64 protein-coding genes, 4 tRNA genes and 1 pseudogene (1 of these 69 running past the window's edge) are annotated in these 57032 nt (G+C 28.9%); 23 read left to right on the plus strand and 46 right to left on the minus strand.

Going from position 1 to position 57032, the window contains the following annotated elements; genetic code table 11:
* Positions 1-2004: flagellin (locus AC1B00_RS04955; protein WP_488848473.1), on the plus strand; the 2004-nt coding region annotated here is incomplete at its 5' end.
* A 369-nt stretch (positions 2005-2373) separates the two neighbouring features.
* Here AC1B00_RS04955 and AC1B00_RS04960 read toward each other — a convergent pair.
* The 15 genes from AC1B00_RS04960 to ilvC all read right to left on the minus strand — a co-directional run bounded on the left by AC1B00_RS04960 (position 2374) and on the right by ilvC (position 13555).
* The gene (locus AC1B00_RS04960; protein WP_488848475.1) at positions 2374-3174 is read right to left on the minus strand and encodes a ferritin-like domain-containing protein; all 801 of its coding nucleotides are present in this window, start codon (positions 3172-3174) and stop codon (positions 2374-2376) included.
* The gene (locus AC1B00_RS04965) at positions 3171-4043 is read right to left on the minus strand and encodes an RsmB/NOP family class I SAM-dependent RNA methyltransferase (protein ID WP_488848477.1); all 873 of its coding nucleotides are present in this window, start codon (positions 4041-4043) and stop codon (positions 3171-3173) included. Before AC1B00_RS04965 ends, AC1B00_RS04960 begins: the two co-directional genes overlap by 4 nt.
* Entirely contained in the window at positions 4043-4594 is a 552-nt protein-coding gene (locus AC1B00_RS04970) for a tetratricopeptide repeat protein (protein ID WP_488848479.1), read from the minus strand. The genes AC1B00_RS04965 and AC1B00_RS04970 overlap by 1 nt, the downstream gene beginning before the upstream one ends.
* A gap of 3 nt (positions 4595-4597) precedes the next feature.
* Positions 4598-5194, minus strand: coding sequence for a tetratricopeptide repeat protein (locus AC1B00_RS04975; protein WP_488848481.1), 597 nt, complete (start codon positions 5192-5194; stop codon positions 4598-4600).
* 3 nt (positions 5195-5197) lie between these two features.
* Positions 5198-5803 carry a tetratricopeptide repeat protein gene (locus tag AC1B00_RS04980; RefSeq protein ID WP_488848482.1) on the minus strand — a complete coding sequence of 202 codons (606 nt, stop codon included), beginning with the start codon at positions 5801-5803 and terminating at the stop codon, positions 5198-5200.
* Positions 5800-6579, minus strand: coding sequence for a tetratricopeptide repeat protein (locus AC1B00_RS04985; RefSeq protein WP_488848484.1), 780 nt, complete (start codon positions 6577-6579; stop codon positions 5800-5802). The genes AC1B00_RS04980 and AC1B00_RS04985 overlap by 4 nt, the downstream gene beginning before the upstream one ends.
* Before the next feature lie 16 nt (positions 6580-6595).
* The gene (locus tag AC1B00_RS04990; RefSeq protein WP_488848486.1) at positions 6596-7363 is read right to left on the minus strand and encodes a tetratricopeptide repeat protein; all 768 of its coding nucleotides are present in this window, start codon (positions 7361-7363) and stop codon (positions 6596-6598) included.
* A gap of 22 nt (positions 7364-7385) precedes the next feature.
* Entirely contained in the window at positions 7386-7898 is a 513-nt protein-coding gene (locus AC1B00_RS04995; protein WP_488848489.1) for a tetratricopeptide repeat protein, read from the minus strand.
* Positions 7898-8902 (minus strand): tetratricopeptide repeat protein, encoded by a 1005-nt coding sequence (locus AC1B00_RS05000; RefSeq protein WP_488848491.1) that lies wholly within the window; start codon positions 8900-8902, stop codon positions 7898-7900. Before AC1B00_RS05000 ends, AC1B00_RS04995 begins: the two co-directional genes overlap by 1 nt.
* Positions 8899-9762: a hypothetical protein gene (locus tag AC1B00_RS05005; RefSeq protein WP_488848493.1), complete on the minus strand. Its 864-nt coding sequence runs from the start codon at positions 9760-9762 to the stop codon at positions 8899-8901. The genes AC1B00_RS05000 and AC1B00_RS05005 overlap by 4 nt, the downstream gene beginning before the upstream one ends.
* Before the next feature lie 114 nt (positions 9763-9876).
* On the minus strand, positions 9877-10371 hold the full coding sequence (locus AC1B00_RS05010; protein ID WP_488848495.1) for a tetratricopeptide repeat protein: 495 nt from the start codon (positions 10369-10371) through the stop codon (positions 9877-9879).
* Positions 10371-10745 (minus strand): Holliday junction resolvase RuvX, encoded by a 375-nt coding sequence (ruvX, locus tag AC1B00_RS05015; RefSeq protein WP_488848497.1) that lies wholly within the window; start codon positions 10743-10745, stop codon positions 10371-10373. Before ruvX ends, AC1B00_RS05010 begins: the two co-directional genes overlap by 1 nt.
* Complete coding sequence (locus AC1B00_RS05020; protein ID WP_488848499.1) at positions 10745-11524, minus strand: DNA-processing protein DprA; 780 nt, start codon at positions 11522-11524, stop codon at positions 10745-10747. Before AC1B00_RS05020 ends, ruvX begins: the two co-directional genes overlap by 1 nt.
* A complete protein-coding gene (locus AC1B00_RS05025) occupies positions 11499-12536 on the minus strand; it encodes a divergent polysaccharide deacetylase family protein (RefSeq protein WP_488848501.1) in 1038 nt (345 codons plus the stop codon). Before AC1B00_RS05025 ends, AC1B00_RS05020 begins: the two co-directional genes overlap by 26 nt.
* Positions 12536-13555, minus strand: a complete 1020-nt coding sequence (gene ilvC, locus AC1B00_RS05030; protein WP_239817574.1) for a ketol-acid reductoisomerase — start codon at positions 13553-13555, stop codon at positions 12536-12538. The genes AC1B00_RS05025 and ilvC overlap by 1 nt, the downstream gene beginning before the upstream one ends.
* 95 nt (positions 13556-13650) lie before the next feature.
* On the opposite strand from ilvC, the gene AC1B00_RS05035 reads away from it, so the two are divergent.
* From AC1B00_RS05035 to rpsR, 6 genes are all read left to right on the plus strand, one after another.
* Complete coding sequence (locus AC1B00_RS05035) at positions 13651-14469, plus strand: HDOD domain-containing protein (RefSeq protein WP_488848503.1); 819 nt, start codon at positions 13651-13653, stop codon at positions 14467-14469.
* A complete protein-coding gene (locus AC1B00_RS05040) occupies positions 14462-16372 on the plus strand; it encodes an RNB domain-containing ribonuclease (RefSeq protein WP_488848505.1) in 1911 nt (636 codons plus the stop codon). Before AC1B00_RS05035 ends, AC1B00_RS05040 begins: the two co-directional genes overlap by 8 nt.
* Positions 16365-17312 carry a DNA polymerase III subunit delta gene (locus AC1B00_RS05045; RefSeq protein WP_488848507.1) on the plus strand — a complete coding sequence of 316 codons (948 nt, stop codon included), beginning with the start codon at positions 16365-16367 and terminating at the stop codon, positions 17310-17312. Before AC1B00_RS05040 ends, AC1B00_RS05045 begins: the two co-directional genes overlap by 8 nt.
* 90 nt (positions 17313-17402) lie before the next feature.
* Entirely contained in the window at positions 17403-17786 is a 384-nt protein-coding gene (gene rpsF, locus AC1B00_RS05050; RefSeq protein ID WP_239817578.1) for a 30S ribosomal protein S6, read from the plus strand.
* A 10-nt stretch (positions 17787-17796) separates the two neighbouring features.
* The gene (ssb, locus tag AC1B00_RS05055) at positions 17797-18312 is read left to right on the plus strand and encodes a single-stranded DNA-binding protein (RefSeq protein WP_488848510.1); all 516 of its coding nucleotides are present in this window, start codon (positions 17797-17799) and stop codon (positions 18310-18312) included.
* A 10-nt stretch (positions 18313-18322) separates the two neighbouring features.
* The gene (gene rpsR, locus AC1B00_RS05060) at positions 18323-18583 is read left to right on the plus strand and encodes a 30S ribosomal protein S18 (protein WP_214116366.1); all 261 of its coding nucleotides are present in this window, start codon (positions 18323-18325) and stop codon (positions 18581-18583) included.
* A gap of 17 nt (positions 18584-18600) precedes the next feature.
* Here rpsR and AC1B00_RS05065 read toward each other — a convergent pair whose 3' ends face one another.
* From AC1B00_RS05065 to modA, 5 genes are all read right to left on the minus strand, one after another.
* The gene (locus tag AC1B00_RS05065; protein ID WP_488848511.1) at positions 18601-18975 is read right to left on the minus strand and encodes a hypothetical protein; all 375 of its coding nucleotides are present in this window, start codon (positions 18973-18975) and stop codon (positions 18601-18603) included.
* Positions 18972-19217, minus strand: a complete 246-nt coding sequence (locus AC1B00_RS05070) for a hypothetical protein (RefSeq protein ID WP_488848513.1) — start codon at positions 19215-19217, stop codon at positions 18972-18974. The genes AC1B00_RS05065 and AC1B00_RS05070 overlap by 4 nt, the downstream gene beginning before the upstream one ends.
* A gap of 106 nt (positions 19218-19323) precedes the next feature.
* Positions 19324-19974 (minus strand): molybdate ABC transporter permease subunit, encoded by a 651-nt coding sequence (modB, locus tag AC1B00_RS05075; protein WP_239817585.1) that lies wholly within the window; start codon positions 19972-19974, stop codon positions 19324-19326.
* Complete coding sequence (locus tag AC1B00_RS05080; RefSeq protein WP_488848516.1) at positions 19962-20642, minus strand: ATP-binding cassette domain-containing protein; 681 nt, start codon at positions 20640-20642, stop codon at positions 19962-19964. Before AC1B00_RS05080 ends, modB begins: the two co-directional genes overlap by 13 nt.
* A complete protein-coding gene (modA, locus tag AC1B00_RS05085; protein WP_488848518.1) occupies positions 20629-21321 on the minus strand; it encodes a molybdate ABC transporter substrate-binding protein in 693 nt (230 codons plus the stop codon). Before modA ends, AC1B00_RS05080 begins: the two co-directional genes overlap by 14 nt.
* A gap of 168 nt (positions 21322-21489) precedes the next feature.
* On the opposite strand from modA, the gene AC1B00_RS05090 reads away from it, so the two are divergent.
* Positions 21490-22125 (plus strand): c-type cytochrome, encoded by a 636-nt coding sequence (locus AC1B00_RS05090; RefSeq protein WP_336611391.1) that lies wholly within the window; start codon positions 21490-21492, stop codon positions 22123-22125.
* Between the two features lie 54 nt (positions 22126-22179).
* Here AC1B00_RS05090 and AC1B00_RS05095 read toward each other — a convergent pair whose 3' ends face one another.
* On the minus strand, positions 22180-22602 hold the full coding sequence (locus AC1B00_RS05095; RefSeq protein ID WP_488848520.1) for a TOBE domain-containing protein: 423 nt from the start codon (positions 22600-22602) through the stop codon (positions 22180-22182).
* A 295-nt stretch (positions 22603-22897) separates the two neighbouring features.
* On the opposite strand from AC1B00_RS05095, the gene AC1B00_RS05100 reads away from it, so the two are divergent.
* The 5 genes from AC1B00_RS05100 to corA are packed head-to-tail and all read left to right on the plus strand — an operon-like array spanning position 22898 to position 27527.
* The gene (locus AC1B00_RS05100; RefSeq protein WP_488848522.1) at positions 22898-23893 is read left to right on the plus strand and encodes an ABC transporter permease; all 996 of its coding nucleotides are present in this window, start codon (positions 22898-22900) and stop codon (positions 23891-23893) included.
* Positions 23890-24837: an iron chelate uptake ABC transporter family permease subunit gene (locus AC1B00_RS05105; RefSeq protein WP_488848524.1), complete on the plus strand. Its 948-nt coding sequence runs from the start codon at positions 23890-23892 to the stop codon at positions 24835-24837. The genes AC1B00_RS05100 and AC1B00_RS05105 overlap by 4 nt, the downstream gene beginning before the upstream one ends.
* Complete coding sequence (locus AC1B00_RS05110) at positions 24834-25586, plus strand: iron ABC transporter ATP-binding protein (protein WP_488848526.1); 753 nt, start codon at positions 24834-24836, stop codon at positions 25584-25586. The genes AC1B00_RS05105 and AC1B00_RS05110 overlap by 4 nt, the downstream gene beginning before the upstream one ends.
* Before the next feature lie 12 nt (positions 25587-25598).
* Positions 25599-26510 (plus strand): siderophore ABC transporter substrate-binding protein, encoded by a 912-nt coding sequence (locus AC1B00_RS05115; RefSeq protein ID WP_488848528.1) that lies wholly within the window; start codon positions 25599-25601, stop codon positions 26508-26510.
* 57 nt (positions 26511-26567) lie between these two features.
* Positions 26568-27527 carry a magnesium/cobalt transporter CorA gene (gene corA, locus AC1B00_RS05120; protein WP_488848530.1) on the plus strand — a complete coding sequence of 320 codons (960 nt, stop codon included), beginning with the start codon at positions 26568-26570 and terminating at the stop codon, positions 27525-27527.
* Positions 27528-27592: 65 nt separating this feature from the next.
* Here the strand turns inward: corA and AC1B00_RS05125 are convergent, their stop codons facing one another.
* Entirely contained in the window at positions 27593-28408 is an 816-nt protein-coding gene (locus AC1B00_RS05125; protein ID WP_488848532.1) for a mechanosensitive ion channel family protein, read from the minus strand.
* A gap of 94 nt (positions 28409-28502) precedes the next feature.
* On the opposite strand from AC1B00_RS05125, the gene AC1B00_RS05130 reads away from it, so the two are divergent.
* Positions 28503-29078 (plus strand): DJ-1 family glyoxalase III, encoded by a 576-nt coding sequence (locus tag AC1B00_RS05130; RefSeq protein ID WP_488848535.1) that lies wholly within the window; start codon positions 28503-28505, stop codon positions 29076-29078.
* 848 nt (positions 29079-29926) lie between these two features.
* Here AC1B00_RS05130 and AC1B00_RS05135 read toward each other — a convergent pair.
* From AC1B00_RS05135 to AC1B00_RS05155, 5 genes are all read right to left on the minus strand, one after another.
* Positions 29927-30014: transfer RNA gene (locus AC1B00_RS05135), tRNA-Ser, on the minus strand.
* A 42-nt stretch (positions 30015-30056) separates the two neighbouring features.
* Positions 30057-30130, minus strand: a tRNA-Cys gene (locus AC1B00_RS05140).
* A 3-nt stretch (positions 30131-30133) separates the two neighbouring features.
* Positions 30134-30221: transfer RNA gene (locus AC1B00_RS05145), tRNA-Leu, on the minus strand.
* Positions 30222-30239: 18 nt separating this feature from the next.
* Positions 30240-30314 (minus strand) — tRNA-Gly (locus tag AC1B00_RS05150).
* Between the two features lie 65 nt (positions 30315-30379).
* On the minus strand, positions 30380-31276 hold the full coding sequence (locus tag AC1B00_RS05155; RefSeq protein WP_488848537.1) for a GGDEF domain-containing protein: 897 nt from the start codon (positions 31274-31276) through the stop codon (positions 30380-30382).
* A gap of 193 nt (positions 31277-31469) precedes the next feature.
* Between AC1B00_RS05155 and fliQ the strand changes: the two genes are divergently transcribed.
* Both fliQ and AC1B00_RS05165 read left to right on the plus strand, forming a co-directional pair.
* Positions 31470-31736: a flagellar biosynthesis protein FliQ gene (gene fliQ, locus AC1B00_RS05160; RefSeq protein ID WP_239817592.1), complete on the plus strand. Its 267-nt coding sequence runs from the start codon at positions 31470-31472 to the stop codon at positions 31734-31736.
* The gene (locus tag AC1B00_RS05165) at positions 31733-32155 is read left to right on the plus strand and encodes a Sua5 YciO YrdC YwlC family protein (protein WP_488848542.1); all 423 of its coding nucleotides are present in this window, start codon (positions 31733-31735) and stop codon (positions 32153-32155) included. The genes fliQ and AC1B00_RS05165 overlap by 4 nt, the downstream gene beginning before the upstream one ends.
* Before the next feature lie 21 nt (positions 32156-32176).
* Here AC1B00_RS05165 and AC1B00_RS05170 read toward each other — a convergent pair whose 3' ends face one another.
* From AC1B00_RS05170 to AC1B00_RS05180, 3 genes are all read right to left on the minus strand, one after another.
* Positions 32177-33235, minus strand: coding sequence for a hypothetical protein (locus AC1B00_RS05170; protein WP_488848544.1), 1059 nt, complete (start codon positions 33233-33235; stop codon positions 32177-32179).
* Positions 33236-33242: 7 nt separating this feature from the next.
* Complete coding sequence (locus AC1B00_RS05175) at positions 33243-34760, minus strand: MBOAT family O-acyltransferase (protein ID WP_488848545.1); 1518 nt, start codon at positions 34758-34760, stop codon at positions 33243-33245.
* A 64-nt stretch (positions 34761-34824) separates the two neighbouring features.
* A complete protein-coding gene (locus tag AC1B00_RS05180) occupies positions 34825-36804 on the minus strand; it encodes an HAD-IA family hydrolase (RefSeq protein WP_488848546.1) in 1980 nt (659 codons plus the stop codon).
* Positions 36805-37008: 204 nt separating this feature from the next.
* On the opposite strand from AC1B00_RS05180, the gene galU reads away from it, so the two are divergent.
* A complete protein-coding gene (galU, locus tag AC1B00_RS05185) occupies positions 37009-37830 on the plus strand; it encodes a UTP--glucose-1-phosphate uridylyltransferase GalU (protein WP_239817608.1) in 822 nt (273 codons plus the stop codon).
* The gene (locus tag AC1B00_RS05190; protein ID WP_488848549.1) at positions 37827-39032 is read left to right on the plus strand and encodes a glucose-6-phosphate isomerase; all 1206 of its coding nucleotides are present in this window, start codon (positions 37827-37829) and stop codon (positions 39030-39032) included. The genes galU and AC1B00_RS05190 overlap by 4 nt, the downstream gene beginning before the upstream one ends.
* Positions 39033-39158: 126 nt before the next feature.
* Here the strand turns inward: AC1B00_RS05190 and AC1B00_RS05195 are convergent, their stop codons facing one another.
* The 8 genes from AC1B00_RS05195 to AC1B00_RS05230 are packed head-to-tail and all read right to left on the minus strand — an operon-like array spanning position 39159 to position 44005.
* Positions 39159-39977 (minus strand): 4-(cytidine 5'-diphospho)-2-C-methyl-D-erythritol kinase, encoded by an 819-nt coding sequence (locus AC1B00_RS05195; RefSeq protein WP_488848551.1) that lies wholly within the window; start codon positions 39975-39977, stop codon positions 39159-39161.
* Entirely contained in the window at positions 39974-40219 is a 246-nt protein-coding gene (gene csrA, locus AC1B00_RS05200; RefSeq protein WP_239817611.1) for a carbon storage regulator CsrA, read from the minus strand. The genes AC1B00_RS05195 and csrA overlap by 4 nt, the downstream gene beginning before the upstream one ends.
* Positions 40213-41010, minus strand: a complete 798-nt coding sequence (locus AC1B00_RS05205) for a pseudouridine synthase family protein (RefSeq protein WP_488848555.1) — start codon at positions 41008-41010, stop codon at positions 40213-40215. The genes csrA and AC1B00_RS05205 overlap by 7 nt, the downstream gene beginning before the upstream one ends.
* Before the next feature lie 3 nt (positions 41011-41013).
* The gene (locus AC1B00_RS05210; protein WP_488848557.1) at positions 41014-41805 is read right to left on the minus strand and encodes an META domain-containing protein; all 792 of its coding nucleotides are present in this window, start codon (positions 41803-41805) and stop codon (positions 41014-41016) included.
* Positions 41805-42197, minus strand: coding sequence for an META domain-containing protein (locus AC1B00_RS05215; RefSeq protein WP_488848559.1), 393 nt, complete (start codon positions 42195-42197; stop codon positions 41805-41807). The genes AC1B00_RS05210 and AC1B00_RS05215 overlap by 1 nt, the downstream gene beginning before the upstream one ends.
* The gene (locus tag AC1B00_RS05220; RefSeq protein ID WP_488848561.1) at positions 42194-42604 is read right to left on the minus strand and encodes an META domain-containing protein; all 411 of its coding nucleotides are present in this window, start codon (positions 42602-42604) and stop codon (positions 42194-42196) included. The genes AC1B00_RS05215 and AC1B00_RS05220 overlap by 4 nt, the downstream gene beginning before the upstream one ends.
* On the minus strand, positions 42605-43159 hold the full coding sequence (locus AC1B00_RS05225; protein ID WP_488848562.1) for a TlpA family protein disulfide reductase: 555 nt from the start codon (positions 43157-43159) through the stop codon (positions 42605-42607).
* A 9-nt stretch (positions 43160-43168) separates the two neighbouring features.
* The gene (locus tag AC1B00_RS05230) at positions 43169-44005 is read right to left on the minus strand and encodes a hypothetical protein (protein WP_488848564.1); all 837 of its coding nucleotides are present in this window, start codon (positions 44003-44005) and stop codon (positions 43169-43171) included.
* 75 nt (positions 44006-44080) lie between these two features.
* On the opposite strand from AC1B00_RS05230, the pseudogene AC1B00_RS05235 reads away from it, so the two are divergent.
* From AC1B00_RS05235 to AC1B00_RS05245, 3 genes and pseudogenes are all read left to right on the plus strand, one after another.
* Positions 44081-44863, plus strand: a pseudogene (locus tag AC1B00_RS05235) (nitrate- and nitrite sensing domain-containing protein); the annotation flags it as partial.
* A gap of 648 nt (positions 44864-45511) precedes the next feature.
* A complete protein-coding gene (locus tag AC1B00_RS05240) occupies positions 45512-46039 on the plus strand; it encodes a methyl-accepting chemotaxis protein (RefSeq protein WP_239818554.1) in 528 nt (175 codons plus the stop codon).
* A gap of 98 nt (positions 46040-46137) precedes the next feature.
* On the plus strand, positions 46138-47037 hold the full coding sequence (locus AC1B00_RS05245; RefSeq protein ID WP_488848565.1) for a LysR family transcriptional regulator: 900 nt from the start codon (positions 46138-46140) through the stop codon (positions 47035-47037).
* Positions 47038-47046: 9 nt separating this feature from the next.
* Here the strand turns inward: AC1B00_RS05245 and sdhE are convergent, their stop codons facing one another.
* The 8 genes from sdhE to AC1B00_RS05285 form a co-directional block, all read right to left on the minus strand.
* On the minus strand, positions 47047-47907 hold the full coding sequence (sdhE, locus tag AC1B00_RS05250; RefSeq protein ID WP_488848567.1) for an 8-methylmenaquinol:fumarate reductase membrane anchor subunit: 861 nt from the start codon (positions 47905-47907) through the stop codon (positions 47047-47049).
* Positions 47908-47909: 2 nt separating this feature from the next.
* Positions 47910-48869: an 8-methylmenaquinol:fumarate reductase iron-sulfur subunit gene (gene sdhB / locus AC1B00_RS05255; RefSeq protein WP_488848569.1), complete on the minus strand. Its 960-nt coding sequence runs from the start codon at positions 48867-48869 to the stop codon at positions 47910-47912.
* Positions 48869-50668: an 8-methylmenaquinol:fumarate reductase flavoprotein subunit gene (sdhA, locus tag AC1B00_RS05260; RefSeq protein WP_488848571.1), complete on the minus strand. Its 1800-nt coding sequence runs from the start codon at positions 50666-50668 to the stop codon at positions 48869-48871. The genes sdhB and sdhA overlap by 1 nt, the downstream gene beginning before the upstream one ends.
* A gap of 300 nt (positions 50669-50968) precedes the next feature.
* On the minus strand, positions 50969-52417 hold the full coding sequence (gene pyk, locus AC1B00_RS05265; RefSeq protein WP_488848649.1) for a pyruvate kinase: 1449 nt from the start codon (positions 52415-52417) through the stop codon (positions 50969-50971).
* Positions 52414-53763: an FAD-dependent oxidoreductase gene (locus tag AC1B00_RS05270; RefSeq protein ID WP_488848573.1), complete on the minus strand. Its 1350-nt coding sequence runs from the start codon at positions 53761-53763 to the stop codon at positions 52414-52416. The genes pyk and AC1B00_RS05270 overlap by 4 nt, the downstream gene beginning before the upstream one ends.
* A 46-nt stretch (positions 53764-53809) precedes the next feature.
* Positions 53810-54421: a type III pantothenate kinase gene (locus AC1B00_RS05275; RefSeq protein ID WP_239817619.1), complete on the minus strand. Its 612-nt coding sequence runs from the start codon at positions 54419-54421 to the stop codon at positions 53810-53812.
* Positions 54418-55335, minus strand: a complete 918-nt coding sequence (locus tag AC1B00_RS05280) for a hypothetical protein (protein WP_336611419.1) — start codon at positions 55333-55335, stop codon at positions 54418-54420. Before AC1B00_RS05280 ends, AC1B00_RS05275 begins: the two co-directional genes overlap by 4 nt.
* Positions 55332-55841: a hypothetical protein gene (locus tag AC1B00_RS05285; RefSeq protein ID WP_488848577.1), complete on the minus strand. Its 510-nt coding sequence runs from the start codon at positions 55839-55841 to the stop codon at positions 55332-55334. The genes AC1B00_RS05280 and AC1B00_RS05285 overlap by 4 nt, the downstream gene beginning before the upstream one ends.
* Before the next feature lie 132 nt (positions 55842-55973).
* On the opposite strand from AC1B00_RS05285, the gene gatC reads away from it, so the two are divergent.
* Both gatC and AC1B00_RS05295 read left to right on the plus strand, forming a co-directional pair.
* Complete coding sequence (gene gatC / locus AC1B00_RS05290) at positions 55974-56252, plus strand: Asp-tRNA(Asn)/Glu-tRNA(Gln) amidotransferase subunit GatC (RefSeq protein ID WP_239817622.1); 279 nt, start codon at positions 55974-55976, stop codon at positions 56250-56252.
* 54 nt (positions 56253-56306) lie between these two features.
* Positions 56307-57032 carry the 5' portion of a type IV pilus twitching motility protein PilT gene (locus tag AC1B00_RS05295; RefSeq protein ID WP_336611457.1) on the plus strand. 321 nt of this gene lie beyond the right edge of the window, so 726 of the gene's 1047 nt are visible here — the first part of the coding sequence; its start codon is at positions 56307-56309; its stop codon lies beyond the right edge, outside the window.

Here is a 57032-nt window from a genome sequence, read left to right on the forward strand (position 1 = left end):
GAGACTGTTAAGGCTAGTATTGGGGCGACTACAAGTGATAAGATTGGTTTGACTAGGTTTGAGACTGGGCATAATGTTAGGGCGAGTGATGTTGGGGTTGTAAAGCCTAGTGATGACCCGACTGTTGCTCCGCAGTTAAGCGATGGTAAAATTTCAATTACTTTCAAGAATGTTGATGGTATCAATGATGTTACTTTAGAACCGGTTTCTATGTTTGATAGCGTTAAAAACGAGATTAAATATAAAAACCCATTACTAACTGGTGCTGACTTAAATGACCCTGCAAATATTGAAAAATATAAACAAAAATTTGATATTAAAACAGGTCAAGGCTTAGGGGCTTTAGCAGAAGCTATTAACAAGGCTAGTGATAAGACAGGTGTTCGTGCTAGTGTAACAACCGAAACAGTATTTGAACAAACTATAAAAGCTGGAACTACAGGCAAATCATTCTCAATCAATGGAGTAAAAATCGGTTCAGTTGAAGTTCAAGATAAAGATGCTAACGGAGCGCTTAGAGCTGCTATTAACTCAGTTAAAGATCAAACAGGGGTAGAAGCTTCAGTTGATAGTAATGGTAGATTAGTATTAAACAATAGAGATGGTAGGGGTATTCAAATTACAGAAGATCCAAACCCAACAGAAATCAATACATATTTAGCTGATGCAAAAAACAAAATCAATGATGCTTTCAAATCAGCTAATAAAGCAGCTGGGGCAAATACAGATGCTGCGATTACCTTTACAGCTTCTACAGCAAATGCTGCAGCTAGTGCTGCTTATGGTGCAGGTACTCAAGGCGCTACAGGTATTACTGTTGAAGGCAATATGCAATGGAAAGCAGAAACTGCAAATGGTAAAAACGATGGTACTTGGGATGCTGATAATGATAAAATTCAGTTATTAACAGCTGGAGCTTGGACCACACAAGCTACTCAAACAGCTCAAGCTACAGCCCAAGACAATATTTTAATTAGTGAAAAAGCTACTGGTAAAGCTTTGAACAATGCATCAAAAATAGTTGAAGATGTTAAAAACCAAATAGGAGCTGCTAAAGCTTTAGCTGATATTGAAAACATCTTAGCAGGAAAAGCAGCTACAGGTGCTACTGCAGAAGCAATAGGTGCTGCAACTGCACCAGCAGCTGGCGCTCCTGGTAATGCAACAGGTGCAGGTGCTACTAGTTTAGATGATTTAAAAAAGGCTTATGAGAAAGCTATAGCTGATATAGAAAAAAGTGATGCTTATAAAAAATTTGGAGCTGCTGGACCTAAAGATGGTGTTGGTGGTACAACTCCTACAAACAATGCTGAGATGGCAGCTGCAACAACAGCAGTAAAAGATTACTATGCAGCTAAACAAAATCTTGCAGAGTTAAAGGGTGGATTAGCGCAAATCAACGATGCTATGAAAGAAGTTGGTGAAGGAATGAAATCTATTGTTGGTATGAACGAAACTAACGCTACAAACTTTGGAAGATTAAGCTTTGTATCAAACAATGGTAAAGATATCGTTGTAGAAGCTAAAGATATGGCGGGAAATGATATGACTAAAGCTATTGGTTATGATATGAATGTGAGCCAAAAAACTGTTAGCCTAAGAGAAACTCAAGGTTCAATCGATAAAGAAGTTGCTGATGCAATGGGCTTTAACTCAAATGAGTGGCAAGCTGGACCAAATGGAGATAATAAGAATGGATACGCAGCTGGTGTAATGACTTTCAAAGGCGCACAAGCTATGATGAATATTGCTGAATCAGCTCAAAAAGCTCTTGAAGCAATTCGTTCAGACCTTGGTTCTGTTCAAAACCAACTTGTTTCAACTGTAAATAATATTAGTGTTACTCAAGTAAACGTTAAAGCTGCTGAGAGTAATATTAGAGATGTTGACTTTGCAGAAGAAAGTGCTACATTTAGTAAGCACCAAATATTAGCTCAATCAGGTGTTTATGCAATGAGCCAAGCTAACGCTGTTCAACAAAATGTAATGAGATTATTACAATAGTAATAACTAAAATAATATTAAAGGTGCTATTACTAGCACCTTTTTTACTTCTTAAACTTTTTAAAATATTTTTATTTAATAAGACAATCAAATAAAAAATTCACTCTCATTATTATTAAAAATTAATCACTTGTGATTGATTTTTAATAATAGTCTTGTGAGTGGTAAATTAAATAATATGATAAATTCAAATTCCTAATTCAAATTCTTTTTCTTTACTTTTAACCACTCTTGAGACTATTATTACAAACTAGCAAATAAATTGCTAATAATAATGCGAGTGAATACTAAGAGCTAAGATTTTAAAATTTTATGCCTTATTTAATAAAAGTTTAAATGCCAAATTCCGAATTCAAATTCTTTGAATTATTAATCAAAATTCTTTTTAATCTCTTCTAATTCTTCTTTTGTATAGCCTGCTAGTATTCTAGCGTTTTCGTTCATATTCTTTATAGGTCTAATCAAATGCTTATACTCAAGTAATAATTCGCAAAAATTATCGCTCCTTCCGCCGGCATATTTATACCATTTATCGCCCTTGCTAACATGACTTACCTCATCGTGAAGAATGATGTTTAAAATCTCTAAAAGCTTTGGCTTTATAGGGTTTTTTGTGCTGTTAATTTTATTTACCACATAAGGGTTTGCATCAAGCCCACAAGCTTCTAAATGCCTATGCACTACACCCATTCTAACTTGCAGATTTTCATTCGTAGCCTTCATTGCATCAAAAAGATTTGTATGAACCCCAAAATCTCCATAAGAAAATCCTAATTCATTTAAGGCATCATTTATTAGGCTAAAATGAAGACATTCTTCTTTGGCAACTTCAAACCAATCATTTGCATACGCAAGCCCACCATCAGCAAAAAATCTATAAGCAGCATCAAGTGCTAAATCAATCGCAGAATATTCTATATGTGCTACTTGATGAAGTGTCTTTGCTAAAGCAGCATCAGAGCTTAGCTCTTTTGGTCGTTTTATTCTCGTTGGATGAATAATATCAAGGCTTTTTGCATAGCTTGGCTCATCTAAAATTAAAGGCTCGTATTCATTAAAAGCTAATTTATTACTCAAAAAATCATCGTAAAAATCATCAAATTTGGCTAATTTCTTCGCCCAATCGCTCTCACTTAATACGCTAAATAATTCACTTCCATAATCTCTCATTTAATCTTCCTTAATTTTGCGATGAAAAAGCCTGAATGTGTGTTTGTTGGCTTTATGCGATAGGTTTTAGTAAGCCTAATATCGCTATATTTTTCATCATAATTACTTAATCCTTGTAAATATTCGCAAGGCAAAGAAATATCTAATAATTCTACACCAAACTTAGAATTAAGCGCATTGAAAATTACTGCTTCGTTTTCATAAAAATTATGCGTGCAAGTGCTATAAACTAGCTCCCCACCAACTTTTAGTGCTGTTAGGGCTGAGTTTAGAAGCTTTTTTTGAGTGGTGGCGATTTGCTTTATTTCTTTATGCGATTTTTCTATACTAAAATCATGCATAAATGTGCTACACGGAGCATCAAGCAATATTTTGCTAAATCGCTCAGGTGTCTTGCGACCTATCAAAATGCCATCGTGATTATAGGTTTTTGCCTTTACGCCGTAGTTTGCTAGGATTTTTTTAAGATTAAAAAATCTTTTGCTATTTAACTCATTTGAGCTTAGATTTTCACAATTGCCACTAAAATTAGCTAGATTTATACTTTTACCCCCTGGAGCGGCACACATATCCAAAATAATATCGCTTGAGCTAACATTTAAAGCCTTAGCACATAAATAGCTTGAATAATCTTGTATGTAAATACCGCCGTTTATAGCTAAATCATCGCTAGAAATACACGATTTAAATTCTTGCCTAAAAATATAAAAATTATCATCTAATTTTACTGGTGAATACTCGCTAAAAGCCTTTAAAAACTCATCTTCACAGCATTTAATAGAGTTTATAAATACTCCAAAATACTCTAAATCAACTGGCTTTTTAAAGCCATAAATTTCGCTAAAATGCTCGGTATGATTAAATATCATTAATACCCTTGCTCGTTTATTTTTTCATACTCATTGCAACCGCTCTGATAACCTAAATCACAAGCTTTGCTAAAGTATTCTTGAGCTTTTATTTTGTCTTTTTTTACACCTTTGCCATTACTATATAAAGCTCCTACCATAGAACAACTTACGCCGAATTTATTATTACAAGATTTGATATATAGATTGATAGCTTTTGTATAATTTTGTGTAACTCCAAATCCTTGTTCATATAAAAATCCTAAAACAAAGCAACCTAAGGCATCTCCACCATCACAAGCTTTAGTGTAAAGCTCGCTTGCTTTTACTAAGTCTTGTTTAATGCCTCTTCCATCTGCATAAAATTTTCCTAGACCGGTACATCCCAAAGCATAACCACCATCGCAAGCTTTTTTAAAAAATTCAATAGATTTTTGATAGTTTTGTTCGTTAAAATATATTTCACCTAATTTTACACAAGCTACCAAATCGCCTTTATTGCACTTACTCTCAAGCTCACTCGCACCTAAAATACCAGCACTTAAAAGCACTAAACATAATAATTTTTTCATATTTTAATACCCCAAATCTTTTAATATCTTATAATTTTCGCAATCTTTAGAATAATTACACCATTTTTCAAAATACTTTTTTGCTTTAGCATAATCTTGCTTTACTCCAATTCCTTGGCTATACATAAAGCCTAATCTATAACAAGAAAACCATTCCTTTACATCACAAGCTTTTTTTAAAAGTTTTATAGCCTTAGCATAATCTTGTTTAACTCCTAGTCCATTAGCATAACTATATGCTAAAATCTCACAACTTCCAATCAATCCTTTTTTGCAATTTTTAATATGTGGCTTTAAAGTTTTATAAGAGTATTCGTCGTTTGGCTTAAAATCATCATTTAAAATATCGCTTAAATCATACATTCCTTCATTATGTAAACTACTTAAAAAACTACATCCTGTATCAGAGCCACCTTTGCAAGATTTAATCAAATATTCTTTTGCTTCAGCAGCATAACCTTTCTCATAATACTCTGCTCCTAACCACGCACAAGCGACCAAATCATCTTTATCACACTTATCTTTTAGCTCCTTAAGATATAAAATATCTACACCAAAAACACTAAGTCCTAAAAGCAATAAACACAATAATTTTTTCATATTTTAATACCCTAAATCTTTTAATATTTCATAATTTTCGCAATTATCAATAAGATATTTAAACTCGCAAAACTTTGCAAAATACTTTTTTGCCTTAGCATAATCTTGCTTGCCCCCAAGCCCTTTGCTATACAAAAAGCCTAAATGATTGCAAGATGACTCTACTTCTTTATCACAAGCTTTAGCGTAAAGCTTTCTAGCCTTAGCATAATCTTGCTTAACTCCACCAAAGCCATTAGCATAAAAAAATGCCAAAATTGAGCAATGCTGAATCGAACCTTCATTGCAACGCTTGGTGCTAAATTTAAAAGTTTTGTGGGTTAATTCTGATTGTGTTTTAAACTCATCTTTAAAAAAACTGCTTAAATTAAATATCCCACTTATATGTAAATTATACAAGTATTCACACCCCGCACTATTACCACCCTTGCAAGCCTTAATCCAAATATCCCTTGCTTTAGCATAACAAGCTTGTTGATAATATTCGTTCCCTAAACTAACACAAGCATTTAAATCTTTTTGATTACACTTAGTTTTTAGCTCTTTAATTTCTAAAATATTTGCATTTAAACTTAGCCCTAAAAGAAATAAACATAGTAATTTTTTCATTTTACTTCCTGATTGAAGATTTCTTCTTCATTTATTTCTAATTCTTCGCAGTACTTAGGGCTATAACGACAAACATCGGCTAAATATTTTTTTGCTAAATTCAAATCTTGCTTTACCCTATCGCCATTTTTATACATCAAAAACAAACGCTCGCAGCTTGGGAAATATCCATTATCGCAGGTTTTTTTATAAACCTTAATTGCTTCTTTATAATCTTTTATTTTTTCATATTCGTATATTAATTCCTCACATTGATATGGTCGGGCATATTCGCAAGCTTTTTTATAATATTCAATCGCTTTTTTATGATCTTGTCTAACCCAAAAACCTGTAGAATACTTATTACCTAAACTTTTGCAAGCATTCGCTACTCTATTGTCACAAGCTATTTCATAAAACTGCATAGCTTTTTTAATATCTCGCTTTATACCACGAGCTTGTTCATAAAAAAAACCTAAATAATCACAACTTGAAAAATACCCACCATCGCATGCTTTTGTGTGTAATTTAAAGGCTTTTTTATATTTTTTATGATCTTCATACTGCCCAGCTAATTTGTAGCAACTTTCTAAATCATTTTGAGCGCATAATTTTTCATATTTTAGTGTATCTAAAAGATAGCAAGATGGGTGATCTTTTTCATCACATTTGCTTTTTAGTTCGGCTTCATTAAGTTCAAAGCAGGTTTTATAATCTACATTTAAGCATTCGTTATTGTTTTCATTTGCAACTAAAATACTTATACTAAAAAATACTAAAGATAATAATTTTTTCATATTTTATCCTACATATTTATTTTATAATTTCTTGTTGGTTTAACATTTCTAGCTTATCACAAGCTACGCTGCCTTTATATCGGCATGTAAGACTATAATATTTTTTTGCCATATTTATATCCTGCTCTACATTTTCGCCGTTTTCATACATTATTCCTAAGCGTAAGCAGGCATTATTATTTTTAGCATCACAAGAAATTTCATAAGCCTTAATAGCATTGTTAAAATCATCTATTTTTTCATATTGCCAAGCTAATTTTTCACACCTTTCTTTATTATACTCGCAAGCTTTTTTATAATATTCAATCGCTTTTTTATGATTTTGCATAAGCCAAAAACCTTCAGAATAAATATAACCTATACTCTCACACGCTAAATATTCTTTGTTATCGCAAGCTATTTTATAAAAATGTATCGCCTTAGCAATATCTCGCTTTATCCCACGAGCATGTTCATAAAAAAAGCCTAAAAAATCACAACTTTGAAAATATCCACCATTACAAGCCTTTGTATGCAATTCTATAGCTTTTTTAAATTTCCAATCACTATCATATTCGTTAGCTAGTTTATGACAAGATTCATAATCGTTTTTGTTACAATTGTTATCTAACTCGATTAGTGTTAATAAAAAACAAGCATGATAATCTTCATTGTCACATTTACTTTCTAAATTCTTATCATTTATCTCATAGCAAGTTTTATAATCCATATTTAAACATTCTTTATTGGTTTTATTTGCAAATAAACTCATACTTACAAGCACTAAACATAATAATTTTTTCATTCTAATTCCTATTTTAAATTCCTTACCATTTGTTAGCTTTTTCTGCGCGTTTTTTATATGCTTTAGAAATTAATGGATTTGCTCTTACATTTTCACCCGTTTCGTAAATTTTAGCTAGATTTTTACAAGCTTCTTTGCTACCTAGCTCACAAGCTTGCATATAAAGTTCTAAGGCTTTGTTAAAATCTTTTGTAACTCCTAAGCCATTTTTATATAAATCACCTATCCTTGAAATCCCTAGTGGCTGGCCTAATTCGTTTAATTTCTTATAAAATAAAATAGCATTGTCATAATCTTCTAGCATTTCACAACTAATTGCAGCGTCATGGCATGAAGCTTTATTATCCTTGTTACAGCTTTTAGTGTGATAAATTAGAGCATTTTTATAATCATCTTTTTCATAATAATAAGCTCCTAAGCGACCGCACCAATAATCTCTCTCATTACACCAGTTTTCTAACTCAGATTTGCTAGGTCTTAAACTATAACAAGCACTTAGCAAAAGGCAAATCATTATTAAAACTAACTTACGCATTACTTAAGCTCCTTAACTACTTCATCATAGATTACACAAGCTCTATTTAGCCCTAAATCACAAGCTTTATAATAATATTCTAAAGCTTTTTTAGGCTCAACTTCTTGATAGCGATAAAAATCTCCTATACTTATACAAGCAAAAGGATTAGCATAAAGGCAAGAATTAGTTAAAATATCTTTAGCTTTTTTAATATTTTTTTTCATACCAAAGCCATTGTAATACGCCATCCCTAAAGCTCCACAATTATAAAAATCTTTATCTTTGCAAGCGAAATTTACCTTTTTTAAAAAGTCTTTTAAAAGAGCTTTATCTTCTTTAAACTCAGCATTATTTAAGGCGATTAAATTTATACAAGCTACTAAATCACCCATGTCGCAAGCGATTTTTGAATATTTTCTACTCTCTTCGTAATTTCGCTCAAGTAATAACATATATCCTGCATAAACGCAATTAGTAGTGTTTTTGTGTTTAAAATGAAGATTATATTCACATGCATCAATGGCAAATGTGCTATCATCAGGAGCGATTTTGGTAGGTTTATACATATTAAATACATCATAAGGTCTTTTTTTGCCACTTAGAATGTTATTTTGTTTGATGTTTAATGCTCTTACGCAAGGGTCTTCGCAAATATCACTATCACATCTTCTATAATTTAATTCACATGATTTGCTAAATCTCTCATAAGCAGCGTGAATATTATCACATACTGCAAATTCTCCTGCCTTATAACACGATTCGCCGTCTCCGTAATTGCAACCTAATTCATAAAGCTTAGCAGATTCTAAAAATTTATTTGAAGTATGCGAATAAAAGCCAGTGTATTTAGCAGCTTCGTTGCAAGCTTGCGGGTTTTTTTGCGAGCATAGATTTACATAAAAGTGCTTTACGGCTAATTCTCCCCCTCCTGCTTTTTTGTATAAATTTAAGCAAGTTTCATAGCTCGTGCATTCTCTAGCACCTAAGAATACTGCGAATAGTAAAAATAGTATTTTTTTCATTTTATTTCTCCTTTTAATTTATTTAAATAATTTTTATAAACATCATTAGAGCAACTACCTCTATTATTATCGTAATTACCTAATTTAAGATAATAATTATCAATAAATAACCTAGCAAAAGAATTAGAAATTCTATCAAAATCAGGATGTTCTGGGATTTTTAGTCCTCTGAAAGACATATATGATTTTGCATAACTACAATCCACAAAATAACCATAAATATCATAATTTATTAGCTTATCTTTGCTAAGTCTAGTTGGTAATTCTGAAGCTTTTTCTTCAAAACTTTTTTCATGATAATCTTCATATAATTGCACTTCTTCATCAACTATTAAATTTACACTTTTAAAAAACTTTCCATCTATCGTATAGTTTTCTTTTTTAATTGTGCTTAATAATAAGGTATTTGGTTTTTTAAGTTCTGTTACTTCATGCTTTGGACTTTGCTGTAAATTAAAATAATTTACCAAAAATACACTATAAAAACTAATCATTAAAAATGAGAAAAAATAGAATATACCTTTAATAAATTTTTGATTTTGTCTCATTATAAATTCATAAATTGATTTAATAGGATAATACAATATAAAAGGGAAAATTATTTGAAAAAACAATATTGCTGCAACAGAATCATGGTCGCTAATTTCAACACTAAAATCTAAATAAAAAAATACAACATATAAAACTTTTATAAATCTAGGATAGAGCTTTAATCCTATAAAAAATGTAAGGGCAAAAAGCATAGGATAGGTAATAAACAATGGCACATAAATTATAGGAATTAAAATACTAATAATCCCACCAGCTAAATCATGTAAATTATCTAAAAAATATGCTAGATATATTAAAAACTCATTCATAACCACCCCTTTTTAAAGGTTTATTATAACTATTTTAAACGATTATTAAAATTTCAAATTCCTATTTCAAATTCTTAAATGATTTTAAGCAATAAATACTGCTAAAATCTTAAATTATTTTAATTTCTCACAAGCTTTTAAATCGCCTAAATCACAAGCTTTTTTTAAATATTTTAAAGCAACTTTGCCTTGCTTTAAACTTGCTAAAAAATAGCAAGCTAGAGCATAATTATTTTCACATGCAATCTTATAAAACTTAGTAGCCTTTTTTGTATTTTGCTTAGTTCCTATGCCGTAAGCATTCATAAAACCTAAAGAACAACAAGCTTCATAAAGCTTATTTTCACAAGCTTTGGCATAAAGATTTATGGCTTTTTTGTAATCTTGTTTAGTTCCTATTCCACTCTCATACAAATAACCTAAATCATAACAAGCTTGAATATTTTTATCCTTACAAGCCTTAGACCATAAATCATAAACCTTTTTTAAATCATTTTCGTATTCAACATGCTCTTTAGTAAAATCAATATTTTTAAAAATCTCAAATCCTAAATCATAATCACTTGCTAATAAAAGCTTAAAGCTAAGCAAAAATACAAGCTTTTTCACTACATTCCTAAATAATCTTTTAGTAGTAAAAATGCTGCAATGCTATCTTGTTTGCCATCTTTTTTCTTACTACTAATGATTTTTGCAGCTTGCTTGCTTGTAAAACTCTCATCGTGATAAACTATATTGCTAAATTCAATTAATTTTGAAAAGTGTTCTACCCTTCTTCTCATCTCATCTTCAGCACTACCACCCATAGGAATGCCTATTACAATTTTTGTAATTTTGTGCTTTTTGATTAGCTCTTTTACTGCAACGGCAGCTTGATTGCGATTTATTCTAATAATGGCAGGTTGAGGCATAGGAATTTTCATTATGCTAAGTGCAACGCCAATTCGCTTAAGTCCTAAATCAAGTGCTAAGATATTTTCCATTAAACGCTCCTAATTAATACTCCATCAATTATAACCTTACCATCAAGCTCATAATCATATACTAATTCGCCGTATCGCTCTAAGGCTTCATCAAGATTTGCTCCGTTTTTACAAAATTCTAAAAACTCATCATAATGTGGAGTGTAGGTGTTTTGGGTTTTAAAACGCTCTTTCATCTCATCAACAAATATATCAATATCATAAATAATTTTAGCCTTGTAGTTTGCGATTAGCTCGTTTGTGCCATCGCTTTCTCCTATTCTTTGAGCTAATACAAAAATATCTTTATTAAGTTCAAGTGCGTGTTTTGCTGAGTTTAGCGAGCCACTTTTAATATCTGCTTGAGTGATTATTAAAATGTCACTTAGAGCAACCACAAGGCGATTTCTAGCCAAAAAATCATATTTTTGTGGGATATGATTTGGCTCGTTTTCGCTTAGTGCAAGGGCGTTTTCATAAATTTGTTTTATGGTTTGCTCGTTACTTTTTGGATATATTTCATTAAGTCCATTTGCAAATATACCTATATGATAAGGCATACTTGCTTTTGCACTTTCAATATCTACGCCAATTGCTCCACCACTTACTATGCAAAATCCTGCGTTGCTTAGCTTTTTGCTTAGCATAAAGGTTGCGTTTTTGGTATATACGCTCATTTTTCTTGAGCCTACTATGCTTATTTTTGGCTTATTTAGTAGGCTTAAATTTCCTTTATAGTAAATAGTTTTAGGTGGCTTTGCAAGAGTTTTAAACTCATTTATAATCGTTGTAGATATCATCTATATAAACTAACTCAACTTTAGAAAAATCATATTCGCTAATTGCTTTTAGGCTGTTTTTGTGTGGATGTGCTATTGCTATTGCACGCTTATTTTTTAATGCAAATTGCACTGCTTCATCAAGCTTTTTATTAATATCTGATAGATTTTGTGAATTATCTAAGAATATATTTCTATGAATGTAATTTTGCTTAAATTCTTTAGCTAATACTGGTGCTTTTGTGCTTGCAATTGTTCTTGAATCTACGAAAATCAAATCGTATTTTTTAAGTGCTTTAAAAAGTCTTCTCATAGCATCTTCATCACTTGTAAAGGCTGAGCCTGTGTGATTGTTTAAAAACTTTAAATTAGGGAAAGCTATTTTTATATTTTTTATTCTATTTTCTATGTTTTTATAATCATCTTGTGGCGTTAGAGTAAGCGGCTCTTCTTTACTAAAACTTACAGCACGAAGTGGCAAATGTATCATGTAATGGCTAAATTCTTTAGCAAAATCATTTGTATTAGGATGATTATTAGTGTTTGGAAAAAAGCTAGGTGTGATTTTTTTACCACTTTTAATAATTGCTTTTATTTCATCGCTTTCTTGCCTTGTCGCTACATCATCAATAATTATTGCTAATTTTGCTTTTATATTTGTTGCCTTTGTGTCTTTTCCAAAGGCTGAATACTCTTTTGTTTCAAAGCAATTTACGCTTGTTATTTTGCAATTATCATCATTTTTATTTATATCAAGGTTAGCAAAAATCTCGCTAAATTCCTGTTTTAAATTCTTTTCTTCATTTTGATTTTTAGGGGCTTTATAAATGGCATTTACGATGTTTTTTTCATCGTTTTTTGGTTTTGTTGTTTTTATTATTTCAGTTTTTAAGCTTTTATTTGTTTCTTTATTTTCGTTTAGGTTTAAGTATGTTAAAAGTCCTATTCCTATGATTATTAAAAATGCGAATATGATTTTAAGATAAGTAGCAAAGCTAGAATTAGCTTTGCTTTTTTGCTTTTTTTTAGCCATTAATTTTTGTCTTGTTGAACTAATTTGCTCTTTTCAATCCAAGGCATCATTTTGCGTAATTTAACGCCAGTTTGCTCTAAAAGGCTGTTTTTAGTAATATTGCGTCTTGCATTCATCTTAGGATAATTTGCACGGCTTTCAAGGATGAAATCTTTTGCAAATGTGCCATCTTGAATGTCTTTTAATACCTTTTTCATAGCTTTTTTGCTCTCTTCGGTGATAACTTTTTCACCTGTGATATAATCGCCGTATTCAGCTGTATTTGAAATAGAATATCTCATATCAGCAATACCGCCTTGATACATTAAATCAACGATTAATTTCATTTCGTGTAAGCACTCAAAATATGCCATTTCAGGCTCATATCCAGCTTCTACTAAAGTATTAAATCCAGCTTCAATAAGTGCAGTCAAACCTCCGCAAAGAACTGCTTGCTCACCGAAAAGGTCTGTTTCTGTTTCATCTTTAAATGTAGTTTCAATTATAGCTGTGCGTCCGCCACCGATTGCACTTGCATAGCTTAATGCTAGAGCTTTTGCATTGCCACTTTCGTTTTGTGCAACTGCGATTAAATCAGGAACACCGCCACCATTTACGAATTCGTTTCTTACGGTATGACCTGGAGCTTTAGGTGCAATCATAATAACATCAACGCCTTTAGGTGCAACAATTTGTCCGTAATGAACATTAAAACCATGAGCAAATGCTATTGCTTTACCTTCGCTTAGGTTTGGCTTGATTTCTGAGTTAAAGATTTGTGCTTGGAACTCATCAGGAGTTAAAATCATAATAACATCAGCTTTTTTAGTTGCATCAGCAACGCTTAAAACTTCAAAATTCTTTGCACGAGCTTTGTTTGCAGAGCTTCCATCTCTAAGACCAATAATAACTTTTACGCCACTATCTCTTAAGTTTTCTGCGTGTGCGTGTCCTTGAGAACCAAAACCAATAATCGCTACTACTTTAGACTTAATTAAGCTTAAATCGCAATCACGATCATAATAAACATTTACTGCCATAATTTTTCCTTTTCTTTTGATTTAATTAAGCAAATTATAACTATTTTAGTTACAATCTAATAAAAAATTATCAAATTTTATTTACAAGGTTTGTTATGCAAGATTTTATTAGTAAAAGAATAAAAAGCCTACCTCCACTCAATGAAAGCACACTAGAAATTCAAAGAATTTGCAATGATGAAGGTGCGTCTTTAAAAGACTTAGCAAAAGTAGTAGAAAAAGACCCAATGCTTACTGCAAATATCCTTAAATCAGCGAATTCCCCGCTTTATGGATTTTCAAGAGAAATTAGTAGTGTTGATAGAGCTGTTAATTTATTTGGAATGACAACAATTAAAGGTTTTGCTTTAAATGCAGCAGTAAAAAATTCGTTTAAGATTAATTTAAGTGCATACAATATGGACGAAGCAAAATTTGCAAAAATCTCAACAATGCAAAATTCACTAGCAATAAACTGGCTAAGCAAAGGTAATGAAGAAGTAAAAAAAGTTGTAATTCCTGCTTCGTTTTTGCTAGAAATTGGAAAAATTATAATATCTGCAGAACTAATAGAAACTAATAAAGCTAATGAATTTAAACAAGGCATAAGCGAACTTAAAAACATAAGAGAATTAAGCGAATACGAAAAACAATTTTTGGGAATGAGTAGTGAAGAAGTAACTTCTATGATTTTTGATAAATGGAATCTTGAAGTTGATATGATTGATGCTATTTTTTACAGCGTAACTCCAGAAAAAGCAAGTAATGACATAAGAAATAATGCTATTGCTTTAAATATCGTTTCAAACTTAGTAAATATTTTTGGAATTTTTAATGAAGAAATAATGGTTCAATGTATCTTAGATGCTAAAAATAATGGATTATTAGGGGATAAATTAATAGAAGCTATTAAAGTAGTAGAACAAGATGCTTGAATTCTTAGAAAATATTAGACAAGGTTTTAATAAATTAGAAGCTAATTCAAAGCAAAAAGAACTAATAAAAGTCTTATTAACAGAAAAAATCGTAAGCGAATACAATAATAAAATCTATTTTAACAATGGATTTTATTATGGCAAAATGGATATAAACTCAAAAGGAGATGGCTTTTTACAAGCCTCTTTTTTAGAGCGTGATTTGCTCATAAGATCAAAAGATTTACATTCAGCAAGATACGGCGATATAGTAATTGCTAAGAAAAATAAAGTAAAAAAAGGTCGCCCTAGTGCAATAGTTGTTTTGGTATTAAAAAGAGAAGAAGAATTTTCTTTAGTTATTACTCAAATGCTAAAGAATGTGATATTTGGTAAATGCTTTAAAACAGGACTTTTAAGACAGCTTAGCGTATCTCAAAAATCACTCAAAGCACTTCCTATTGGAACAATTTTAAAAATTGATAATGCAAGCTCTAATGTAGTAGAAGTGCTAGGTCATATTAGTGATAATAAGGTTGATGAAAAAATATCAATGGCTTTATATGATAGAGTTGAAGTTTTTGATAAAGCTTGTTTAGATGAAGCAAATGCTTATGCTGGAAGTGTTGATATTAGCTTTTATCCAAATAGGCTTGATTTAAGAGCTTTGCCATTTTGCACTATTGATCCTATTCATGCAAAAGATTTTGACGATGCTATTTATTTTGATGAAAAAAATCAAGTTTTATATGTAGCAATAGCCGATGTTAGCGAATATGTAAGAGCTTTTGGCGCACTAGATAATGAAGCTTTAAAGCGTGGATTTAGTATATATTTTCCACATAAGAGCATTCCTATGTTGCCACGCGTTTTAAGTGAAGGAATTTGTTCGCTAAATCCAAATGAGGATAGACTTTGCTTTGGTTTTAAAATATATTTTGAAGGCTCAAAGGTAATAAAAGAAGAGATTTTTGAAGGAATAATTAATTCAAAAAGAAGATTTAATTATGTTGAAGTTGATGAATATTTTCAAAATAGAGTTGATTTAAAAGAATGCAATTATATCTACGCTCTAAATGAACTTACACAAAAATTAAGAAATAATAGACTAAATAAAGGCTTTAATTTCTTAACCGAAGAGCTTAGAATGGAAATTGATGAAAACTGGCAAATTAAAAAAACATATTACGAGCAATCAACAAGGTCTCATCAATTAATTGAAGATTGTATGCTTTTAGCAAATAAAGCAGCTGCAAAAATGTGTCCTGATTTAGCGATTTTTAGAAACCACAGAAGTCCTAATTATAATAAAATCACTGCTATGTATGAAGAATTGCAGCTTTTAGGGATTGAGTTTAGTGGTGGCGAAAATATTTACGAAAATATTAAAAATATTCAAGCTTTAGCAGATGAATTAAAAATTCGTGCAGAAGTAGATAAAATCATAATTCGCTCTATGAAAAAAGCCGAATATGGGCATGAAAATGCTGGGCATTTTGCTTTAGGATTTGATAGATATTCGCATTTTACAAGCCCTATTAGAAGATATTCGGATTTGATTTTGCATAGATTATTAAAAACTCTTATGCAAAAAAATGACAAATTATTTTCATATTTAAGCACTAATTTAGAAAATAAATGCTTTGAAGTAAGCTCTCTTGAAAGGCTTTCGGATAAGGTTGCGATAGATTTTTGCGATAGAGTATATGCAAGGTATTTTCATCAAAATATCGGTAAAAGATTTTATGTAAAAATTACAAAAAATGAAGAAATTACGATAGGGATTTTAGATGATGAGTTCAAGGGTGCAAGGATTTTTATAGCAAACCCAAATGTGCCATTATTTTCTAGAGTTTTGGTTGAGATTTATGAAGTAGATTTAATAAGCGCTAAGGTTTTTGCTAGGATAGTTAAAGATGTATGAAGCAGAATTTAACAAAATAAAAAACAAATTACCAAATGCTTTTATGCTCTATGGAAGTTGTAGATTAAGCATATTTTTAAATCTTGAAATAATAAAAAGTGCTGATAAAAGCGATGAGAGATTAATCCTAAGAGATAGCGATTATAAATTGGAAAAAGCTATTAATTTTCTAGGAGAAAGCTCGTTGTTTTCAAATTCAAAATTGCTCGTATTGGAATTTGAAAAAGGAATTTCAAATAAGGATTTAAAAGAAATTTTAAAATGCGTAAATAGTGAAAATAGACTGATTTTAGCTATTTATGAAACAAAAGCTTTAAAAGATTTAGAGCTAGTTATGAATAATAATTTTGTTAGATTTTTTGATAAAAAAACTAGCTTTGAGCAAATTAGTTTATTGCAAGATGTAGCGAATTTTTACAATATAAAAACAAATGAAATAGCCTTACAATATCTTCAAAAAAATTACGAATTTGATATTTTTAAAGCAGGTTGTGAGCTTTTAAAATACCAAAATCAAATTCTTGATATAAATACTTTAAAAGAGCATTGTGAAGTTGATAATGCTTTAGGTTTTGATGATTTTTTAAGAAATTTTTTAAATACAAAAGAGCCAAAAGAATATATTTATAAAATTATAGAAAACGAAGATGAAATCGCACTAATTAATAAACTTTATTCAAGTCTTTTAAGATTATTTACGATTAGCTCAAATCTTAAAATAAATGGCAGAATTGATTATAAAGTTGCTTTTGGTTATACACCGCCAAGACAAGTTTGCGTTGAATTAGAAAATCAAGCTAGAAAATTAGCTAAATTTTATGAAGAAATTTTTGCTATTTTGCTTGATGCCGAATATGAAATAAAGCTAGATAGCAATAATTCTTCAAAAGAAATTATGTATTCAAATCTATTAAAGATTTATTTTTTAATAAACTCATAAAATATTAAGTTTAAATTGCTAAAATCTTGCCTTGCTTTATGCAAAATTCCTTGCTTAATTTAATTAGGCTTAATATCCAAAAGGAGAATCATGAGACATTATGAGGTTTTATTCATCGCAAAGCCAACGCTAACAGATGAAGAATTAAAGGCGAGAGTTGAGTTTGTTAAAGAAACTCTAGTTAAAAATGGTGCTGAAATTGCAAATACTATTGAAATGGGTGCTAGAAAATTAGCTTACCAAATTGATAAATATGAGCGTGGCGTATATTATGTAATATATTTCAAAGCTCCAGGTGCTTTAATTAAAGAACTTGAGCGTGTTTTAAAAATTACTGAAGATATTATCAGATTTTTAATCGTTAAATATGAAAACAGACGCGAAATCGCTGCGTGGGAAATACTTTCTCAAGGCAAAAGATTAGGTAAAAAAGAAAATAAAAAAGAAGCAAAGGCTGAAACTCCAGCAGAGTAAAGGATAAAAAATGAATAAAGTTATTCTAATAGGTCGTTTAGTAAGAGATGTTGAGATAAAAACCATTAGCACTACAGGTAATGCTGTAGTAAATAACGCTATTGCTGTTAGTAGATATAGAACTTCAAACACAGGCGAAAGAATAGAAGAAACTTTATTTATAGATGTAGTTTTTTATAATAGATTAGCAGAAATTGTAGGGCAATATTTAAGAAAAGGCTCAAAACTTATGGCAGAAGGTTATTTGCAACAACAAAACTGGGTTGATACCGCGACAAATCAAAATCGCTCAAAAATTCAACTTGTAGTTGAAAATATGGAAATGCTTGATAATAAGCCTGAAGAAACTAATGCTGCTAGAAACAATGTTCAAACTAATAATAACTACGCTAGACCTACTCAAAATAATTATCAGCAAAATAATTTCTCAAGAGAGAATAATTCATATCAAAAACAAAATAATTTTGCTGAAGAAAGAAACAATTATAACTATAACTCTTCTTATGATGAAGAGATACCATTTTAAAGGATAAATCATGGCAGAAAAAAGAAAGTATTCAAGAAAATATTGCAAATTTACAGAAGCAAAAGTTGATTTTATTGATTATAAAGATACAGCATTATTAAAACACGCTTTATCAGAGCGCTTTAAAATAATGCCAAGAAGATTAACAGGAACAAGCAAGAAACACCAAGAAATGGTTGAGCTTGCAATTAAAAGAGCAAGAGCAGTTGCATTAATTCCTTATGTATGCGACCGCAAAAATGTAGTAACAAACCCATTTGAAGGTTTATAATAATTAGGCTAGATTTTCTAGCCTATAAAATATTCTTTATATTTTTCATCAAATTCTTTTATCAAAACACAATCAACACCAGCATTAGCAGCCTTAACAATAGCTTCATCGTTAGTTGCAAGGGTTAAAATCTTGCTATCAAACAAGTATTTTTCAGCTAACAAAACGCTATCTTTTAAAATATTAATATTTGGGATTATATATTCACATAAAGCTGCATTTGATTTTAATACTTCACTTAAAGTATTGCAAAATAAAGCTTTTTTCATATTATTTTTAGCTAGATATTCGTTTTTATATCCTAGACAACTTATTTTGTTTTCGTTAATTCCTATTTCAAATTCCACGGAATTAAATTGATTTTTAATATAGCTAAGTCCATAAATTATCATTTTATATCCTTTATAAGTTTTTCAAGATATGTGATTTCATTCATAAAATTCATTTGTAAATATTCTAAATTATCATAAATATTTGCTAATTCTTCATCATTTGCTTTTGATATTTTTAGCTTAATTTCATTGTAATTTATATTAAATTGATTTTCTTTTAGAAGATTTATCTTTAAATTATTATAAATTTGTTCTAATTTTTGTAAATCTTGCAATTTTTCTAAACAAGTAATTTTTTTCATCTTTTTCCTTTTTTTTAATTTTATTAAATCTAAATTAATCAAATTTCTAAATAAATATTGAAAACTTAAATCATTTAAAATCAAGTAAATTCCGAATTTAAATTCTTTATTTTTGTTTTACAAATTGCAAGATAAAAAGTATCGCAAAAGAAAGGGCTAATAATATTAAGCTTATTTCATTTGCCTTGCTAAGCTCAAGATTTTCTAATGCTTCAAAAACAGCAATAGAAGCTACTTTAGTCTCGCCTTCTACACTTCCGCCTATCATCATCACAACCCCAAATTCTCCCATCGTATGCGCAAAACTCATAACACAAGCACTAATTATGCTAGGCTTAATTAAAGGTATGCAAAGGCGAAAAATAAGATTAGCTTTAGTTTTTTGCAATAATTTCGCCCTATGAAATAAATTATCAGGCAAATTTGAAAACGCACTATAAATAGGATTAAACATAAAAGGCAAAGAATAAATAACAGATGCAATCAACAATGCCTTGAAATTAAATACTAATTTAATGTCAAATTGTGCTAAAAATTTGCCTAAAAAATTATTAGGACTAAAGCAAACTAACAAATAAAATCCTAAAACGGTTGGTGGCAATACTAAAGGCAAAGATAGCACACTAAGTAAGACTTTTTTGCCAAAAAAATCATTTCTGCTTAAATAAAACGCAGGATATAAACATATAAAAAATAATATTAAAGTAGTTATAAAAGATAGTTTTAATGATAATATTATGGGCGTTAAATCGTGCATAAAAACTCGTTATTTTGGATTTTTTCTAAATAAAATTCTTCTTTATTTAGGCATTTTTCAATTCTACCATTTTTTACGAAAAACACCCTATTTGCAAGAGCATTTATCTCAAAACAAGAATGCGAAACAAAAATTATCGTGCTTTTATAATCTTTATTAATTTTTTTAATTAGCTTAATTAGAACTAATTTATTACTATCATCTAAAGCACTTAAAGGCTCGTCTAATAAAATATATTTTGAGTTTTTACTCAAAGCACAAATTAATGCTAAGCGTTGCTTTTGCCCTCCACTAAGGCTTGAAATTGGTTTATTTTTAAGCTCTTTTAGATTAGCAAGCTCTAATAATTCATCATAAAATTTAGCAGTTTTACTATCAAGTAATTTGCCAAATTTATATTTTAAATCATCAAATAGGCTTTTTGTATTAGTAAAAACTAAATTTTCATAAACATTAAAATTTTCAAATAAAGTGCAGTCTTGAAACAAAAAAGCAACATCTTCTAATAAAGGCTTATCAATAAGCCCTGCAATTAGTTTTAACATAGTGCTTTTACCACTGCCACTATCTCCAAAAAGTGCGATGATTTCAGAGTCTTTAAAGCAAATCTTCGCATCAACACTAAAATCATCAAAATTATGCTTTAAAACAAGCTCATTCATAGCCATATTTACTAAATACTTCCTTTGCCTTATCGCTTAATAAAAAGTCAAAAAACACCTTAGAATCAGGGTTTTTGCTAGTAATTATCATACCTTGTAAAATAGGTTCGTATAAATTATCATCAAGCTTTAAAATATTTTTTTCACTATATCCTAATTCTTTTAATTGTTCTAAACTTGAAGCCGCAATAAAAGCATAATCACAAGCTTTTGTAGCTTGTAGCAAGGTTGCTTGAATATTGGTTGCTGTTATTATGTTTTTACTATTAGGCACTTTTTCTAAAACTTCTTTTGCAGCTTGTCCGTAAGGTGCTGTTTTTGGATTTGCGATTGCTATGCAAGATGCTGTTTTTAAATCATCTAGACTAGGTGTTTTCTTAGCTGAAAATAATAATAATTTGCCTTTAGCATAGGTGATTGCTTTATTATTTACTAAATTTTCTAAATCTTTAGCAAAGTCCATATTAGCAGCTAAAAACACATCATATTCTGCGCCGTTTTTAATCTGAGCGTTAAACGCACCACTTGCACCTGAATTAATATTTAGCTTTATATCAGGGTGTAAATCTTCAAAAATTTTCTTTAGCTCATTTAATGGATAAGCTATGTTTGCAGCTGCTGCTATATTTAAATTACTTGCTAATAAATTTGAAGCAAGAACTAAACTTAATAATACTTTTCTCATAAGATCTCCTTAAAATATAAAAAATTATATAATAAAAAAGCTTTTATAAATCTTAATTTTATAATTTAAAATATAAAAAACTATATAATAAAAATTAATTTTTTTATTTAATTTTGCAATTATTTAATAATGATAAAATTTTGCCCTAAAATATTTTAAGGAGATCTTATGAAAAAAGTTTTACTAAGCTTAGCAGCTGTAAGCGCTTTAACTCTAATGGGCTGTGATGATAGCAAAAAAGAAGAAGTAAAATCAGAAGTTACACAAAGTGTAAAATCTGTTGTAGATGAAGGTGCTAAGAAAATAAATAATGCAGTTGATGATGCGGCTAACAAAATCACTGAAAACATTGCACCTATCGTAGAAAAAGCAGAGCCTATCATAAATCAAGTAGTAGCTAATGCAAGCGAAAATATTAGCGAAACTTCAAAAAATGTTGCAAATACTTTAAAAGAAAGCACAAACGAAGTAGCTAACGCAATCAAAGAAAATGCAGACAATGTAGCACAAGCTATTACTTCAAGTATTGATAATGCAAGTAAGAATATTGAAAGTGCTTTAAGTGTTGATGGCGCAACTTTATTTAAAAAATGCGTTGCCTGTCATGGAAAAAAAGCTGAAAAATTAGCTCCTGGTGCTGAAATTATCATAAATACTTTAAGCGAACAAGAAATCTATGAAGCATTAAGTGGTTATAAAGCAGGAACATTCGGCGGAAAATCACAAAAAACTATGCAATTACAAGTAAAAAATCTAAAAGATGAAGATTTTAAAGCTTTAGCAAAATACATCAAAACTCTATAATCTAAACGGCTTTTAAGCCGTTTAGTTGTTTTAAAAGGATTTAAATACTTTTTATTATTCTTTAATTCCTACCATCACATTTGTAGCTTTTATCAATACATTTACATTATCACCTATTTTTAACTTCATTTTCTCATAACTTTGCATTGTAATGCTTGCAGTTAGCAAAATACCATCGCAATCAATATCAATTACCACATAAACAGAGCCTTCTTGTATGCTTTTTATATTTCCATTTAGCTCGTTTGCACTGCTTGTTTTTACCTTACAATCATTTTTGGCAACAACAATTGAACCTGCTTTAAAAATCATTAAAGCATTATTATTTGGTTTTAGCTTTAGCTCCTTTGCGCTATCACTTGTGATTAACGCTTTAAAAATCTTGTTATTCTCAAGTTTTGCATAAACTAAGCTTATTAATTCAGATGTTTTTACATCAACAATTTTTACATTCAAAATATTTCTTGAACTTAACATACTTTCTCCTTTTATATAAAAATTTATATAATATAATATATTTATATAATTAATATTTTAAAATTTATTATATAAAAAATTAATAATTAAAAATATTTTAAAAATCACTCAAAATTTAAAAGAATTTGAATTAGGAATTATGATTTTAATTCTTATAAAATTTTATTTTTAAAATATATATTTTAAATTCCAAAAATATAAAAACTATGAAAGATAAAATCATATAAATTATTAAAAAACTTATCATTTATAATTAAAAGTTATTATAATTAATATCATTTTTATAAGGATAAAATTGAAATCATCTATTATTTTGACTGCACTTTTATTGATTTTTAGTTTTATTTCCATATTTTTAGGTGCAATTGATGTAAATATCTTAGATATTTTAAAAGGCGATATTAATCAGCTTGAAATTTTACTAATTTCAAGGTTTCCTAGGCTTCTTGCAATAATTCTTAGCGGAATGGCTTTAAGTGTAGCTGGACTTATCATGCAGCAATTATGCAGAAATAATTTCGTATCTCCTACAACGGGTGGCACGATAGCTTCAGCTCAGCTTGGTATATTAATTTCTATGATTTTTATACCAAATAGCACTTTAGTTGAACGCTCATTTTTTGCTTTTGCAACTGCAATTATTGGCACTTGGATATTTGTAGCTTTTATTCAAAGCATTAAGTTTAAAGATAGCGTTATGGTTGCACTTGTTGGGATTATGTTTGGCTATGTAATTGGTGGAATTACCACATTTTTATCATTTAAATACGAACTTGTTCAAGCATTATCTACTTGGCTTACGGGATCATTTTCGCTAATTATTAAAGGGCGTTATGAAATGCTTTATATAAGTCTTCCTTTAATAATCCTTGCATTAATTTTTGCAAATTATTTTAATATAGTTGGAATGGGAAAAGACTTTTCTAAAAACTTAGGAGTGCCTTATAATTTCGTGCTTTTTGCAGGGCTTAGCTTATCAGCAATGCTAAGTGCTAGTGTAGTTGTTGTAGTTGGTGCGATTTCTTATATAGGGCTTATTGTTCCAAATCTTGTGCGTATGTTTAAGGGTGATAATTTAAAAGGTATTTTAATTGATACGGCTTTATTTGGAGCTTTATTTGTATTAGTGTGCGATATTTTTGCAAGGATTATTATTATGCCTTATGAACTTCCGATTGAGCTAATTTCAGGTATTTTAGGAAGCATTGTTTTTATAATCCTTATCATAATCAAATTAAATGGTAAGGAATTTAAAATAGGAAATTGGCTAAGAAATTGCGGTGAAAGATGAAGATAAAACTAATTATTTTACTAATACTTGCCCTACTTTGCTCGGCATTTTTTCTTTTTTATGGCATTAATTATAAATTTTTTGCCTTTTCAATGAATCTTAGAGTGCCAAAACTACTTGCAATGATTTTAAGTGCTTATTGCATTGGTGCAGCCTCGCTAATTTTTCAAACTATTATTAAAAATACAATAGTAACTCCTTGCTTGCTTGGAATGAATGCAATGTATTTATTAATTCATACAAGTGTTGTGTTTTTCTTAGGAAGTACTAGCATTATCGCTACTAATAAATACATTTCATTTTGTGTGGATTTAGTGATTATGGGAATAATGGCTACTTTTATATACAACTATTTTTTTAGGATTTCAAAATACAATGTGCTTTATGTTTTACTTGCAGGAACGGTTCTAGCGACTTTATTTAGCTCACTTCAAAACTCACTTACTAGGATAATGGACCCTAATGAATACGATGCCTTACTTAGCACTTTAGTAGCTAGTTTTAATTTAGTTAATGCTGATATTTTAGCACTTGCTGGAGTTTTAACGATAATTTTAAGCATAGTTTATTATAAGGATTTAGCACTTCTTGATGTTTTAAGCTTAGGAAAAGAACAAAGCATTAATCTAGGAATTGATTATGATAAAAGCATTAAAAGACTTTTATTAGGCGTTACACTTTTTATAGCAATTGCTACGGCTTTAGTTGGTCCGATTTCATTTCTTGGGCTAATTATTGCAAATCTTTCAAGGCAATTATTTAAAACCTACAAACATACATATTTAATAAGTGGCTCTGTGCTTTTTGGTGTTTTGCTTTTAGTTTTTTCTCAAAGTATGGTTGAGCGTGTGTTTAATCTAAGTGTGCCGATAAGTGTTTTTATTAGTATTGTGGGTGGAATTTATTTTATGTATTTACTTTACGCAAATAAGGGAAAATTATGATTATTGAAAATATTACAAAAAAATATAATGAAAAAATTGTTTTAAACAATGTAAGCCTTAGTATAAATGAAGGCAAAATCACATCTTTTATAGGTCCAAATGGAGCTGGTAAATCAAGTCTTATGCATATTATTTCAAGGCTTAATAAAAGTGATGGCGGTAAAGTAATTTTTAAAGATAAAGATTTAAAAGACTGGAATAATAAAGAATTAGCAAAAAATCTAGCAATCCTTACACAAAGTAATAATATAAATATCAAATTAAGCGTAAAGGATTTAGTATCTTTTGGAAGGTTTCCGTATAGCAAAAATAATTTAAATAAAGATGATTTAATAAAAATTGATGAGGCTTTAGATTTTATGGCTTTAAAAGAGCTTGAAAATGCCTTTTTAGATGAATTAAGCGGCGGACAAAGACAAAGAGCATTAATAGCTATGATAATCGCTCAAGATACTGAATATGTATTATTTGATGAACCTACAAATAATCTTGATATAGCTCATTCAATTTCTATGATGAAAAATATCAAAAAATTATGCGATGAATTAGGCAAAACCATCATTATGGTTTTACATGAGCTTAATCTTGCTTCATTTTATAGCGATTATATTTGTGCTTTTAAAAATGGAGAACTTATAAATTATGGCACAAGCAATGAAGTAATAACTAAAGAAAATCTTAAAAATATTTATGGAGTAGATTTTGAAATCACTCAAATTAAAGAAAAACCATTATGTTTATTTTATTAATAAGGAGAAATTATGTTTAAAGGTTTAAAGTTTGCCCTTGCAGGGCTTTTGGTTTGTGTTTGTGCAAATGCAGTAGAAATTGAGGCGCTTAATGGTGCAAATGAAAAGATTAAAATCAATGTGCCTAGCGATCCTAAAAAGGTTGCCGTTGCTGATCTAGCTACTCTTGATACACTTGATAGCTTAGGTTTAGGAAATAAGGTTAATGCACTTACAAAAAATACAAAAATTGATTATCTAGCTAAGTATTTTGATAATAAAAATATAGCTCACATAGGAAGCGTAAAAGAAGTAGATATTGAAAAGCTTTTAGCAGCAGAGCCAGAAATCATCTTTATAGGCTCACGCCTTGCAAGTAAATACGATGAATTAAGCAAAATCGCACCTGTTGTATATCTTGGAATTGATTATGTTAATGGCACTTATGAAAGCGTGAAGAAAAATGCAGAACAAATCGCTAAGATTTTTAATGTAAGTAGTGATGAGATATTTAAAAACTATGAAAAAAGACTAAATGATATAAAAGTAAAAGCAAATGGCAAAAGTGTAATAATTGGTCTTGTTACAAAATCAAATTTTAATACTCTAGGCAATCTTAAAAGATGTGCGATGATAGGAACTGATGCAGGATTTAAAAATATAGCAAATGATGCTAAGACAACACACGGAAACGATGCTAGTTTTGAACTAATTTTAAAGCTTAATCCTGATTATATCTTTGTGCTAGATAGAGATAATGCTATTAACAATAAGGGGTCAAAAACTGCAAAAGAAATAATGACTAATCCTATAATTGATAAAACAAATGCAGCAAAAAATGGCAAAATTTATTATCTAAATCCTAGCGTTTGGTATTTAACTGAAGGTGGAATTAAGGCTATGGATTTTATGCTAAGTGATTTAGAAAACGCATTAAAAGAGTAAGAAATTACTCTTTTAAGCCTTTATAACTATAATAGGCAAAAACTATAAAGGATTTTTATGATTTTTGTTTATTGTAAAGAAAATTCAAGCGTTATAAAATACGAAATTAAAGCTAATGAGAAAATCCCTGAAAATGTTTTGTGGGTGGATTTATTTAACTTTACTTTAGATGAAATTAGCTTCATTGAAAACAACTTTTATCTAAAGCTTCCAAATGATGATGAAAAGTATAATATAGAAGAAAGTGCAAGATACTGGGAAGAGCAAGATACTATCACAATAAATAATGTATTTTTAAACAAAGACACCCTTGATAACACAACAACTACAAAAGATACAATTACATTTTTACTAAACAAAAAAGTATTATTTACTATAAGAGCTAAAGAACTTCCTACCTTTATAAATGTAGAAAATATAATACTCGCAAATCCAACTCATTATAAAAGTGGCTATGAGATATTAAATGAGATTTTTGATATTAGAGTGGATAAAGATGGTGATGTTTTAGAGTGGATTGATAAAGAATCAAGGGCGTTAAAGGCTGAGATTTTAGCACAAAATGTATCGCTTGATTATGACTTTTATCTAAGCAAAATCTCAAATCTTCAGGATTTAAATATGCAAATTAGATATTCATTATTTGAGAAGAAAAAGACCTTATCATCACTAATTAAAAGCGATAAAATAAGCGCTCATATAAAAGAAAATCTTGATATTATTTTAAAAGATTTAAATTCTTTAATTGAATTTAGCCTTTCGCAACTTGGGATTTTAGACAATATTCAAACGATTTTAACAAGTAAAATTGACATAGAACAAAACAAAATCATAAAGCTTTTTACTATAGTAACCGTTGCAATGATGCCACCTACTTTAATAGGCACGATTTATGGAATGAACTTTGAAAATATGCCTGAATTAAAATGGGAATATGGGTATTTTATAGCTGTTAGTTTGATGGTGATTTCAACAATAATTCCTATTGTATTTTTTAAGAAAAAAGGTTGGTTATAAAAAAGAATTTGAAATAGGAATTTGGCTAAATTATAAACTCAAATTCCTATTCGTGATTTTAAAAATTATTTTATAAATACCTTTGTCATAGCTTCATTAATAAGCATTGAAGCTCTTTCGTAATTTTCGTTTTTAACCCACATTTGAACGCTAACTTCAATATTTGTATCATTTACGCTTTTTACACCAACAAAAATAGCTGGGTCTTTTAAGATTAATTCATTTGAGCCTAAAGTGTTTTCAATTTCTTTTCTTAATTCGCATAAAGCTGATGGTTCAATTGTTTTTGAATAATCTATTCTTCTTACTTTTTCACGAGAATAGTTATAAATACTATTGCTAATTACTTGAGAGTTTGGAACTATTATATTTGTATTATCGTGCATTCTAAGAGTAACTGAGAATAAGCTAATATCAGCTACAAAACCTTCAACCGCACCGAATTTTACATAATCACCAATCTTGAAAGGTCTAAAAACAATAACTAAAACACCGGCTGCAATATTTGAAAGCGTTTCTTTAAATGCAAAAGATATTGCAAATGAAGTCGCGGTAAATAAAGCCACAAACGAAGTTGTATCTACGCCTATATTATTAAGCGCTGCTAAGATACCAACAACTAAAATAATGATTTTTGATAATTTAACTAAGAAATTTGTTAGCGTTTCATCTGTGCTTACTTTCATTAAAGCAATTTTTAAAATCTTGCCAACAATATTCATAAGAATTAAAGCTAAAACAATAATAATAATTGAGCCTAAAATCTTAAATCCATACTTAAGCGCAAAAGCTTCAAAATCAAAACCTGCACCTTGCAAATCAATCATTTTGTTTAGAGTTTCAGCTGTCGCTGCTTTTACATCTTGAACCGTTGATTCCATAAACATCCTTTGAAAAAATTTGAAAATCAATATTAACAATTAATTACTTAATTTTAATTAAAATATTTACTAATTTTGATAAAAAGGAGAGATTATGAAAAATATTTTAATTCCTATGGCAAATGGGGCTGAAGATATTGAGTTAATTAGCATTATTGATGTTTTATCAAGGGCTAAACAATACGGAGCTAATTTAAATATTATCTGTGCTAGTTTAGAAGATGATTTAAATGTAGAGCTTGATACAAAAATGGTTTTAAAAGCTAAAGTAAAGCTTAGCGAAGTGGATTTAAATAGCATTGATGTGATTGCTTTAGCTGGTGGATTTGGCGGTATGACAAATCTTAAAAATAGCGAGAAAATAAAATCTATATTACAAAATCTTAATTCACAAAAGAAATTAATAGCAGCGATTTGCGCTTCACCTATTGTATTAGATAATGCAGGGGTTTTAAGCTCTGAATTTACTTGCTATCCAGGGTGCGAAAAAGGTCTTAAAGGAACTAGACTAAATGAGCCTGTTGTAGTGCGTGATAATATAATTACAAGCGCTGGACCTATTACTTCTATTTATTTTGCTTTAACAATTGTAAGAGAGCTTGGCTTTATTGAGCAATATAATGGAATGCTTGATGGTTTATTAGTAAATCAATTTGGCATTAAATTTTAGGAGTAAATCTCCTAAAATTCACAAAGAATTTGAAATAGGAATTTAAAAGCTATCAAGCAAGAGATTTTGCTTAAATTATTATTGAAATTAATCACAATACTATTAATAATATAATTTTATCCAACAGCAATCTTTAAATATATTACACTCAAATTCCTATTTCAAATTCTTTAAAAATAAAGCAACTTAATATCAAGTTTAATGGTTGTAGGCGATTTAGTTTTTTTGTTGGCTGTGGTGATGAAGTTAAATCAGTTGATTATTATAAAAAATACCTAGAAAAAGCTAAAATAAAAAATGTAACAAAAATGAGAAAAATAAATGAAGATCAAAAACAAGATTGCAAAAACGCATCAGAAGATAGATTTAAGTAGATTTGCGAAATCTTGGAAAAAGCCAAAAAACCATTCTTAGCGTTACCGAATGGAATTAAAGAACCTAAAGATAAATAAACATATTATATTAATTTTATTTCTACTTCTAATACCAAATATGCTTTTAGAGACTGCAAATGCTCCTAGCCCCGATGGTCTTTTAGCGGAATTAAATCAAATATTAAAGTTAGCTATCAAAAACATTTTTTTAAAAAATTTAAATTAAGGGATTTTTAATAGTAAGAATGTTCTTATTTAACAATAAGCCTTTAAATATTCTAATTCCTATTTCCAAGAAAATTTTAAAGAATTTGAAATAGGAAATTAAACCTACTTAAACTCAAAATACACAAATTACTATAAATAAAATAAATCTTTCAAGAATATTTTATTTTAACGAAGGAGCTAAAAGTTAAAACAAAATATTCTTAATTTTAATAAAATATAAAATGAAAAAGATTGTTAAAAATGAAGTGGCCGGGAGAAAGGGATTCGAACCCCTGGAGGCTTGCACCTCAACGGTTTTCAAGACCGCCGCTTTCGACCACTCAGCCATCTCCCGAAAAATTATTAAACAAGCGATAATTTATGCTAAAAAGCCTATTGGAGGTGATACTCGGATTTGAACCGAGGATCAAGGCTTTGCAGGCCCATGCCTTACCGCTTGGCTATATCACCTTATGGTGCCCAGGGCCGGACTTGAACCGGCACGGTAAAAACTACCGAGGGATTTTAAGTCCCTTGCGTCTACCATTTCCGCCACCTGGGCTTTAGTATATAAAACAACTGGAGCGGGAAACGAGGTTCGAACTCGCGACCCCAACCTTGGCAAGGTTGTGCTCTACCACTGAGCTATTCCCGCATATGAAATAAAGACTGAATTATATATATTTAATCTTAAATAAAACTTAAAACTAAAAATATTTTTTAAGATACTTGGATATTTACTAAATTTTTTCCGCTTTTTTTACCATAATAAAGTTCTTGGTCTGCTATTTTGAAATATTTTTCAAAGTCATCTTTATTAGGATTTTGTATAAAAATTCCACCTATTGTTATAGTTGGTTTTATATTGTATTTTTTAAGCTCTTGTCTTGCTACTGAATTTTTTACTATATTCATACAATGCTCTGCTTCTTGATTGTTTTTAAGATTTACTTTTACTATAAATTCTTCACCACCCCATCTAGCAACCACTCCTTTATATTCTAATATTTCGTAATAAATTGCTGATGCTACGCTTTTTAAAACAATATCGCCTATATCGTGACCATAATTATCATTTATAGCTTTAAAATTATCTATATCGCATATTGCTATTAAAATTGATTCATCTTTATTAAGATTAGAAACAACCTTTTCTTCAAAATATTTTCTATTAAAAAGACCTGTTAAAAAATCTTTGTGTATCAAATAGGTTAAATCTGCTAGTTTTTTGCTCTGAGAAACTGTTGCTAAAGCACCATATACAATCATAAAAACAGCACTAGCAAAAGAATTTACATAGAAAAATAATTCTTGAGCATAAGAGTATTCGCCAACCAAATAATCTTTAAAATAATGTAATCCATATACACTTAAAATCAAACCGCAACTTACCATTGCAATAGTAGACCATCTAGTAAAAAATGTAAATTGTAAGAAAAACAAACACATAAAAATAACATTAAACCCACTAGCAAAACCTAAATAATAAGACCCTGCTATTTGATGAGTAAAAATCTCAAAAAATGTCATAAAAAAGGCTAATTTTGTTCTATGTATTGAATACAAACAAATTGCTAAAATATAATTTGTAATAGAATAAATATTAAAAATAGCCATCGGAGTTATTTCATTAAAATAAAAAATCAAAAAATAACAGCAATGGGTAAGGAGTATAGATATTAAAAGCCAAAGGTTTATATCAAATTCTTTTATTAGTTTTAAAAAATTAGTTTTAATAGCTTTTCCTTGTTTTGGTTATATTTAGTTATTTTGCCTAAAATTATTTAATAATTAGATGATAAGGATTAATATGGAAAGCACACTTGTTTCGCTTGGAGTATCAACTTTTAAAATTGCTTTAATGCTATCTTTGCCAATGCTACTTGCTGGACTAATCGCAGGTCTTTTGATAAGTATTTTTCAAGCTACAACGCAAATTAACGAAATGACTTTAAGTTTTGTGCCTAAAATAATCCTAGTTGTTATCATAATAATATTTTTAATGCCGTGGATGATGAATCAAATGATAGATTTTACAACCATGATTTTAAATAAAATTCCAAGCTTTGTAAAATGATTTATCTAGCACAAACTGACACTACTGCGGGGTTTTTAAGCAAGGATTGTAAAGAAATTAATTTTGCCAAAAAGCGAGATTTAAATCAGCCTTGCATAATAACAAGCGCTTATCTAACAAGCTTAAAACTTTTAGCAAAATGCCCAAATAGGTTTAAAAACAAAATAAGAAAAGCAAAAAAAACCACATATATTCATAAAAACGGCTTATCTTTTAGGCTAGTAAATGATAATAAACATAGTATATTTTTAAAAGATTTTAAATATTTATACTCAAGTAGCGCTAATTTACACGGAGATAAATTTAATATAAACTATGCAAAAAGTATCGCAAATATAATCGTAGATGATAATCTAAACGAATCTAGCTCATCTACAATGATAAAACTAAGCAATCATAAGCTAAAAAAAATTAGATAATTCCTATTTCAAATTCCAAAACTATTCTCTAATATCTAACCTTAAAGCTTCTTCGTAAGCTTTAATATCATAATTTTCTACTTTTTTAATAAATTTGTTAAATTCTTCTTCCATATTATCTATTGAAATAATATTTATCCCTTCGTTTATAGCTTTGTTTATACGAGAATTTATATGTTTTTTATAATGCCATTTATCTCCAAGATAATTATTCATGTTAGCAACAAATTCCTCATTACCAAAAAAATATAATTTAACATTTTTATATTTCAATAATTCTAAAGATAAATTTTTAAACATATAAATATCATCTTTATAATCTTTATAATACAATAATGGGTTTGGCGGAATAATTATATGAAAAGTTGTATAAGGGTATTTTTTAATATAATAAATCAAATAATCATCAAGAATTTTTTTACTATTTAATATATTATTAAAACTTCTCTTAAAATTTTTACTAAAAAAGTCTTCTTTATCAAGCTTATAATCATTTCCTACTTTTTTAACAATTTCTTCATAATCGTTATTTTTTGATAGGTAATAGTTTTCATAATCACCTATACATTCTCTATTTTTCAATAAAAACACCAAACATTTATAGTCTAAATGTCCTTGAAAATAAAATTTAAATTTATCAAACAATGTAGAGTCTACTTTATAAAATAACGATATGTCTTTTTTATAATGAATTAGTTCATTATTTATATAATCAAAAGAATATAAAATATTTTTTACATTATTTTTATTAGAAAATAAGTAATTTAAAATATAAGATCTCTCTATAAAAGAAGAGCCATTTATAGAAATATTCACATACTTACCATTTTGCAACTCTTGAGGATCATTAGCTAAAAGCATTGAAGTTCCAAGTATAACACTATCAAAATCATAATTAGAAATTACACGTCTTGCTACAAACCTATTGTCTCCTATTTCATTATAACTATCATGATATTTTTCGCTAAATAATTGTAATGGATCATAAAAATACATAGAAATAGTAATATAAATCAAAAAAAATAATAATAAAAAAGGGCAAATTAAAAACCAAACAATCTTATTTTTATAACTTCTCATAGTTTTCCTAAAAATTAAAATAAATAAACTTCGTATAAGGCTGATAATTGCTATAAATAATTACAGCTGTAAAAATAAGTCCATATAAAAAATAAGAATATTGATTATCAATGTATTTTAATCTCATGATATTTTGCAAAGTTCTAAAAGCTAAAACAAACACCATCATTAAAAGCACAGCGTTTAGTATAGCGCTTTGTCCTATTGTAAAATGCTCTCCCCACTTACCAAATGCAAACAAAGGATTGTCTTTAAATAGTCTTTGCATATTAGGACTTAATACGATTTGCCCATGCACCAAAAACATACTCTTAATAACACTTATTGCATCATTTATACTAGTAGCTCTAAAGAACACCCAAGTAATATTAATAAACTCAAATGTAATAATCCACATTATTACTTTATAAAGCTTACTATTTAGTCTATTCTTGAACCAATTAGCGTTATTAAACACACTCATATATGCTTTATGAATACATATAGCAATTCCATGCAAGCTTCCCCATACAATAAATCCCCATCCAGCTCCATGCCACGCTCCACTTATTAAAAAGACTATAAATAAATTTATGTATTGCCTAGATTTGCCAACTCTACTTCCTCCAAGTGGGATATAAATATAATCTTTTAAAAATCTTCCAAGTGTCATATGCCATCTTTGCCAAAACTCCGAAATACTTAAAGATTTATAAGGGGAATTAAAGTTATAAGGTAGTTTTATATTAAAAAATAATGCTAAGCCTATTGCCATATCTGAGTACCCACTAAAATCAAAGTAAAGCTCAAATGTATAAGCATGAGTTAATACCCAGCTTTCAATTAGATTCAATATTCCACCATCTTCTACAAACTTATAAGTTGCATCAATACTAGGAGCTAGATAATCAGCTAAAGCTACTTTTTTAAATAAACCAATTGTAAAAAACAATAATCCTAAAGCTATGTTTTTATATCTTAATATGAAGTTGTTTGGATTTTTAAATTGTGGCATCATTTCTTTATAATGCACAATAGGTCCAGCAATTAGCTGTGGAAAAAAGCTTACAAATAAACTAAAGTTTATAAATCCTAAAATACCCCCCCCCACGAGAGTTTTTATATCACGCTGATACTTATAACAATCGCTTAAAAAGGCGATTTGTTGAAATGTAATAAATGAAATTCCAAGTGGGAGTAATATAGTTGGATTTATAATGTCAAGACTAAAAATATTGTTTATATTATCTATAACAAAGTGTTTGTATTTAAAATATCCTAGTATTGCTAAATTTAAACCTATTCCAAGACTTAGTAAAAGCTTACTTTTATACCTCATTAATAAATGATAAAAAGTATAGTTTATTAAAATATAAGCTATTAGTATAAACACAAGTGAATATTTAAAATAAGCATAAAATATAAAACTAGCAAATATCATAAAAACTTTTGCTAGATTTATTTGCTTATAGTAATTTAATGTGTGATATAAAATAAATATTATTGGTAAAAATATAAATATAAACAAATTTGAATTAAATAACATAAATTACCTTTTAATTTTAATATCTACAAAATATATTAAATTATTTTATATATTTGCTATTTTATTACCTACAAACAAATTTATTTTTATATTTATAAAAAACATATAACAAAAAATTTTTAAAACTAGTTTTTCTAAGCTTTCTATATCTAAAAGTTCTAAAATCTTGAATATACTTATTTAAGCCTACATAATTATTATTATGTATATTTTCAGTATGTTTTAAGTTACTAAATTGTTTTATATCTTCAGAGTCAGCTTTTAATGTAAAATCTTTCAAATAATCGTAAATATCATCACAAGTTAAATTTTTAAAAAAATCATTAAAAGAATAATGTTTAATATCATATGCAAAATACATCGCTCCTTTTATAATCTTTGAATAAATTTTACACCTATCCACCTCATTATCATCAAAATCACTATATATTGGTTTACCTGTTTCTGTAATATCTTTAACAGTCGGATAATTAGCGGTAATAAGACTCTCAACTAAAACAACATTTAAATTTCTTTCTGGATCTTCATCAAAAATAGGGATGATATTAAGGTTCGCTTTTTGTTTTCCTCCTATCCAGTATATTCCATATAAATCATCATTATTAAAAAAATTTAATAAAGCTTTTTGTGCCGAAAAATTAATCGCAATTACATCAAATATTCCTATCTTTCCCCAAGCTTTCTTTTTAGAAAACAAATAATTTTTGTATTTTGCTTTAAAATTTGTATCATCTAAAAATTTAGATATATATCTTGATAAGTAAATATAATAAGATGGAACCTGATTATGCAGTAATCGATAAAATTTTCGAATTAAAAAACCATCTCTTGCAATAAACATTAAATTATTTATATTATTTTCTATAACATTTTTTTGCACCTCGTTAGACAAGAAAAGAGACAGTATACCTGCATATTTATAACCTATTTCTTCCCAATATTCCATAAAAAAATGATATTTATAAATCTTCAACATGTGAAGATTAATATTAAAAATTATATTATCACATTTTGTATAACTTTTTATATTAACATCATCTTTATATTTATTAATATGAATAGCATGAATTCCCAATTTTGTAGACATTTTATAGTCTGCATGCTCATTATCTCCAATATGTAAAATTTCACTATAATCTATACCAAATTTATTAATTATTTCTTCAAACAAATCTCCATTATGTTTTGTTTTCCTGTATTCAGATGATAAAAACAAACAATCATATTTAATACTATTTTTATTAAGAATATCATATATAGTATTTTTATCTAAATACATATCAGAAGTTATTATAATAATTTTACCTATTTTTTTTAATTTATTTATCAATTTAACTAAACGTATATTAGGTGTCAAAATAGATTTCTCAAGCATTTTTTCCTGCTCTTTTAAATACATTAAATCGCTTGGTATGTTTTCATAAATTTCATCTATATTAATTTCACTATATTTGCTAACTTCTCTGGCCTTAATTTCAGCATTTATTCTTATTTTTTTAAAATCTTTAACATTATTAAGAATTCCCAAATGTTCGAATAAATCAGTTGGATTTTCATATGGTCTAAATAATAGAGTATCGAATATATCAAACGAAATATACTTAAATTGCTTTGAAAATTTATAAATACGATTCATTGTAAAAATTGATTTTGGCAATGAATTACATAAATAACAATATTCATTATAATATAAAGTATTTGAAAAAAAGTCTGTTTTCAAATCGTTTTCTATGCCAAAAAAATCATACTTTGATAGTTGTTTTAATAAATAATTTTCATAATTCGTAGAATTAAGTCTTATTAAATAACAATCTTTAATTAAATATTCTATGAATCTATTACAAAGCATTTCATTTTCTGTTTGATCTATATATAAATATAATTTATACAATATTTTTAATCTGTTATAAATAAAAGTTTGTCTTGCTGTTTTCCAATCATAATTTTCTAAACTAGGTAGGTTCTTAACAAAAAAACCACTGTCGAAACTACAACCGAGTTTATCCTTTATTATTTTATCTAAATCACTTATTAATTCCAACATATAAATTTCTCCTAATAGACAATTAAATTAATATTATATTTACTTAAATTAAACTTAAAAACAATATTTCATTTTATTTATTTAAATAATTTTATAAATTAAAATTAAAAATATTGGTAATAATAATGTTTAAACTTTTTTAATATAAACTAATACATTATTGCTAAATTTTTTTAATACACACCTATAATCAAGGATACAAATATGATAAAGACTTGTATATTTCCAGCGGCGGGTTATGGAACTAGATTTTTACCTGCTACAAAAACTTTACCTAAAGAAATGCTACCTATACTTGATAAGCCTTTAATTCACTATGCTATGGAAGAAGCTATTGAGGCAGGACTCACAAATATTGGTATTATTACAGGTAGAACAAAAAGGGCTTTGGAGGATTATTTTGACATATCTTATGAGATAGAAGATGCTATAAAAGGCAGCGAAAAAGAAAAGCTTTTAAGCGATGTTCGCCGTCAAATGGAAGTATGTAATTTTACATTTACTAGACAACGCAAAATGAATGGTCTTGGAGATGCTATAAATCACGCAAAATATATGGTAAATAATGAAGCTTTTGGAGTGATTTTGGCTGATGACTTATGCGTAAATGATGAGTGCGGTGTAATGAGTCAAATGGTAAAAGCTTATGAGAAATATCGTTGTAGTGTAGTAGCACTTATGGAGGTGCCAAATAAAGATACCAAAAAATACGGAATTATAGAAGGTGTAAAACTAGAAGAAAACATCTATAAAATCACCGACATGGTAGAAAAGCCTGACCCAAAAGACGCTAAAACAAACTTAGCTATTATAGGTCGATATATTCTAACTCCTGATATTTTTGATATCTTAGACAATACCCCTGCAGGAAAAGGCGGAGAGATACAAATAACAGACGCACTAAACACTCAAGCAAAAGAAGGGAGATGTATTGGGCTAGTATTTAGCGGACTTAGATTTGATTGCGGTAGCGTAGAGGGCTTTTTTGAAGCTACAAAATACTTTTATGAAAGAGATTTTAAATGATAAATTACGAAGGGTATTTTGAAAAAACTAGCAAAGAAATCATAAATGATTATATAGATAGAATGAATGCTGAAAGGCAAAGTGGCGAAGTGGGGTTTTATGATTTGCCACTAGAATTTGAAATAGGAATTTCAAAATTAAAAGAAGCAAAAAAAATCTTTGCAAACAAAAGTCATTTTGTAGTGCTTGGAATGGGTGGAAGTAGCGTTGGAACAAGGGCTATTGCTAGTTTTTTAGGTATTAAAAACATTGATTTTTTAGACAATATCTCAACAACTCTTTTTAATGAAATCTTAGAAAAAATTAGTCTTGAAAAAACCCTTTTTATCCTTGTTTCAAAATCAGGAAACACTATTGAATGCATAAGTTATTTTAGGATTTTATGCGACGAGTTAAATCTTAGCATAGATGAGCTAAAGCACCATTTTATCGGTATTTGCATGAAAGAAACCAAGCTTTATGAGTTTTTGCAAACAAACGAAATTCTGCATTTTGACTTAGGCGAAAATGTTAGCGGTAGATTTTCTGTACTTAGTAATGTTGGGCTTGTGCCATTATATCTTGCAGGGGCTGATGTAGAAAGCATTATAAATGGTGCAAAAGCTTGTATGAGTGATACTTTGGCTCATGAGCATATCATAAATCTAGCCTACACGCTAACAACGAAAATGATTAATAAAAACTATGTTTTATTTACATATTGTGAAGAATTACGCCATTTTAACGAGTGGTTCGTGCAGCTTGTAGCTGAAAGTCTTGGCAAGTTTAAAGAATACAAACGCGTTGGACTTACTCCAATTAGCCTAATAGGTCCAAAAGACCAGCATTCGTTCTTGCAACTCATAATTGAAGGTCCAAAGGATAAGTTTGTTGAGTTTATTCGCATAAAACCAAGTGAGAATAGCCCAAAAATAAAGCCTATAAAAGGACTTGAAAACCTTGAAAATCAAAGCGTAGGACATAGCCTAGATGAGCTACTTTATGCTCAAAGCAAATCTTGTCTTGACGCTATAAAAGCTGAAGGAATTGATACAAGCCTAATTGAGCTTGATAGCAAAAGTGCTTATAATATCGGCTATTTGATATATTATTATGAGCTTGTTGTTGGAGCTTGTGGGCTTATGATGGGGATAAATACCTACAATCAACCAGGCGTTGAAAGCGCTAAAAAACTTCTAAAAGTCTTACTTACTACGAAATAGGTTTTATAAGACCTATTTCTTGTGCGAATTAAAAATCAAATTCCTATTTCAAATTCTATGAAATTTCTTATTATATTAGATTAAAAACAAAAGAATTTGAATTAAGCTTTTAAGTTTTAAAATTAATTAAACTAATTTAAAAAAACTTCCGCCACTACCGCTTAAAAAAAGCTCTTTTTTAGCATAATTTATAGTGCTAGGATACAAAGCATTGCAAGGTCTTAATAAATCATTTAGCTCGTAATTTTTAAAAGTGCTTAAAAGCTCCTTTGTTTTTAGTCTGCTAAACTCGTCGTTTTCATAATATTTTGGCTCTTTTGCAAACTCACAAAATACATCTTTTGTACTACAAGGCTTAGAAAATTCTAAGCTAAACTCACATTCATCATCGCTAAAGTCTTCTATAATTTCTCCATATCCACTAACATTTGCACTCTTTAGCCCACTAGCAAAAAAGCTAACATCAGCCCCACTCTTACTTGCAATTTGCATAATATCAAAAGGCTTTATATCGTTTAATAATTTTATAAAACAAGCTGCGTTTGAACTAGCCCCACCAAGCCCTGCAAAAGTTGGGATATTTTTTTGCAAAATTAGAGCAAAATTATTTTGAAATTCCTGTTTTAAATTCTCATCAACTAAGCTTAAAACCTTTGAGAAAATATCGCTTTTTGAATAAAAATTGCTTACCAAATTATCATTTATTAAATACATTTTATCAAGCAAAACATCTTCTTTAAACTCGCTTTTAAAAGCAATATTTTTGATTACGGAATTTAGATTAGGAATTTGCTTTAGATGATAATCTTTTGCTTTATCCTTTGGCACTAAAAACAACTCATCATATAAATTATCAAGTCTATAAAATCTTGAAATTAATTGATGGTAGCCGTTTTTTTTGCCTGTGATTTTTAAAAATACATTGATTTTTGCAAAAGATTTCATTGCTTATCTTTTTTATACATTGAAAGAGAACTCACTAAGCTATCTAATAAATCGCTTGATGATGCAGCTGATTGAATATTTTCATCTTTTACGCAATCTACCAGCTCATCTCTTAAAATCAAAGTTTGCTTTGGTGCTTCTATGCCGATTTTTACACTATCGCCTTTGATTTCAAAAATCTTGATTTTAATCCCACCATCAATTACTATTCCTTCTCCTGCGTTTCTTGATACTACTAACATTTTTCCACCTTATTTAAAATATATTCTATTTTTTCATCTAGTTTTATTATGCTAAAACATTCTCCTAAATCAATTTTATATGTTTTATATTCTTGATATTTAAAATCATTTAAACTAAGCTTTTTGCCTAATAAAACATCGTTTATATCGCCTAAATATTCGTTTTCTTCTAAATCAACGCTTGCAAATGCGTTATAAACTTTAAACTCTTTAAACTCACCTTCGCTAATTCTTCTAAGAGAACTTAGCGTTCCTACTACGCCTAATTCATCACAAATTAATTGTGCGTATGAGCGAACATAAGTTCCTTTGCTAGCACTTAATCTAAAGCTTATAAATGGGAAATTATAATGAAGTAATGTAGCCTTTACACTCATTACACACTCACTTAGCACTACTTCTTCGCCATTTCTCGCTAGTTCATAAGCTCTTTTGCCATTGATTTTTTTAGCGCAAAATATAGGCGGAGTGTATTTTATATCGCCTTGAAATTTATTAAATGCAGCCTTAATTTGCTCTAAAGTAGGCTCACTTACATTAGTTAAGCTTATATTTTCATTATCAAGACTAGGGCTACTTGCACCAAGCCAAATTGTAGCCTCATAAACCTTTGGCTCAAGATTTAAAAAGCGAAATAATTTTGCATGTTTTTTATCAGCGCACAAAAGCGCTCCACTAGCAAAGGGATCAAGCGTTCCTGAATAGCCTAATTTTACGCCCAATTTTTTGCCTAATTTACTTGCGTAGGTGTTTGAGCTTATATTTATAGGTTTATTTGCTAGAAAAATCATCTTTTACTCATAATGCAAAATCAAATCTTTGCTAAAAAAGTCATTTCTTTGCTCTTTTAATGTTTTTAGATTTGTTTTTAGTATGCTTTCAAGCTTTGAGCTTTTGCATTTTAAAGCTGTGCTTTTAATATCACTAAAAGAAAACTCGTTTGTATATCTATCGCCGTTTTTTGCCTGAGTTAATTTACCATAAATTAGATTACAACCTACAAAAATAGTAAATTCATCATTTTTTATCACAATGCCCCAAGCTTTTTCATTAGGTGCTTTAAATAAAGAATTTTTATATTTTATCGCTTGTAAAAACTCGCCTTTGCTTAAAAGTTTGCCATTACTCATATCAATGTTTGAGATATTATATAATTTAAGAAGCTTGTCTTTAAATTCGCTAATTACTTTCTCGTCATAATTTTTATAAACAACTAAATCTTTTAAATTTATTTTAATTTCTTCGTTTTCTAAAAACTCGCAATTTCTTATTTTAAATTCCTTAAGAGTTTTTAGTATAAATTCTTCATCAGCTTTTGCTGTTTTAGAACACATATAGGTGTTTTGCTTGACCTCATCTAAGATTAATAAGCCATCGTTTTGCTTTATTTTGCCATAAAACATATTGCATTTTGTATTTAGCTCAAACTCATCTTTATTAATAATAAAATTATAAGGGTTACTTCCAGCTAAAACACTATTTGTCTTCTTATCCACTAAGCTTTGTATTTCGTAATTGCCATCTTTAATAATCGCATTAGCATTTGCAAAAAGAACTAAAAATACGCTTAATAATAATTTTTTCATTAATTGCTACCAAATTTTATCTTTATCTTATCATTACCTAAGATATTTTCATGCTCTAAACTAAGCTCATCTAGTGAATCTAAAAGTAGTTTTTCAAGCATTGCTTCTCTTTTAAAGCACATCATTTTAGTGCTTGCTAAGTTATTGAAAAATAATTTGGCGTTTTTTTGTTTAGTATCTGCAAATAATTTATTGCAACCTACATAGATTATAAATTTATTTTTATCTAGAAAAAAAGCCCAACCACCAGTGTTTTGCTCACAAACGCCACTTTTAGTATCTAAAATACAATCTATTCTATATTCGCCATCTTTGATAATTTTTTCATTATTTTGATTACTTGCACAAGCAATGAAAACTAATGCAAGTAAAGATATTAAATATTTTTTCATTTATTTTCTTCTATTGTGATTTTCACTTTATCATTTTCTAAAGAATTTGAAGAAATATCTAGCTCAGTTAGTGAGCTTGTAACCAGATTTTCAACCTTCATCAAATCCTCAGGGCACATCATTTTTGTACTTGCTGGAGCTTTGAAAATTAACTTACCATTATTTTGTTGAACTTCTCCAAAAATTCTATTACATCCAACAAACATTCCAAATCTATTATTTTCAATCATAATAGACCAATTTCCTGTATTAGGATATTGTGAATTATTTTGCTTATCAAGAATATGAGTTATTTTATATTCGCCATTTTCAAGAGTTTTATTTGCATTCATTTCATTTCCTTGATTTTGTATATTTGCACAGCCAAAAAACGCTAATGCACTTAATAATATTAAAGATTTTTTCATTTATTCTCCTTTGATTTTGTTGATACTTTCTCTTAATAAGCCTTCATCGGCTTTACCTAAAATAAAATACTCATTACCTAGTTTTTGATATTTGCCATCTTTTAACATAACTTTAAAAGGTAATTGAACTTGAGTGTTATATTTTATATCATTTGTAATTGCTTCTACGATTAAATCTGCCCTTTCATCATTTGTTAAAAAATAATAAGCATTGTAATTTTTAGCAAATTCTTTTAACTTTTGTGCGTCTGCATTTTCTGCATAAGATAAGCCTAAGATTACTAAATCATCTAAATGTTTTGATTGAATATCAAACAACATAGGAGCTTCTAATCTACAAGGCTGACAAAATGTGCCAAAAATATCAATTAATAATAATTTATTGCTATCAACTATTTTAAAGCCATTTTCTAATCTTTGTATTTTAAGCTCTTGATTATCCCAACTCTTAAGAGTTATTATATCTCCTGCTTTTAATTCTTTTACGCTCTCATCTTTGCTACAAGCAGTTAAAAATAAAGCAAAAATACTTAATACTAATAATAATTTTTTCATACTATCTCCTTAAAATCTTCTAATAAATACGCTATGCATAGGTTTATTTTCTTTATCTAATTTATAGTATTTAAAACCTATTTTAGTTCCAACTTCAAACGGATGATTAATCTCATCTATTGTAAAACCACTGCCTATCGTAATTGTTGTTAGTTCTTTATTGTCTATACTTAAATTATCATCTTCTAATGCTCTTAAAGCGTTAGCTTTTTTCCATTTGCATTCATAATTTATTAATTTATTATCAGAATCAAGATTTATTTTTGATATAACGCAATTATCTTTATAAAATCTTTTAACCCTTATAATTTTTTCCTTACTAGGCACATCATAAGCTGTGTTTTTCTTATGCATATAAACACCTTCTGAACCTTTCAAAACAACATAGTTAAAATAATCAATAAATTCATCATTATCGCTAAATTCATGCTGTTTTATAAATGTAATATTGTTATTTGGGTGTTTTTGCAACCATTCTTTTAATACTTTTAGTCTATCCTTTAAATCGCCTTTTTGATAAGGCACATCTGCTACATAAAACTTAGTGCATTTTAATTTATTTAAAGCTACATCATTAAAAGTATCGTAATAATCAGTCCCGCAAAATAAAGCACCTTTAATGTCAAATGGTGGAAAATCTTTTGTGTAATCTTTATTTATCTCGTATGATTGATTATCATTGTTAAATAATCTTTCTCCATCCCATCTAGCTCCCATTCCATCAATATATTCGCTAACATAATAATCTTGCACATTAATATCTTTTAACTCATCAAAATCATTATAATTAAAGGTATGTGATATTAAAACACTACAAAATGAACAAAAAACTAAAAAAAATTTCATTTATTCTCCTAAATTTTATATAATCCTTTAAATAACTTTAAATTTAAAATCTAAATTAGTTTATTAAGGGGACTCATGATTTCTAAAATTTCTATTTCTAAAAAACTTTTGTTACTCACAGGAACTTTTTTAATTATATTATTAATTTATAATATTTTATTAATTAAAAGCAGTTACGAAACCTACAACTCTTCTATAAAAGCTAGGGATTATGCAAAAGTTATTTTAAAAACAAATAATTTAATCCATTTTTTACAAGTTGAGCGTGGTCTTAGTGTAGGAGTTTTAGCAGGGGCAAATAGCCCATCAATGTTAGCAAATAGAACTAAAGTTGATGCTTTAATAGACGATGAAAACACAAAAGCAAAAATCAATAATCTAAGAGCAATGGTTGATGCTAAAGAAAATAGAGCAAAGGTTTTAGCAGCTTATACACAAGCGATTAATTCTTTATTAATGCAGACAAAAGAGCTTTCTTTAAATCTTGATGAAAGTTATTCAAGCCTTAGCGATGCTTTAAATCTAGTAGCAAAAACTAAAGAAAGATATGGCTTATTGCGTGGGACTTTAAACGGAGTATTTAATGCTAATACTATGGATATTGCAACTTTTTCAAGTATTAGTTATATGAATACGAGCATATTAAATAAACTAAAAGAATTAAATGAGTTAAAACTTAAGTTTTTAGATGATAAATTACAAACAATATCAAAGCTTGATGAAAACTTAAAATTTCAAGAATACATAAATATTGCATTTAATAATAATATAAATGGCAATTTTAATGTAAAGGCTAGTGAGTTTTTTGATGTTGCTACAAAGCTGATTGAAGATTATAAAGAGCTTGAAGATGATATTACAAATAAAATTCTCTTAAAAGCTAGTGAAAACGAAAACAGCTCAAAAGAAGCCATTATTTTACAAATCATAATCGCTATATTTGCTCAAGGAATAAATATGTTTTTAGCTTTTGTAATCTCTAAAAATATTATTAATAATCTTGATTTGATTAATAAAGGTCTTGATAGCTTTTTTGATTTCTTAAAATACAAAAGCGATGATGTAATGACAATAAGGACAAACAATAAAGATGAGTTTGGAAAAATGGCAAAACAAATAAACGAAACCGTTTTAGAGCTAAAAGAAAATTATAAAAAAGATCAGACCTGTATAGATGAAATTACAAAAATCACAAATGAAATAAAATTAGGAAAACTAGATAATGATATATTTAGTGAGCCGTATAACCCTAGAATCAAGGCTTTAAAAGGCATATTAAAAGAAATGTTAGGAGCATTAAAAATTAAAATCGGTAAAGATATTAATAAAATTGATGGTCTATTAAAAGAATATGCAAATATGAAATTTGTAAATAATATAAAAGAGCCTATCGGAGAAATTGAACTAAGCTTAAATACTTTACAAAAAGAAATAAAAAATATGCTTTATTCTCAAGAAAATATAAGCAATAGCTTAAAGAATAATTCAAAAAATCTAAAAGATAGTATGAAACAGCTTTTAATCGGTAGCAATAAAGCAAAGAGCAATCTTGAAGAAAGTGCAGCAGCAATCAATCAAATGTCAAGCTCAATGGGTGCAATTTCACACAAAAGCCACGAAATCATTCAGCAAAGCGATAGTATAAAAAGCGTAATTGATGTTATTAGACAAATCGCAGAAGATACTAATTTATTAGCCCTAAATGCTGCTATTGAAGCTGCAAGAGCGGGTGAGCATGGACGCGGATTTAGCGTTGTTGCAAGTGAGGTTGGAAAACTAGCTAACAATACTAGCTCATCGCTAAATCAAGTAGAAGCAAATGTGAAATTATTAGTTCAACAAATCCACGATATAGGAATGAGTATAGAAGAACAAACCCAAGCTATTAATCTAATAAATAAAACAATTTGCGAAATAGATAATCTAAACAAAGATAATGATTTAGTTGCAAATAATACAAACAATGCTGCAAATAGCGTTGATGATTTAGCTAGCAATATAATTGAAGATTTAAAGAAAAAAGAGTTTTATTAATAAAACTCCTTGGAATTTGAAATAGGAATTTGAAATTCCTATTTCGTAATTCTTTTATCTTTAAAACCTACATTTATTAAAAAATAGGATAAAAAAAAATGAATTTTAGACATATGCAACTATTTTTAAAAGTAGCACAATTACAAAGCTTTACAAAGGCTGCAAACGAACTTAAAATACCTCAACCATCATTATCTCAAAGTATCTTTGCTTTAGAAAATGAATTAAAAACTACGCTTTTTAATAGGAACACAAATCCAATAACGCTAACAAAAGCAGGAGAAATCTATCTTAAAAAAGCAAACTTAATAAAGGATATAGTTGCTGAATTAGATAATGAAATTTCAGCTTTAAATAGAGCAAAAACAGGTAAAATTCGCATTGCTTTTTCTCAAAATGGTTATAATATGATACCAAATCTCTTACCTACTTTTTGCAAGCGTTTTAACGATGCAGATATTAAAATCTCACAAATTTTCTCAACTCTAAAAATAAAACAAATGATTGAAAATGATGAGATTGACCTTGGAATGCTGATTTTACCAATTGATATAAAGCAATTAAAATATGAAGTTATAAAGACTAGCAATGTATTTTTGGCACTTCCTTCAATACATGAATTATCTTTAAAATTTAAAAATAAGAAATTACCAACAATCTCAATTCAAGAATTAAAAAATGAAAAATTTATCTTGCCAAAATCTACACAAAGAAGTAGATTAGATATTGATATGGTTTTTAAAAAACAAGGATTTACACCTAAAATTTTATGTGAAACAGAAACATTTGATATAGCAAACTCAATAGTTGCAAGTGGAGTTGGTGCAACATTTACGATTAGTGAATTAATAAAAGATGATAAAAAAGACAAAATAAAACTATTTAATATATGTGATACTGAACTTGTTAGAACTCTAATTATTGCTTATAAAAAAGATAAAAAACTTTCAAATTTAGAAATTGAATTTATCAAAATGGCAAAAGAATTAGGGGCATAGCCCCTAAAACTACATTAATTTTGTAGCATCAATTATATTTAAATTAAGACCTAGCTTTTTGCTATCAAGTCCAAGCGCTAAGCCTACTAATTGAGAAAGATGAATTATAGGCTTTCTAATTTTAGAATTCATAGCATTTTGATAGCGTTCTTGATAAATATCAAGCTGCATTTGACAAAGCGGACAAGGTGTAACAACACAATCAGCACCATTTTCATCAGCATTTTCTACTATTTGCGAAGACATTTTTTGAACCGATTTAACAGCTGGATAACTAGCGTGAAAACCACAGCAATCAAGGCGTTTTTCAAACGGCACTATATTTGCACCTAAAGCACTAACTACTGCTTCAAGGCTTTTTGGGTTTGTTGAGCTTTCTTTAAAATTATGATCTCTTTCAGGGCGAAGACTATGGCAACCATAAAAAAGTGCTACATTTAAATTTGAAAGCGGTTTAACTACTTTTGATTTTAAAGTATCTAAGTTCTCATATAAAATCCATAAAAGACTTGTAATTTCATTATTTCCTTGATACTTCATATTTCCTTTTGCTAAAAACTCATTTATACGATCTTTAGCACCTTTATCTAAGGCATTTTTTGCACGAGTAAGTGTTAGCATACAGGTGCTGCAAGTTGTTAGCATTGGCATATTCATTCTTTCAGCTAATGCAATATTTCTAGCATTTGCTACAAGAGTTGCAATCGGATCTACATCTTGTGCTTGAGAAGCACCACAACAACTCCAGCCTTTAATCTCATGTAAAGTTATGCCTAAAATAGGTGCTATTGCTTCTAGCGACATTTTTGATTCTTTTGCTGCCTGACTTAAAACACAGCCAGGGAAAAAAGCGAAATCTTTATTTTGCATAATTACTCCTTATTAGCAGCTCTTGCTGCTTCAATCATTTTCATTAAATCTTCATGGCCTTCTATCTTACGCTCACCAAAAATATGTAGTGGATTCATCTTGCCTGCTTTCATTAAATTAAATGCGATATCCATTTTTGCAACATTTGCCAAAACACCTTCAGAGCGAAGTGCTAAATAAATTTCATTTAATCTACCTGTATCTTCTAAATCTAAAAGAAAAGCTTTAGCATGAGCTGGGCCTGTGCCTTCTTTTAAGCCTTTTTTCATAGCCATTACTCTTAGCATTGCTATATCATCAGCAGCACTAATTCCCTTTGGACAGCGATTAGCACATTCTTGACAATGAACGCACATCCAAAGACCATTATCAACAGAAGGTTTTATATGTTCCATAGGGTCTTTTGAGCGTGAATCAGCAGCAGCACGGAAAGCATGAGTAAATACAAAAGGCTCCATATAATCATCTGAATTTGCTTCAAGCTTACTACATTCACTAGCACAACAACCACATAAAATACAATCCCATTGCTTTTTAATAGCATCAACTTCAGCTTGAGTTTGAACGCAACCTTTTTTTTCAGAAAATTCTTCTTTTGGTGTAATGGTTGGTTTTACCTTTCTTAAGTTTTCAATACCTGGCTTCCAATCAACTACTAAATCAGAAAGGACTTTAAAATTTGCTAATGGAGAAATAGTAATAGTATTTGGATTATCATATTCTTTAAGCAAATCATCCATTTTAGTATCACAAGCAAGATATGAATGACCATTCACACGCACACCACAAGCACCACAAATAGCCATACGACAAGCAGCTGTAAAGTTTAGCGTAATATCTTGTGTGCGTTTTATATGCTGTAATAAGCCTAAAAGTGTTTTTCCTTTAACTTCTTCTATATCAACTTCGTAAGTTTGAACATATTTTTTTGTTCCATCAAACCTATCAATTATAATTTTCATTAGTATTTCCTTTCTTCAGGTTGAAACTGAGTTATAACAACATCTTTATAGTTAAGATTTAATTCGCCATCTTTTAATGTAACTAAACTATGCTTTAAGAAATTTTCATCATCTCTTTTTGGATAGTCTTCTCTAGTATGAGCACCACGACTTTCTTTTCTATTTAATGCGCCTAAACAAGCACATCTTGCTAAAAGTATTAAGTTACCAAACTCTAAATACTCAATAAGTGCAGTGTTATAAGTCATATTTGGATTTGAAATCTTAAGATTGTTATATTTAGCCCAAATTTCATCTAGGATTTTCATATGTTTTTCAAGCTTTTCGCCGGTTCTAAAAATACCCATATTATCCCAGTTGTATTGCCCGAATTCTTCTCTTAAATCATAAAGTTCATTTGGTTTTGAATTGCCACTTGTAATATCTTTAAGTTTAGCTTTCCATTTTTTAGCAAGTTCTTCTGCGTGTTTTCCTGAGCCATAATTTGTTCTATTATTTGCATATTCACTTGCACCCTCGCCTGCAAGTTTTCCTGTAACTGCAGCATCTGCTAAGCTATTTCCACCTAAACGATTTGCTCCATGAATTGAAGCACAACTAGTCTCACCTGCTGCAAAAAGTCCAGCTAAATGAGTACTCATATCATCAAATTTAGCAATTTCTATCCCGCCCATAGAATAGTGTGCTGTTGGGCGAATTTTTATAGGTTCTTTTACTAAATCTATACCTTCAAATAAAAGTCCTATATGGCGAATTTGAGGTAATTCATCCATTATTTGCTCTTCTCCTAAATGCGTAACATCTAAAAGAACATAAGATCCCATTCCCTCACCAAAACCATTGCCAAGGCGAATTTCGCTCTCAATTGAACGAGAAACAATATCTCTTGGAGCAAGCTCTAAACGATTTGAGTATTTACTCATAAAGCGTTCGCCTTTATTGTTAATTAGTTTTCCACCAAGTCCTCTTGCAGCTTCAGTAATTAATGCTCCACCATTTCTTACACCAGTTGGGTGAAATTGAAGCATTTCAGGGTCTTTAAATGCAAGTCCAGCTCTAAGTGCTGCTGCTATTCCATCTCCACTTGCATTAAATGGAGTTGAGGTGCGATTAAAAAACACACGAGTATAACCACCAGTAGCAAGGATAACTGATTTTGCTAATACAGGCACAACATCTCCTGTTTGCATATTTAAAAGAACAACGCCTTCGCATTCGTTATTATCAATTGCTATATCTAGCAAATAATGATCTAGTAAAAACTCAACTCCATTTGAAATAGCCTCATCAAGGCATGTATGCATCATGATTGAACCAGTTTTATCGGTAGCATAATTACAGCGTTCGTATTTAGCACCACCTGCAAAGCGTCTTGCGACAGTTTTATCTTTTTGTCTATTAAATGGCATTCCTGCATAATCAAGCTCATGAATTGCTTCGGTAGCTTTTGTTGCAAATTTTATAATAGCGTCTTGATCGCCTAAAAAATCACTTCCTTTTACAGTATCATATGCATGAAGCATATTTGAATCGCCATTTTCAAAGTCAATTACACCATTAATTCCACCTTCAGCCATACAGGTTGCATTACGAGATGGCATTCCTTTATTTACCACAACAACATCTAAATTTGGATGTTTTTTCCTAACAGCAACAGCGGCTCTAAGACCTGCTCCGCCCGAACCGATAACTAAAACATCAGTACAAGCAAGAGAGTTTTGATTAGTGCTTTTAAATACACTATTTAAAACTGAAGCTGAATTTGCAAAGTTTTGCTTATTCATTTTTTCTTCATTCATAAGAAACTCCTTTAAATAAGATTGTTTGTATCTTAATTTTTAATTTTTCCTTAAAATAAAAAATTAATAATAAAATCTTATTATAAATTATATTATAAGTCAAATATTATTTTATGTATTATCTAATAAGAAAAATCTTATAAGTATTTAATGTATAACTTAGTTTTGATAATTAAATTTGTGTATTTCATGAATTTAATAAATTTATATGGATTGTTTTATTAAAAATCAAAGAATTTGAATTCGGAATTTGATTTTTTAAATTTCAAATTCCTATTTCAAATTCCTAATATTTTTGCATTAATTTTGTAAGTTTAAATAATAATCTATTTGTTCTCTACCTAAAACTCTAATTAAGTTAGTGCTACCTGTCTCGCCTACTGGATAACCTGCTGTTATAACATAGTTTTTATTCTTATCCATTATGCCTTTTTTTACCCCTACTTTTACACAATTATGTAAAAGCTCGTGCAAACTAGAAGCTTTATCTACTACATAAGTTTCACTAAGTCCCCAACAAATACTAAGGCTTTTTAAGGTTTTATCACAATGGCTCATTGTAATGATTTTTGTATCAGGTCTATATCTTGCCATTTTCTTAACACTTGCACCACTGCTTGTAAGACAAATTAAAGCGTCTGCATTAATATCTTTTGCAAGTTGAACTGCTGATGCTGCAATGGTATCTGTCATATCTCTTTTATCGTGATTAAAATTACAATATGGATAAATCTTTTCTATTTCGCTAATTGTTGCCGACATAATACTAACAGCATTTACAGGATCGATTCCAACTGCACTTTCTTCGCTAAGCATAACAGCGTCAGTTCCATCTAATACAGCGTTTGCAACGTCGCTTATCTCTGCTCTGGTTGCACTTTTATTATTTGCTAAAGAAAATAGCATTTGAGTTGCTGTAATTACAGGCTTACCCATTTCATTAGCTTTTTTGATGATTGATTTTTGAATGCTTGGCACTTTATAAAATGGCACTTCAATACCTAAATCCCCACGAGCAACCATTATTCCATCACTTACATTTAAAATCTCATCAATATTTTCAACCGCATCAAACTTTTCAATCTTTGCAAATACTTGAGTTTTATTTCCATTTTCTGCTAGGATTTGCTTTGCATTTTTTATATCATAAGCGTTTTGAACGAAAGATATTGCCATATAATCAACATCGTTTTTTACGCCCCATAATAAATCATCTTTGTCTTTTTTAGTAATTACTTCTATATTTATTTTTGTATTTGGAAAATTTATTCCTTTATTTGAAGCTAATTTGCCATCGTTTTGAACTTGGCATTTTAAATAATCTTGTCCTACTTCTTCAACGATTACTTTTATAGAACCATCGCATAAAAATATCGCTTCGCTAGGTCTTACAGCTCCTAAGATTTCATTATAATTTGTGCTTACTTCATAATGATTATCTGATTTTTGATTAGCTTTAATTGTATGTCTATAAATGTCTAATCTATCGCCTTTTTTTAATAAAAACGGCTCAGGAAGTTCTAAAACTCTAATTTTTGGACCTGAAATATCTTGTAATACGCCGATATTTTCGCCTAATTCACTTGAGATTTTTCTAACTTTATCAAGGTTTGCTTTATGATATTCATGTGAGCCATGAGAAAAGTTTAAGCGAAATACATTAACCCCTGCTTTTATCATTTCTCTTATACATTTTTCGCTATCACTTGCTGGCCCTAAAGTTGCAATTATTTTTGTTTTTTTCATTATTCTCCCCTTAGTTCTTTATTAAATAATTCTTCGTTAAATTCAAGCTTTAAGTAATCAACCACCATTCTTAAATCTCTTAAAGCATTTCCCATACAGCTAGTTGCACCTGGACTTGGAGTCATATTAAATATAATTCCTTGATTTTGTGGCACTATGCTTGCTTCTCCTAGCATTAGTTTCTTTTCTGTTTTATTTAGCACTTGTGGGCGAACTCCACCAAAGCCTTTTGCATAAGTTATATCATCGGTTGTAAGACTTGGGACAATCTTTCTTGCGTCTTTTACAAATAAAGATTTATTCAAATACGGCACTTCAAATAAGAAATTTCTTAAAATATAATTTCTAATAGTGCTATCTTTCATTAAATCAAGTAAGATTTTTATAGTTGTTCCATCAAGGCGTAAAGTAGTAAAAAACTCAGGCAAACTCTTAAGCCCATGATAACGCTCAAGTTTTGGTAAAACTAAAGCAGTTGGACCAAAGCGAGTATTCATATCGCATAAAATATCAGGATCGCCGTGTAATGCTGCGAATGGTAATTTTGGATTTTGAACCATATAAACTTTACCATTTAATAAATGTTTTTTTGTTAGATAAAAGCTACCTGCAACAGGCAAACATGCATAATCTAATCCATAACCCATCTTATGAGCTAAAAATAATGAGTGTGCGCCTGCATTTACTACAACAAAATTTGCACTAAATTCGGTTTTATTGGCACTTATTAGATAAAAAGTATCGCCTTTTTTGTAAATATTTACGATTTCTTCATTAAAAAATATTTGATTATCAGGATTAGCTTTCATAGCTTCTTCAGCTAAACTCTCGCTCATTTTTCCAAAATCAACGGTCGTATAGCAATCATTTTCTAAAGCACCCATAGCAAATATTTCTTCAGGTCTATCCCCACCACCTAAAGCTTCTACTACTTTTGGCTCGATTTTTTTGATTTCTGCTTTATCAAATTTTCTAATATATGGATATAGTTCTTTGAATTCTTCGTAGCGTTTTTGCATAAAGGCACATTCTTCTTCACCAACAGCTAAAGCCATTTTTTGATGAGAAAACATAAACTTATTTTCTGCTTTTACTAATTTTGCATAATTTACAATCATATCAGCATTAGGTTTAACTTTTGAAGCTTTTTCATAAGTGTAATTTGTCTCAATATCTCCGCTGTGAATTGTTTGAGAATTGCTAGTTCCTTTAGAATTAAGAGTGCTTAAAGCATGATATTTTTCTATTAAAGCTACTTTTTTTACATTTGTATATTTGCTAAGCTCGTAAAATAACGCAGCTCCACTAATTCCACCACCGACTACAATAACATCAAAATGCTGTGCCATATTCCATCCTTTTGTATTTTTTTAAAAAAATGATAATTTTATTTATTTATAAATTCAAGTCTTTAATTAATTTTTGCATTCCTTGAAAAACTAGGTTTTTCTCATTGATTGCGTTTTTAAAAAATTGATTTAAAAAGCTAGAATCTCCACCTGTTAGGTATATTGTTTCATCTTTGGCAAATTCTTTAATGCAAGTTACTATGCTAGAAATTATTCCATAACTAATAGCATCTTTTGTAGAATTTGGTAACGAACCTAGGTCTAATGTGGTATTTAAATCATAATTTAATCTACAAGATATATTTTTATAAGCATTAAGATAAGATTCAATTCCAGGTAATATAAAACCACCTAAATGTTTTTTATTTTTCATTAAATCAATAGTTATTGCACTTCCTGCATCTACAATAACACCCGTATCAATATAATAGCAAGATGCAATCCTATCAACTCCTAAACCTATATAAGAAGTATCTAGGCTAAAAAAGGGTTCAAGATTTATAAAATTACTAGGTAATACCGAAAAATTTGCATTTACGCTTATATAAAAAACTTTTTCTTTAAAACTACTAGGTGAAAAATCTTTTAACTCTATTCGCTTTAAATGTTCGTTTTTATAAACGCAAGCTGTTGTATTACCTATATCTATTAAAGTCATTTTAGTTTGTAACTTTTATCGTTGTAAAACAAAATATCATCTTTAAAATATGCATTCTTTTTAATCTTAGAATTTAGATTAAATACAGCAATTTCATTTAAATTTTCATCAAGCTTAATTAAATAGCCATTATGCTCTAAAGCATATAAATAGCCATTATTTGCGTGAATTTCGCTATAATTTGCATATTTAAATTTGGTTTTTGAAATTTCGTTTAATAAATAATCAAATTTATAAATAGTTCCATCACTTGCTAAAACATATATTAATTCATCTTTAAGAAGTGCTTTTTTGATATTTATTAATTTTGTATATGTTTTATTATCTAGTATAGTAAATAGTTTGCTTGAACTTGCTGCGATTAATTTATCATCACTTGCATCTAAGAAAATTATATTATTAAAAAATTCTTGAGTTCCAACATTTATAGCTCTAATGAAAGTATTATTTACATTACTTAATATTACTAAATTGCCATCTAAAGTAGGAGCAATAATAACATTTCCGCTAAAAATAGGATTTGCTAATTTTTTAATAACCCCATTTGCTTGTCCATAATTATCGCTAAATAAATAATTTTGCTCTAATAAATCAAATAAAATAACATTATTTAAAGCATCAACCATCACAGCCTTATTGCCTTCTGTTTCTATACTTACGATTTTTGCTTCAAATTTTTTATCAAATACTACTTCTTTATCTTTTAATATTTTTAAAAAACCTAAGTTATTAGATATAAAAGTCAAATTATCTTTTTGATTTATGATTTCATAATCTTTATAATTTTTTAATATATTTTCAGTTTTTATATTTATTGAACTTAATTTTTCTGTATTTTGTGGCTCATAATATTGTTTTGAACCTGAACATGCTAAAAATAATAATGATAAAGCTAATAATGAGTATTTTTTCATTTGTTGCCTTGATAATGTTTTAAGCTATTTGCTACTTTATAAAATACTGAATTAGCATTAATTAAATCTAGTTTTACCCTAGCCTCTTCTATTTTATTTGCTTGTAATAGCTCGTATGCTTCTTGAATTGTTTTTAAATCTTTTAAGAAAATTCCTGATTCAAATTCCTTAGCTTTATAAATCTCTAAAAGCAGTTTATCTTCATTACTTGGCTTAAATGTAGCTAATTCTTCAATATACTTTTCGTCCATTAATAATGCTAAATATAAATTAGGATTTAAAGATTTTAATTGATTTAATTTATTATTATCTTTAGTAATTAATAACTCATTATATAAACTATTTGCTTCTTTTGTATTTTTAATCTTTATGCTATCGTTAATAGAATTAAATGCAAAATAAGCAATAATTGCAATTATTATAAATATGATTATAAATTTATTTTTTCTTAAAAAACGCTCAATTTTGATTCCAAATTCTTCAACACTATATGTATTTTCTTTCAATTTAAATTCCTTAAATTTTGATAAAATTAAAGCTGAAATTGTAACAATTTTTTGTAAATCTTGATAAATTTAGTGCTATATTAAATTTTTATTATATAATCGGATTTAATTTTAGATTAACAAGGTGAAATTATGTTAATAGATGAAAAGTTATTAGAAAGACTAGAAAAATTATCATCACTTAAATTAAGTAACGAAGAAAGACAAACTTTGCTTGCTGAATTTGATGATATTTTAAAATTTGTAGATAATTTAAATGAAATTGATACTAATAATTTAGAAATTAATAATTTAAATTATACCCCATTAAGAGAAGATATACCTGAAAAATCAGAAGTAATTGAAAGCATTTTAGAAAATGCTCCTTCAAGAAGCGAACACTTTTTTTCAGTTCCTAAAATTATAGAATAAGGAAAGATTATGGATAATATTCATCAACAAGAAGAGCAAGTAAAAGCCATTCAAATGAATGGTATTCTAGCATTTATGAAAGACAATGATGCGAGTGACTTACACTTTATTCCAGGTAGAAAACCACTACTTAGAATTCATGGTGTTTTAAATGATTTGGAGTTTGATGTTCTAAACTCAGATATCATTAAAGCATCTTGTTATAGTATTTTATCAGACGCTCAAAAAGCGACTTTAGAAGAAGAGCGTGAATTAGACTTCGCATACTCAGTAGAAGGCGTTGGTCGTTTTAGAGCAAACTATTATTATGTTGAAGAAGGAAAACTTGCAGCTGCATTTCGTTTAATTCCTGAAAACATTCCTAGTTTAGATGATTTAAAAGCTCCTTCAATTTTTAAAGAATTAATCAAAAAAGAAAAAGGGCTTATCCTAGTAACAGGTCCAACAGGTTCTGGTAAATCAACAACTCTAGCAGCAATGCTAAACGAAATCAACGAAACTGAAAGTAAGCATATCTTAACGATAGAACACCCAGTTGAATTTATGCATAAAAACAAAAACTCAGTATTTTCATACAGAAACGTAGATATAGATACAAAGAGCTTTCAAACCGCTTTAAAATACGCGTTAAGACAAGACCCTGATATTATCTTAATCGGTGAGATGAGAGATAGAGAAACAATAGCAGCAGCAATCACAGCAGCTGAAACAGGACACTTAGTATTTGGAACACTACATACAAACTCAGCTATGCAAACAATTAACCGTATTGTAGATAGC

Source organism: Campylobacter sp. DY7, from assembly GCF_057802535.1.

Coding starts and splice junctions, on each gene's coding strand:
- AC1B00_RS04985 (WP_488848484.1), bottom strand. CDS start 6,579: ATGAAAAAATTATTATCTTTAGTATTTTTTAGTATAAGTATTTTAGTT.
- AC1B00_RS05175 (WP_488848545.1), bottom strand. CDS start 34,760: ATGTTATTTAATTCAAATTTGTTTATATTTATATTTTTACCAATAATA.
- galU (WP_239817608.1), top strand. CDS start 37,009: ATGATAAAGACTTGTATATTTCCAGCGGCGGGTTATGGAACTAGATTT.
- AC1B00_RS04975 (WP_488848481.1), bottom strand. CDS start 5,194: ATGAAAAAATTATTGTGTTTATTGCTTTTAGGACTTAGTGTTTTTGGT.
- modA (WP_488848518.1), bottom strand. CDS start 21,321: ATGAGAAAAGTATTATTAAGTTTAGTTCTTGCTTCAAATTTATTAGCA.
- fliQ (WP_239817592.1), top strand. CDS start 31,470: ATGGAAAGCACACTTGTTTCGCTTGGAGTATCAACTTTTAAAATTGCT.
- csrA (WP_239817611.1), bottom strand. CDS start 40,219: ATGTTAGTAGTATCAAGAAACGCAGGAGAAGGAATAGTAATTGATGGT.
- AC1B00_RS05105 (WP_488848524.1), top strand. CDS start 23,890: ATGAAGATAAAACTAATTATTTTACTAATACTTGCCCTACTTTGCTCG.
- corA (WP_488848530.1), top strand. CDS start 26,568: ATGATTTTTGTTTATTGTAAAGAAAATTCAAGCGTTATAAAATACGAA.
- ilvC (WP_239817574.1), bottom strand. CDS start 13,555: ATGGCAGTAAATGTTTATTATGATCGTGATTGCGATTTAAGCTTAATT.
- AC1B00_RS05170 (WP_488848544.1), bottom strand. CDS start 33,235: ATGAGAAGTTATAAAAATAAGATTGTTTGGTTTTTAATTTGCCCTTTT.
- AC1B00_RS05000 (WP_488848491.1), bottom strand. CDS start 8,902: ATGAAAAAAATACTATTTTTACTATTCGCAGTATTCTTAGGTGCTAGA.
- AC1B00_RS04970 (WP_488848479.1), bottom strand. CDS start 4,594: ATGAAAAAATTATTATGTTTAGTGCTTTTAAGTGCTGGTATTTTAGGT.
- AC1B00_RS05205 (WP_488848555.1), bottom strand. CDS start 41,010: ATGATTTTTCTAGCAAATAAACCTATAAATATAAGCTCAAACACCTAC.
- AC1B00_RS04965 (WP_488848477.1), bottom strand. CDS start 4,043: ATGATATTTAATCATACCGAGCATTTTAGCGAAATTTATGGCTTTAAA.
- AC1B00_RS05210 (WP_488848557.1), bottom strand. CDS start 41,805: ATGAAAAAATTATTATTAAGCGTATTTTTAGTTCTTTTTGCAAATGCT.
- AC1B00_RS05225 (WP_488848562.1), bottom strand. CDS start 43,159: ATGAAAAAATTATTATTAGTATTAAGTATTTTTGCTTTATTTTTAACT.
- AC1B00_RS05230 (WP_488848564.1), bottom strand. CDS start 44,005: ATGAAATTTTTTTTAGTTTTTTGTTCATTTTGTAGTGTTTTAATATCA.
- AC1B00_RS05245 (WP_488848565.1), top strand. CDS start 46,138: ATGAATTTTAGACATATGCAACTATTTTTAAAAGTAGCACAATTACAA.
- AC1B00_RS05035 (WP_488848503.1), top strand. CDS start 13,651: ATGCAAGATTTTATTAGTAAAAGAATAAAAAGCCTACCTCCACTCAAT.
- ruvX (WP_488848497.1), bottom strand. CDS start 10,745: ATGGAAAATATCTTAGCACTTGATTTAGGACTTAAGCGAATTGGCGTT.
- AC1B00_RS05090 (WP_336611391.1), top strand. CDS start 21,490: ATGAAAAAAGTTTTACTAAGCTTAGCAGCTGTAAGCGCTTTAACTCTA.
- rpsR (WP_214116366.1), top strand. CDS start 18,323: ATGGCAGAAAAAAGAAAGTATTCAAGAAAATATTGCAAATTTACAGAA.
- AC1B00_RS05155 (WP_488848537.1), bottom strand. CDS start 31,276: ATGGCTATTTTTAATATTTATTCTATTACAAATTATATTTTAGCAATT.
- AC1B00_RS05095 (WP_488848520.1), bottom strand. CDS start 22,602: ATGTTAAGTTCAAGAAATATTTTGAATGTAAAAATTGTTGATGTAAAA.
- AC1B00_RS05280 (WP_336611419.1), bottom strand. CDS start 55,335: ATGAAAAAATACTCATTATTAGCTTTATCATTATTATTTTTAGCATGT.
- AC1B00_RS05040 (WP_488848505.1), top strand. CDS start 14,462: ATGCTTGAATTCTTAGAAAATATTAGACAAGGTTTTAATAAATTAGAA.
- AC1B00_RS05190 (WP_488848549.1), top strand. CDS start 37,827: ATGATAAATTACGAAGGGTATTTTGAAAAAACTAGCAAAGAAATCATA.
- AC1B00_RS05045 (WP_488848507.1), top strand. CDS start 16,365: ATGTATGAAGCAGAATTTAACAAAATAAAAAACAAATTACCAAATGCT.
- AC1B00_RS05020 (WP_488848499.1), bottom strand. CDS start 11,524: ATGATATCTACAACGATTATAAATGAGTTTAAAACTCTTGCAAAGCCA.
- modB (WP_239817585.1), bottom strand. CDS start 19,974: ATGCACGATTTAACGCCCATAATATTATCATTAAAACTATCTTTTATA.
- AC1B00_RS05215 (WP_488848559.1), bottom strand. CDS start 42,197: ATGAAAAAATATTTAATATCTTTACTTGCATTAGTTTTCATTGCTTGT.
- AC1B00_RS05110 (WP_488848526.1), top strand. CDS start 24,834: ATGATTATTGAAAATATTACAAAAAAATATAATGAAAAAATTGTTTTA.
- AC1B00_RS05270 (WP_488848573.1), bottom strand. CDS start 53,763: ATGGCACAGCATTTTGATGTTATTGTAGTCGGTGGTGGAATTAGTGGA.
- AC1B00_RS05130 (WP_488848535.1), top strand. CDS start 28,503: ATGAAAAATATTTTAATTCCTATGGCAAATGGGGCTGAAGATATTGAG.
- AC1B00_RS04960 (WP_488848475.1), bottom strand. CDS start 3,174: ATGAGAGATTATGGAAGTGAATTATTTAGCGTATTAAGTGAGAGCGAT.
- sdhA (WP_488848571.1), bottom strand. CDS start 50,668: ATGAATGAAGAAAAAATGAATAAGCAAAACTTTGCAAATTCAGCTTCA.
- AC1B00_RS05070 (WP_488848513.1), bottom strand. CDS start 19,217: ATGAAAAAAATTACTTGTTTAGAAAAATTGCAAGATTTACAAAAATTA.
- AC1B00_RS05115 (WP_488848528.1), top strand. CDS start 25,599: ATGTTTAAAGGTTTAAAGTTTGCCCTTGCAGGGCTTTTGGTTTGTGTT.
- sdhE (WP_488848567.1), bottom strand. CDS start 47,907: ATGCAAAATAAAGATTTCGCTTTTTTCCCTGGCTGTGTTTTAAGTCAG.
- AC1B00_RS05080 (WP_488848516.1), bottom strand. CDS start 20,642: ATGGCTATGAATGAGCTTGTTTTAAAGCATAATTTTGATGATTTTAGT.
- AC1B00_RS05025 (WP_488848501.1), bottom strand. CDS start 12,536: ATGGCTAAAAAAAAGCAAAAAAGCAAAGCTAATTCTAGCTTTGCTACT.
- sdhB (WP_488848569.1), bottom strand. CDS start 48,869: ATGAAAATTATAATTGATAGGTTTGATGGAACAAAAAAATATGTTCAA.
- AC1B00_RS05165 (WP_488848542.1), top strand. CDS start 31,733: ATGATTTATCTAGCACAAACTGACACTACTGCGGGGTTTTTAAGCAAG.
- AC1B00_RS05125 (WP_488848532.1), bottom strand. CDS start 28,408: ATGGAATCAACGGTTCAAGATGTAAAAGCAGCGACAGCTGAAACTCTA.
- AC1B00_RS04980 (WP_488848482.1), bottom strand. CDS start 5,803: ATGAAAAAATTACTATGTTTATTTCTTTTAGGGCTAAGTTTAAATGCA.
- ssb (WP_488848510.1), top strand. CDS start 17,797: ATGAATAAAGTTATTCTAATAGGTCGTTTAGTAAGAGATGTTGAGATA.
- AC1B00_RS04990 (WP_488848486.1), bottom strand. CDS start 7,363: ATGAAAAAATTATTATGTTTAGTGCTTGTAAGTATGAGTTTATTTGCA.
- AC1B00_RS05180 (WP_488848546.1), bottom strand. CDS start 36,804: ATGTTGGAATTAATAAGTGATTTAGATAAAATAATAAAGGATAAACTC.
- AC1B00_RS05005 (WP_488848493.1), bottom strand. CDS start 9,762: ATGAATGAGTTTTTAATATATCTAGCATATTTTTTAGATAATTTACAT.
- gatC (WP_239817622.1), top strand. CDS start 55,974: ATGTTAATAGATGAAAAGTTATTAGAAAGACTAGAAAAATTATCATCA.
- AC1B00_RS05240 (WP_239818554.1), top strand. CDS start 45,512: ATGAAACAGCTTTTAATCGGTAGCAATAAAGCAAAGAGCAATCTTGAA.
- AC1B00_RS05220 (WP_488848561.1), bottom strand. CDS start 42,604: ATGAAAAAATCTTTAATATTATTAAGTGCATTAGCGTTTTTTGGCTGT.
- AC1B00_RS05275 (WP_239817619.1), bottom strand. CDS start 54,421: ATGACTTTAATAGATATAGGTAATACAACAGCTTGCGTTTATAAAAAC.
- AC1B00_RS05065 (WP_488848511.1), bottom strand. CDS start 18,975: ATGATAATTTATGGACTTAGCTATATTAAAAATCAATTTAATTCCGTG.
- AC1B00_RS04995 (WP_488848489.1), bottom strand. CDS start 7,898: ATGCGTAAGTTAGTTTTAATAATGATTTGCCTTTTGCTAAGTGCTTGT.
- rpsF (WP_239817578.1), top strand. CDS start 17,403: ATGAGACATTATGAGGTTTTATTCATCGCAAAGCCAACGCTAACAGAT.
- AC1B00_RS05195 (WP_488848551.1), bottom strand. CDS start 39,977: ATGAAATCTTTTGCAAAAATCAATGTATTTTTAAAAATCACAGGCAAA.